Below are 55,368 nucleotides of genomic sequence, written 5' to 3' on the forward strand. Positions count from 1 at the left end.
CCCCCCCCCCCCCCCCCCCCCCCCCCCCCCCCCCCCCCCCCCCCCCCCCCCCCCCCCCCCCCCCCCCCCCCCCCCCCCCCCCCCCCCCCCCCCCCCCCCCCCCCCCCCCCCCCCCCCCCCCCCCCGGACGGGCTAGGCGAGGTCGAGGTCGGCGAGGGTGAAGGCGGCCCGGTATTCGAAACCGGCCTCCTCCACCGCCGCGCGCCCACCGCGGTCGACGATCACCGCGATCGCGACCACCTCCGCGCCGGCCTCCTGCAACGCCTGCGCCGCGGTCAGCGGGCTGCCGCCGGTGGTGGAGACGTCCTCGACGACCAGGACGGCGCGGCCGGCGACGTCCGGCCCCTCGATCCGGCGCTGCAGGCCGTGGGCCTTGCCCGCCTTGCGGACGACGCAGGCGTCGAGGAAGCCCTCGCCCGCCGCGGCGGCGTGCAGCATCGCCGTGGCGACCGGGTCGGCGCCGAGGGTGAGCCCGCCGACGACGTCGTAGCGCAGGTCGCCGGTGAGCTGCCGCATCACGCGCCCGACCAGCGGCGCGCCCTCGTGGTGCAGCGTGAGCCGGCGCATGTCGATGTACCAGTCGGCCTCCTGCCCGGAGGAGAGCGTGACCTTCCCGTGCACCACGGCGAGGTCGAGGATCAGCTGCAGCAGCCGGTCGCGGTCGGGCAGCGAGGCCTCGCTCCAGGGGCCCGCGCCGAGGGACGAGGTGTGGGGGGGAACGAGGTCCTTCTCCATGGCACGGACCCTACTGAGCGCCTCGCCCGGCGGAGTCCGGGCGACGCACCGGCCCTCACAGGCCGGCGGGCTGGAGCACCTGGTCGATGATGTAGACGGTCGCGTTCGCCGTCTGCACGTTGCCGCACACCACCGTCGCCTCCTCGCCGACGATGGTCGCCTCGGCGCCGATGGTGAAGTTCTCGCCGGAGCGCTCGATGGTCACCTCGTCGTTGCTCAGCGTGGCGTGCGTGCCGGCCAGCTCGTCCGGGGCCAGGCGGCCCGGGATGAGGTGGTGGGTGAGCACCGCGGTCAACGCCGGGGTGTCGGCGAGCAGCCCGTTCAGCGCGTCCGGGGGGAGGGCTTCGAACGCCGGGTTCGACGGTGCCAGGACGGTGATGTCCTCCGTGGTGTTCAGGGTCTCGACCAGGTTCGCGGCCTGCACGGCCTGCACGAGGGTCGACAGCGCCGGGGTGTTGCCGGCCGCGGTGGCCACCGGATCGGCGCTCATGCCCTCGAAGCTGCCCGGGCCCTCGGCGGGCACCGCTGCGCAGCCCTCGCCGAACGGCCCGTCGAAGGCCGGCGCCGCCGCACTCGTCTCCGGCGCGGAGCTGGTGGTGGCGGGGGTGGTGCCGGCGGTGCTGCCGGCAGGGTCGTCGGAGCCGCAGGCGCTCAGCGTGATCGCCAGGCTGGAGACGGCGATGAGCAGAACGCCGCGGGTCGGGGTGCGCGTCATGGTGGTGATCCTGTCTGTTCCCGTGCGACGGCGGGGTCACGATCGCTCGTGCGCCGGCCGCGGGCGCGGTGCTGCGGCCCGGCCGTCTGCCAGGCTGGACGCGTGCCGCGCGAACCCCGCCCCCGCCCGCCGACGGAGACCCGACCCGGCAGGCACCGCCGTCGGCGAGGGTCGCCATCGCCCTGCTGGCGACCCTCGCCGCCCTGCTCGTGCTCTACGTGACGATCACCTGGCTCGGGCGTGAGGGCGTCGTCGAGGTGCTGACCGAGGGCGGGCTCACCCGGGACGAGGCGCAGCAGTTCCTGCTGGTCAACACCACCGTCCCGCTCGTCCTCGGGGTCGGCTACGGCGTCTCGGCCTGGGCGCTGGCGGGCCGCCACCGGTGGGGCCGGTGGACCGGGCTGGTCGCGACGATCGTGCTGGCGGTGGTGCTGCTGTCCACGATGTTCACCGCGGGTGGCACCACCGTCGTCGCGCTCCTCCTGCTGGTGCTGTCGGTCGCGGCGGCGACCAGCCTGGCGGCGCGCACGACGCGGGACTGGGTGAACGCCGGTCCCGGCTGAGGGCCGCCCCGGCTCAGCCCTGCCCGGTGGCGCGCTGCCACTTGCGGAAGCGGTACCAGTCGTTGGACGGCTTCGCCGCCAGCAGCACGACCCCGGCGGCGGTGAGGGCGAGCTGGAACCACGTGAGCGTGTTGACGAACGGCAGCGGCCCGCTGGCAACGGCGTTGAACGGGCCGGTGAGCAGCGTGAGGCCACCGAGGACCCACAGCACGATCCGCGCCCAGTTGCGGCCCTGCCAGGCGAACCACAGGAACAGCAACTGCAGCGCGAGCATCAGGACCGTGATGCCGATCGTGATCTGGCCGATGATCTCGGCGAACGCCTCGGGGTCGAGGCCCTCGAACTCGGGCCCTTCCAGGTCGGTGCCCGACTCGTCCAGCGTCCAGGCCACGAACTCGTCCCAGTTGAGCAGCGTGGCGACGGCGGCGACGGCGCTGAGCACCAGTGCGGCGAGGAAGGCGCCGATCCCGGCGCGCACCGTGACCGGGCGGTCCAGGGGTGCCGGCGTGCCGGGCCCTCCGCCCGTGGGGGCCGAGGGCGCGGGGGCGTAGCCGTACGGGTTCTGGCCGTACGGGTTCTGGCCGTACGGGTTCTGCGGTCCCTGGCCGTAGGGCGGCTGCCCTCCGTACGGCGGCTGACCTCCGTACGGGGGCTGACCTCCGTACGGGGGCTGACCCCCGTACGGGGGCTGACCCCCGTAGGGCGGCTGGCCGTGGGGCGGCTGGCCGTGGGGCGGCTGGCCCGAGGGCTGACCCCACCCCGGCTGCGGCCGGTCGCCCTGCCCCTCGGGCTGCCCCTGCTGCTGGCCGTGCTGGTCGTCCTGCCCCGCCGTCATCGTGCCTCCGCCTCCCCGGTCCCCGTCGTCGCCGCGATCATCGACGACGACGCGGGCGGGGACCAGCAGGGCACGCGGTCCCACCCGATCGGACGGCGCGCCCGCCGGACCGCAGGGGGCCCGGCGGGCGCGGCGACGGGGGCCAGGCCCGCCCGCGGGCGGTTACGCGCCGCGGGTGACGCGCAGCCCCTCGACGTCACCACCCGGCCAGTCGACGACGACCTCGTCGCCGTCCCGGATCTCCCCGGCCAGCAGCGCCTTGGCCAGCTGGTCGCCGATCGCCGACTGCACCAGCCGGCGCAGCGGCCGGGCCCCGTAGACCGGGTCGAAGCCGTTGAGCGCCAGCCAGTCGCGCGCGGCATCGGTGACCGTCAGGGTCAGCCGGCGGGCGGCCAGCCGGCGGGCCAGGACGCCGACCTGGATGTCGACGATCCCGGTCAGCTCCTCGCTGCCCAGCGCCCGGAACACCACGACGTCGTCGAGGCGGTTGAGGAACTCCGGCTTGAAGTGCGACCGCACGACGCCCAGCACGGCGTCGCGGCGCCGCTCCTCGGGCACCGACTGGTCGGCGATGATCTGCGATCCGAGGTTCGACGTCAGGATCAGGATCGTGTTGCGGAAGTCCACGGTCCGGCCCTGGCCGTCGGTCAGCCGCCCGTCGTCGAGCACCTGCAGCAGGACGTCGAAGACGTCGGGGTGCGCCTTCTCCACCTCGTCGAGCAGGACGACGGTGTACGGACGGCGGCGCACCGCCTCGGTGAGCTGACCGCCGGCCTCGTAGCCGACGTAGCCGGGAGGGGCCCCCACGAGCCGGGCCACCGAGTGCTTCTCGGAGTACTCGCTCATGTCGACGCGGACCATGGCCCGCTCGTCGTCGAACAGGAAGCCCGCCAGCGCCTTCGCCAGCTCGGTCTTGCCGACGCCGGTGGGGCCGAGGAACAGGAACGAGCCGGTCGGCCGGTCGGGGTCTGCGACGCCGGAGCGCGCCCGCCGGACGGCGTCGGAGACCGCCCGCACCGCATCCGGCTGCCCGACGACCCGCCCACCGAGCTCCTCCTCCATGCGCAGCAGCTTCTGGGTCTCGCCCTCCAGCAGCCGGCCGGCGGGGATGCCGGTCCAGGCCTGGACGACCTCGGCGATGTCGTCGGGGCCGACCTCCTCCTTCAGCATGGAGGCCTGCTCCTCGACCGACGCCTCGGCCTCGGTCAGCGCCTTCTCCAGCTGCGGCAGGCGCCCGTAGCGCAGCTCGGCGACCCGGGCGAGCTCACCCTCGCGCTCCGCGCGCTCGGCCTCCAGCCGCAGCCGCTCCAGCTCCTCCTTGATCTGCTGGATGCGGGTGATGGCGCTCTTGTCCTGCTGCCAGCGCGCGGTCAGCTCGGCCAGCTCCTCGCGCTTGTCGGCGAGGTCCTCGCGCAGCGCGGCCAGCCGCTCGAGGGACGACGGGTCGTCCTCCTTGGCCAGCGCCATCTCCTCGATCTCCAGCCGCCGGACGGCGCGCTCGACCTCGTCGACCTCCACCGGCCGGCTGTCGATCTCCATGCGCAGCCGGCTGGCGGCCTCGTCCACCAGGTCGATCGCCTTGTCGGGCAGGAACCGGGACGTGACGTACCGGTCCGACAGCGTGGCGGCGGCGACGATCGCGCCGTCGGTGATGCGCACGCCGTGGTGCACCTCGTAGCGCTCCTTGAGGCCGCGCAGGATGCCGATGGTGTCCTCGACGCTGGGCTCGCCGACGAAGACCTGCTGGAAGCGCCGCTCCAGCGCCGGATCCTTCTCGATGTGCTCGCGGTACTCGTCGAGCGTGGTGGCGCCGACCATGCGGAGCTCGCCGCGGGCGAGCATCGGCTTGATCATGTTGCCGGCGTCCATGGCGCCGTCGCCGGTCGCGCCGGCACCGACGATGGTGTGCAGCTCGTCGATGAAGGTGATGATCTCGCCCTCGGCCTCGGTGATCTCCTGCAGGACGGCCTTCAGCCGCTCCTCGAACTCACCGCGGTACTTCGCGCCGGCGACCATGGACGCCAGGTCCAGCGCCATGAGCCGCTTGCCCTTGAGGCTCTCCGGGACGTCACCGGCGACGATCCGCTGGGCCAGGCCCTCGACGATGGCCGTCTTGCCGACACCCGGCTCGCCGATGAGGACGGGGTTGTTCTTGGTCCGGCGGGAGAGCACCTGCACCACGCGGCGGATCTCGGTGTCGCGGCCGATGACCGGGTCGATCTTGCCGTCACGGGCGCGCTCGGTGAGGTCGACGGCGAACTTCTCGAGCGCCTGGTAGGTGGCCTCGGGGTCGGCGCTGGTCACCTTGCGGTTGCCGCGCACAGTGCGGAAGGCCGCCAGCAGCGCGTCACGGGTGGCACCGGCGCTGGTGAGCACGGCCCCGGCCTCGCCCTCCGAGCCGGCCAGCCCGACCAGCAGGTGCTCCGTGGAGACGTACTCGTCGCCGAGGGCCCCGGCCTGCTCCGACGCGGCGTTGATCACCCGGAGGAACTCGCGCGAGGGTGCGGGCGCGGAGACCGTCGCGCCGCTGACGCTCGGCATGCGGCGCAGCGCGGCGTCGGCCTTGCTGCGCACGTCGGCCGGGTCGGCACCGACCGCGGTCAGCAGTGGACCGGCGATGCCGTCGGCCTGCTCCAGCAGGGCGACCAACAGGTGCAGCGGCTCCAGGGCCGCCTGACCCCGGCCGACGGCGAGACGCTGAGCGCCGGCGACGGCCTCCTGCGAGCGGGTCGTGAGCTTGCTCTCCATGCTCGGACGCACGTCCTTTCGGGTGGCTGGGGGACGCCGTCCGTCCGTGGGCGGCGCCATCGACTCCTGCAACGAACCATGGGTTGAGTCTGTTCCGCTCAACTCTGCCCGTTCGACCGTCCCCGCGGGTCCCCACCGGCCGTTAGGTCGCCCATCCGGGGAGGCGCAAGGGCGGAAGGTCCCGAGTCCGCTGACGCCAGCCCCTAGACTGGCGACATGACCGCCCTGCCAGCCCCGAGCGTCGCACTCGACGATCAGCTGTGCTTCGCGCTGTACGCCGCGTCCCGGGCGGTGACCGCGCGGTACCGCCCCATGCTCGACGCGATCGGTCTGACCTACCCCCAGTACCTGGTGATGCTGCTCCTCTGGGAGTCCGACAACCAGACGGTCGGCCAGCTCGGCTCCCGCCTGGCCCTGGACAGCGGCACGCTGTCGCCGCTGCTCAAGCGCCTGACGGCCGCGGGGCTGGTCACCCGCCACCGGCGGGTCGAGGACGAGCGGTCGGTCTCGATCGCGCTCACCGACGCGGGCCGGGCGCTGCAGGACAAGGCCATGGCCATCTCCGAGGAGATGATCGGCGCGATCGGGTTCGACGCCAGCGAGTTCGACGACCTGAAGGCCCGGCTCCGGTTGCTCACCGACCGGGTCAACGGCGCGGCCGCGGAGCAGGCCGAGTCCGGACGGTAGGGCTCCGCCCGAGCGGGTAGGAGGGCGGCCACGGTGCCGCCCGAGCCAGGGGCGGCCACGGCCCGAAGGGACGACATGCCCACTCGTACCGCCCGCACCGCCTGGAACGGGACCCTCCAGGAGGGCTCGGGACAGGTGGAGCTCTCCAGCTCCAAGATCGGCACCTACGAGGTGTCGTTCCCCAAGCGCACCGCCGACGAGGCAGCCGGTGCCACCAGCCCCGAGGAGCTGATCGCGGCGGCGCACTCCGCCTGCTTCGCCATGGCGCTCTCCAGTGAGATCGGCAAGGCCGGCGGCACCCCGCAGTCGCTCGAGGTCTCGGCCGACGTCACGCTCGGCCAGCAGGACGGAGCCCCGGCGATCACCGGGGTCAAGCTCACCGTGCGCGGCGAGGTCGACGGCCTGGACGCCGCCGGCTTCGACAAGGCCGCGCAGGCGGCCAAGGCCGGCTGCCCGGTGAGCAAGGCGCTGGCCGGTACCGAGATCACGCTGGACGCCTCGCTGGAGGGGTGACCTCCGGCTGAACGGCGACGGCCCGCCTCCCCGAGGGAGACGGGCCGTCGGACGGTCAGGTCAGCGGGTGGCGGCCCCGGATCCGGCGTGCGCCACCTCGTCGGTGCGCTCGCCCCCGGCGTCCCGGCCCTCGATGGCGTCGGTGTCGATGCGCACGGCGTCGGAACGCTCGGCCGCCTGGCGCTCGTCACCGGTCTCGGTGCGCAGCGCCACCTCGCGGATGAACAGCACCGCGAGGACGGCGACGACCGCCACGACGGCGGAGATCAGGAAGACCCGGCCGGTCGCGTCGCCGTAGGAGATGCGGATGAGCTCCTGGATCGGCGCCGGCGCATCCGCGAGATCGGCCAGGCCGATGTCCCCGCCACCTGCCGCGGCGGCCTCGGCCGCACCGGGGATGTCGGCCAGGCCGCCCCGGATCAGGTTCCCGACGTGGTTGCTCAGCACCGCACCGAGCACCGAGACGCCGATCGTGCCGCCGAGGCTGCGGAAGAAGGCGACCGCGGAGCTCGCCGCCCCCAGATCGGTCGCCGCCACGGTGTTCTGCACGGCGAGGACGAGGTTCTGCATGCTCATCCCGATCCCGACGCCGAGCACGAACAGGAAGAAGCTCAGCAGGACCATGTCGGTCTCGTGATCGATCGTCGCGAGCAGCGCGAAGCCGGCGACGACCAGGACCGAACCGGCCGTCAGGTAGGACTTCCACCGGCCGAACCGGGTGATGAGCAGACCGGAGACCGTGGAGGAGATCAGCAGGCCGCCGACCATCGGGATGGTGAGCAGCCCGGCCTCGGTGGGCGAGTACCCGCGGGAGATCTGCAGGTACTGGCCCAGGAACACCGTGGAGCCGAACATCGCCATGCCGACGGCGACGCTGGCGATGATGGCGACCGTGGTGGTGCGGTCCCGGAACAGCCGCAGCGGCACGATCGGCTCCGCGGCCCGCAGCTCGGTCACGAGGAACGCCACCACTGCCAGCGCCGCCCCGCCGAGGAACAGCGCCGTCTCGACCGAGGCCCACGCGAAGCTGCTGCCGGCCAGGGTGACCCAGATGAGCAGGGCCGAGACCGCAGCGGCGAGGAGGGCGGCACCGAGGTAGTCGATCGTCACGGCTCGCTTCGTCACCGGCAGGTGCAGGGTGCGCTGCAGCAGCACCAGCGCGACGGCGGCGAACGGGACGCCGACGTAGAAGCACCAGCGCCAGCCGAGCCAGCTGGTGTCGACCAGCAGGCCGCCCAGCAGCGGACCGCCGACCGTGGCGACCGCCATGACGGCACCCAGCAGCCCGGAGTAGCGACCGCGCTCGCGCGGGCTGATCATCGCGGCCATCGCGATCTGCACCAGCGCCTGCAGGCCGCCGAGGCCCAGGCCCTGCAGGACGCGCCACGCGATGAGCGTGTCCACCGACTGCGCGAGGCCGGCCAGCATCGAGCCGACGATGAAGATGACGATCGACAGCTGGATCAGCAGCTTCTTGCTGAACAGGTCGGCGAGCTTGCCCCAGATCGGCGTGGACGCCGTCGAGGCCAGCAGGGTCGCCGTGATCACCCAGGTGTACTGGTTCTGCGTGCCCCGCAGCTCGGTGATGATCGTCGGCAGCGCGTTGGAGACGACGGTCGAGGACAGGAACGCCACGAACATCGCCAGCAACATGCCGGAGAGGGCCTCCAGCACCTGACGGTGCGTCATCCTCCCCTGCTGCTCGACGGGCGCCTCGGGCGCGGAGGTCTGGACGGTGCTCACGGGACTCCTGGACGGAACTGGCGCAGAACGGGGCGGGAGCGAGGGCCGGGCGGTCATCGGGCCGCCGCCACGGGATCGGTGCGCGGCTGCCCGCCGACGACGTCGATGTCGGCCACCAGCCGATCGAGCAGATCGGCGAGCCGCCGGGCGTCCGCCTCGTCCCAGCCGGCCAGGGCGGTCAGCGCCCACTCCGCACGCAGCGCCCGCGAGGTGGCGAGCGCCCGGGCTCCCTGGTCGGTGAGCCGGAAGAGCGCGGCCCGGCCGTCGCGGGGATCGGGGCGGCGGTGGACGTAGCCTGCCCGCTCCAGGGCGGCCAGCTGCCGGCTGGCGACGGAGCCGTCGACCCCGGCGAGGGCGGCGAGCGCGCTGCAGCGGAGGTCGTCCTGCCGCTCGAGCGGGGCGAGCAGGGGCCAGCCGAACGACGGCAGGTCGCCGTGCAGTTGCACGGCCGCGCGGGAGCTCAGGTGCCGTCCGGCGCGGATCAGTTGGGCGACGCCGGCGGTGAGGCGGTCACGTGTGTCGGGGTGCATGGGCATGGGACGTCCTCAGGACGGAAAACGCTTGTAGACCGCAACCATACGATCATATGGTTGCGGTCTGCAACGAAGCTTCCTGTGTCGTCGGCCACGCCCGGCCCGGGCGGGTCAGCGCTCCGTGGACTCTGCCTCTCGCGCCTCGCCGATCCGGTTCAGTCGCTCGAGGAGGACGGCGAGCGTCGCGACGTCCTCGGCCGGCCAGTCGGCGAGGTCGCTCTCCCAGCGGGCCCGGCGGGCCGTCCGGATGCCGGCCAGCCGCGCGGCCCCCTCGGCGGACGGCCTCAGCACCTGCGCCCGGCCGTCGTCGGGGTCCGCCGCCCGGTCGACCAGTCCCAGCTCCACGAGGCTGGACAACTGGCGGCTGACGGTGCTCTTGTCCAGCCCCAGCCGCGCGACCAGGTCACTGGCCCGCAGCGGCCCGGCGTCCTGCAACAGCGCCAGCAGCCCGTACGCGGCGCCGTCCAGATCGGGGTGCAGCTCGCGCGCCAGCCGGGTCGAGATGGCCCGGGACCGCCGGAGCAGCAGACCGATCTCCCGCTCCAGCGACACGAAGGCCTCGTGGGCGTCGGCGTCCGGCCCGCTCACCGGGCACCTCCCGGGCGCCAGACGACGAGGGCCGAGCTCTGCCGCCGGTGCGGCACCAGATCGGCCCGGTAGGCCGCCGGGATCGCCGCCTCCGCGGCCATCCGCCGGTTCTCGGAGTGCTGCAGCTCCTCGAGCAGCTCGTGCACCCGGGCCTGCAGCGCCTCGACCTGGGACTCCAGCTCGATGATCCGCTTGATGCCGGCCAGGTTGACCCCGTCCTCCTGCGACAGCCGCTGCACCTCGCGCAGCAGTGCGACGTCGCGGGGGCTGTACCGCCGCCCTCCGCCGGAGGTCCGGCCGGGGCTGACCAGCCCCAGCCGGTCGTACTGCCGCAGCGTCTGCGCGTGCATCCCGGCCAGCTGGGCCGCCACGGAGATCACGAACACCGGGGCGTCGTCGGCGACGGCCGGGCCCGCCTCACCGAGCGGGCCACCCGACGGCCTGGTCATCCCTCACCTCCACGCCGCACCGCGGCGGTGATCTGCGGGCGCGGGTCCTCGTCCATCTCCTCGGCCAGGGCCTCGACCGCCTTGCGCTGCGCCGGGGTCAGCCGCGCGGGGACGGCGATCTCGACGGTCACGAGCAGGTCGCCGGTGCGGCCCTTGGTGGGCACCCCCCGTCCGCGGACCCGCAGCGTGCGGCCGCTCGCGGTGCCGGCGGGGACCTTGAGGGACACGGTGCCGTCCAGGGTCGGCACCGTCAGCGTGGTGCCCAGCGCCGCCTCGGCGAAGGTGATCGGCACGGTCAGGGTGAGGTCCTCGCCCTTGCGCCCGAACAGCTGGTGCTCCGCGACGTGGACGACGACGAACAGGTCGCCGGCCGGGCCACCGCGCCGCCCGGGTGCTCCCTTGCCGGGCAGCCGGATCCGCTGACCGTCCTTGACCCCCGCCGGGATCCGCACGGTGATGGTGCGGGTCTGGCTGGTGACCCCGCTCCCGGCGCAGGTGGGGCACGGGTCCTCGACGACCTGGCCGCTGCCGCGGCAGTTGCGGCACGGCTCGGAGAAGGCGAAGGCGCCCTGGCTCCGACTGGTCACACCAGCGCCCTGGCACACCGGGCAGGTGTGCGGGGAGGTGCCGGGGCGGGCGCCGCTGCCGGCGCAGGTCGGGCAGCTGCCCGGGCTCTGCATCCGCAGCGGCACGGTGACGCCGAGCACGGCCTCCTCGAAGGAGAGCGTCGCCTCGGTCTCGACGTCCTGACCCCGCGCGGGCCCGGACGCGGCCTGGCTGCGCGCACGCGCGCCACCGGCCCCACCGAACAGCCCGCCCAGGATGTCGCCCAGGCCACCGGCCCCCCGGGCGCCCGCCCCGGCGCCGGCTGCGCCGAACAGGTCGCCGAGGTCGAAGGGCTGCCCGCCGGGCCCGGCGCCCGGGAAGCCGCCGGGGAACCCGGCACGGGCACCGGCTCCCCCGGCGCCGAACAGGCGTCGCGCGTCGTCGTACTCACCGCGCCGCTTGGGATCGGAGAGCACGTCGTAGGCCTCGGAGACCTCCTTGAACCGCGCCTCGGCCTCGGTGTTGCCCGGGTTCTTGTCCGGGTGCAGCTCCGTGGCCAGCTTGCGGTAGGCCTTCTTGATCGCGGCCGCGTCGGCGTCCTGGGGAACGCCGAGCGCGCCGTAGTAGTCCTTCTCGATGAAGTCACGGGTGCTCATCGGACGCCCCCTCTCGCGCTCGGTCGGACGCCGCTCAGCCGGCGGCCTGGTCGGTGGGCTCGGCGGCCTCCCCGGACTCGGCGGACGCCGCGGACTCGGCGGACGCCGCGGACTCGGCGCGCGCAGGCGCCTCCGGCTCGGTGACGGCGACCATGGCGGTCCGCAGCACCCGCTCGCCCCGGCGGAAGCCCTGCCGCAGCACGGTGGTGGCCGTCGGGACGCTCACCTCGGCGGAGGTCTCGTGCATGACGGCCTCGTGCAGCGACGGGTCGAACTCGTCGCCGGCCTTGCCGAACGCCTCGACCCCGAGGCCGTCGAGCAACCCGAGGATGCGGTCGGCGACCAGCTTGAAGGCGCCGGTGAGGTCGCCGTGGTCACGGGCCCGCTCGATGTCGTCGACGATCGGGAACAGCTGGGTCGCGAACCGCTCCGCGGCCTGGTCGACGACGAGCGACCGGTCACGGTCCACCCGCCGCCGGTAGTTGGCGTACTCGGCGGTGACCCGCTGCAGGTCCTCGGTGCGCTCGGTCAGCTGCTGCGCCAGGTCGCCGTCCGCCGCCGACTGCGGCGCGGCACCCCCCTGCGGCTCGGTCCCCTGCTGCGCCGCCGGGTCCTGCTGCGGCCCCGTGCCCTGCTGCGCGCCCGCGGCCTCATCGGCGGCCGGCATGTCGTGCTCGCTCATCTGCTCCCCTGGGAGGTCGGTACCGGGCCGGACGCCGGCCGGCTGCTCGCCGGCCGGCGTCCGCACTGCGCCAGTGATGGGGTCGATGCGCCGCCTGTCGCGGATCACGACCCGCGGCTGCTCTTCCCTGTCCGTCATCGGCGGTCGGTGTCCTCGTCGACGATCTCGGCGTCGACGACGTCGTCGTCACCCGTGGCCTGGCCACCCGCCGCACCGGCACCCGCCTCGGCACCGGCCTCGGCGCCGGGCGCTCCGCCGGCCGCCTCGGCCTGCTGGGCGTAGAGCGCCCCGCCGACCTCCTGGGACACCCGGGCCACCTTCTCCTGGGCGGACTTGATGGCGTCGATGTCCGAGCCGCCGAGGGCCGAGCGCAGCTCGGTGAGCGCCTCGCCGAGCTCGTCCTTCTTCTCGGCCGGGATCTTGTCGCCGTTCTCGGCCAGGAACTTCTCGGTCTGGTACTGCAGCGACTCGGCGAGGTTGCGGGTCTCGGCCTCCTCGCGGCGGCGCTTGTCCTCCTCGGCGTGCGCCTCGGCGTCCTTCATCATCCGCTCGATGTCCTCCTTGGGGAGGGCCGAGCCGCCGGTGATGGTCATCGACTGCTCCTTGCCGGTGCCCAGGTCCTTGGCGTGGACGTGGACGATGCCGTTGGCGTCGATGTCGAAGGCGACCTCGATCTGCGGGACGCCGCGCGGCGCCGGGGGCAGCCCGGTCAGCTCGAACATGCCGAGCTTCTTGTTGTACATCGCCATCTCGCGCTCGCCCTGGAACACCTGGATCTGCACGGACGGCTGGTTGTCGTCGGCCGTCGTGAAGATCTCCGAGCGCTTGGTCGGGATCGTGGTGTTGCGCTCGATGAGCTTGGTCATGATCCCGCCCTTGGTCTCGATGCCCAGGGACAGCGGGGTGACGTCGAGCAGCAGGACGTCCTTGACCTCGCCGCGGAGGACACCGGCCTGCAGCGCGGCGCCGATGGCCACGACCTCGTCGGGGTTGACGCCCTTGTTGGGCTCCTTGCCGCCGGTCAGCTCGCGCACCAGCTCGGTGACGGCCGGCATGCGGGTCGAGCCACCCACCAGGACCACGTGGTCGATGTCGCCGACGGAGATGCCGGCGTCGCGGATCGCCTGGTTGAACGGCGCCCGGGTGCGGTCGAGCAGGTCCTGGGTCAGCCGCTGGAACTCGGCGCGGGTCATCGTGACGTCCAGGTGCAGCGGGCCCTCGGCGCCGGCGGTGATGTAGGGCAGGTTGACGTTCGTCGACTGCGCGCCCGACAGCTCGATCTTGGCCTTCTCGGCCGCCTCGCGCAGCCGCTGCATGGCCAGCTTGTCCTTGGACAGGTCGATGCCGTTGGAGGCGTTGAACGTCTGCACCAGGTGCTTGACCACGCGCTCGTCCCAGTCGTCACCACCGAGGTGGTTGTCACCGGCGGTGGCCTTCACCTCGATGACGCCGTCGCCGATCTCGAGCAGCGAGACGTCGAAGGTGCCGCCACCGAGGTCGAACACGAGGATCGTCTGCTCGGTCTCGCCCTTGTCCAGGCCGTAGGCCAGCGCGGCCGCGGTCGGCTCGTTGACGATGCGCAGGACGTTGAGCCCGGCGATCTCACCGGCCTCCTTCGTGGCCTGGCGCTGGGCGTCCTCGAAGTAGGCGGGGACGGTGATGACCGCGTCGGTGACCGGCTCGCCCAGGTAGGTCTCGGCGTCGCGCTTGAGCTTCTGCAGGATGCGCGCGGAGATCTCCTGCGGCGTGTACTTCTTGCCGTCGATCTCGTCGGTCTTCCAGTCGGTACCCATGTGGCGCTTGACCGACCGGATGGTGCGGTCGACGTTGGTGACCGCCTGGTTCTTCGCCGACTGCCCGACGAGGACCTCGCCGTTCTTGGCGAAGGCCACGACCGAGGGGGTGGTGCGCGAACCCTCGGAGTTGGCGATGACCGTCGGCTCACCGCCCTCGAGGACGGTGACGACGGAGTTGGTGGTGCCGAGGTCGATACCGACCGCTCGAGCCATGGGAGATGGCCTCTCTTCCGTGTGCTGGGGGTGGTACTGGTCCGTACGAGGAGCCGAGCGCGACCGCATTGCGCGTGGTGCGCTCAACTTTCCTGTCCACCGTAACGGCAAGCTGCGCGGCGGTGTTCCCGGGCCCCGCGTCACACGTTCCCTCGCCGCGTCACCCCGGCCTCGTGGCCGCGCCCTCAGCGGCACGACGCTGGGGTGGCACCCACAAGCCCGTGGCGGTCCGCGCAGTGATCCACAGATCCGCCGCCCACCCACCGCGACCGCCGCGCACGCTCGACACTGCACCGGTGCACCCGCTCCTCCGCGCCGCCGCCGAGCGCCAGCTGGGCCTGTTCACCGCGCGGGACGCCCGCCGCGCCGGCTACGACCACCCCGAGATCCGCCGCCTCCTCTCGTCGGGCACCTGGGTCCGCCTCCGTCGCGGCGTCCACGCCACGGCCGAAGCCGTCCGCTCGGCGACGACAGACGGCACCCGCCACCGGCTGGAGTGCCTCGCCGTCCTGCTGGAGCTCGACCGCCCGACCGTGGCGCTGAGCCACGAGACGGCCGCACACCTCTGGGAGCTGCCGGTCCCGAGGCGCTCCACCGCGGGTCCGATCCGCCTGACCGACCCCGGGCTGTCCCGGCAGGGACGGGTCTACCGCATCACCCAGGCGCCGCTCGGGCCGGACGACGTCACCTCCGAGGGGCCGCTCCGCGTGACCACCACCGCTCGCACCCTGCTCGACGTGGTGCGCCGGTGGCCGCTCGACGATGCGGTGGTCGCACTGGACGCCGCACTGCTCCGGAAACGCATCACTGTGCAGCAGCTCACCCAGGGAGCGGCGGCGCTCCAGGGGTGGCCGGGCGCCCGCCGCGCCGCCCGCGCGGTGGCCCTCGCCGACGGGCGCGCCGAATCGCCGTTGGAGACGCGGGGCCGCCTGCGCGCATCCTCGGGGCGGCATTCCCGGCGCCGGAGCTCCAGGTGGAGATCCGGACGGAGGGGCGCCTCGTCGGCGTGGTCGACGCCTGGTTCGGAGCGGCCGCCGTCGCGGTCGAGTTCGACGGGAAGGTGAAGTACACGGACCCGTGGCGCGGTCGGACACCGGCGCAGGTGCTCTGGGAGGAGAAGCGGCGGGAGGACGAACTCCGGGCGCTGGGCGTCCGCGTGATCCGGGTGGCCGACGAGGACGTCGACCGCGACTGGCCCCGCGTCGAAGCACGGCTGCGCGAACTCCTGGCAGCACCGGCGCCCACGGGACGCCGCTTCACCGCCACCCCCCGTGCGCGAGGTCGGGTGCGCGCGGGCTGAGCAGCCCAAGCCCGTAGCCGCGAGCCCAGGCGTACAACGCTCAGGCGGCGGGCGCGGGCCGGAGGTGGCGACACCCACCCCCGCGGCACGGGCCTGAGCTGACAGCCGCGGGCCCGGGTCGGCGAACCCAGGTGGCGGGGAGGGACGCTGCAGTCACGTCGCACATCGGTGGACGACGACGGGACGTGTCACGGGTCACCCCTGGGCGGAGCGCCTCGGCCGGGCTCGCCGATCCGCGGCGCCGCGCCCAGGGTTACCGGCGAGTAGCCTCTGAGCGCGCCCGCTATCGTGCCCTGGAGTGCGGGCTGCGCCTGCCCGCATGCGTTCCGGGCGCCGGCCCACCGGCCGGTGCACCGGGGCGCGCACCACACACAGCCCCGTCGCCCGCGTGGCCGGCGGGAGACGACCGACGCCGCCAGGCGTACGGGAGGGGAAAACATGACGGGCCCGCTGCAGATCGTCCTGGGGACTATCAGCGTCCTGTTCCTGATCGTGGCGTCCGTGATGGCCTACCGGGCCGTCCGGGCGATGGTGCGGATCATCCGCACCGGCCAGCCCGACGGCACCCGCTTCGGCCCGGTCAAGAGCCGGCTGAAGACGCTGGTGGTCGAGTCGATCGGCCACACCCGGATGCTGAAGTGGTCGACCATCGGCGTTGCCCACTGGTTCGTCTTCGTCGGCTTCTACGGCCTGTTCCTGACGCTGGTCGAGGCGTTCGGCGAGGTGTGGAACCCGGCCTTCCACCTGCCGCTCATCGGCGAGTGGGCGATCTGGAGCCTCTTCGTCGACCTGATCGGCGCCGGCACGATCCTCGGGATCATCTACCTGATCGTCCGGCGCCAGCTCGACCACCCGCGCCGGCAGGGCCGCAGGAGCCGCTTCGCCGGGTCCAACGAGGGCCGGGGCTACTTCGTCGAGGCCGTCGTCCTGATCGTCGGCATCAGCATCCTCAGCATCCGCGCGGCCAAGGTCGCCTCCGGCCTGGACGACGCCCCGACCTGGTCGCACCCGTTCGCGAGCCTGGCGTCGAACCTCTTCCCGGACAACCCCGACGTCGTCTCGATCGTCGCCTTCATCAAGATCGTGGTGTCGCTGACCTGGCTGGTGGTCATCAGCCGCATCCTCAACATGGGTGTCGCCTGGCACCGGTTCAGCGCCTTCTTCAACATCTACTTCAAGCGCGAGGCCGACGGCGCCCCGGCGCTCGGCCCGCTGCCCGCCATGACCTCCGGCGGCAAGCCGATCGACTTCGAGGACCCGGGCGAGGACGACGTCTTCGGCCGCGGCAAGATCGAGGACTTCACCTGGAAGGGGATGCTGGACTTCACCACCTGCACCGAGTGCGGGCGGTGCCAGAGCCAGTGCCCGGCCTGGAACACCGGCAAGCCCCTGTCGCCGAAGATGGTGATCATGGACCTGCGGGACCACCTGTACGCCAAGGCCCCGTACCTGCTCGGTGAGAAGACGGCGTCGGAGTCCGCGCCCGACTACGACCTCCTCAAGCCCAGCGACGAGCAGGTCTGGGCGTCGGGCTACGCCCGGATCGAGGGCACCAACGACGCCCAGGCGCACCGCCCGCTGGTCGGCACCCTCGAGGAGGGCGGGGTCATCGACCCCGACGTCCTGTGGAGCTGCACCAACTGCGGCGCCTGCGTCGAGCAGTGCCCGGTGGACATCGAGCACGTCGACCACATCCAGGACATGCGCCGCTACCAGGTGCTGATCGAGTCCAACTTCCCGTCCGAGGCCGGGGTCATGATGACCAACCTCGAGAAGCGCGGGAACCCGTGGGGCATGGGCGGCAACGTCCGCGAGGACTGGATCAAGGAGATGGACTTCGAGGTTCGCGTCGCCGACGGCCCGCTCCCCCACGAGGTCGAGTACCTGTTCTGGGTCGGCTGCGCCGGCGCCGTCGACGACCGCGCCAAGAAGGTCACCAAGGCGGTCGCCGAGCTGCTGCACACCGCGGGCGTCGAGTTCGCCGTGCTCGGCAACGGCGAGACCTGCTCGGGCGACCCGGCCCGCCGCATGGGCAACGAGTTCCTCTTCCAGCAGCTGGCCATGGAGAACGTCGAGACCCTCAACGGCGTCTTCGAGGGCCGGGTGCCGGGCACCCGCAAGATCGTCGCCACCTGCCCGCACTGCTTCAACTCGCTGGGGCGGGAGTACCCGCAGGTCGGCGGCGAGTACGAGGTCGTGCACCACACCCAGCTGCTCGGCAAGCTGGTGGAGGAGGGCCGGCTGACCCCGGTCACCCCGGTCGACCGCAAGGTCACCTACCACGACCCGTGCTTCCTGGGCCGGCACAACAAGGTCTACACGCCCCCGCGGGAGATCCTCGACTCCGTCCAGGGCCTGTCCACGCAGGAGATGCACCGCTGCAAGGACCGCGGCTTCTGCTGCGGTGCCGGCGGTGCCCGCATGTGGATGGAGGAGAAGATCGGCAAGCGGATCAACATGGAGCGCACCGAGGAGGCCCTCGAGCTCGATCCCGACGTCATCTCCACCGCGTGCCCGTTCTGCATCACGATGCTCAGCGACGCGCTGACCAGCAAGAAGCAGAACGGCGAGGCCGGCGAGCACGTCGAGGTGCTCGACGTCAGCCAGATCCTGCTGCGCTCGATGCAGCCGGTCGCCGTCGGCGCGCAGGGTGCCGAGCAGGGCGCCGACGTCGGCACGAAGGACGACGACGTCGTGGGCCTCGACTCCGCCGCGACGGATCACGACCCGAAGTAGAAGAAGGACCCCGTCCTCCTCACCCCTCGCACGCTCGGGGCGAGCCTCCGGACGGGGCCGTGCGACGGCGCGCATCCCGCGGGGTGCGCGCCGTCGCCGTTCCGGAGCCGTGCACCCCGCGGTGGTTGCGCCGCGCACCCACCCGGGGGCGGTGTGCACCCGGTCACGGAGGACGCTTTCCGGGTGACCCGCACCGCCCCCGCACGCAACACCGCCGGCACCGACCGTCGTCGCGGTCTCGGGCTGATGGCCGTTGCCATCGTGCTCACGGCGCTCAACCTGCGCACGGCGGTCACCAGCGTCGGCCCGGTGCTGGAAGAGCTCGAGCGGGGCCTGGACATCTCCAGCGGCCTGGCCGGGGTCATCACCACGATGCCGGTGCTCTGCTTCGCGCTCATCGGGTTCACCGGCCCCGCACTGTCGGCGCGCTACCGCGACGCGCACGTCCTCGCCGGCGCCCTGGTGGCGATGACCGTCGGGCTGGGGCTGCGCAGCCTGGCCGAGGCGTTCCCGGTCTTCCTCGCCGGCACGGCGCTGGCCATGGCCGGCGGGGCGCTGGGCAACGTCATGCTCCCGGGGCTCGTCAAGCGCCACTTCCCGGGGCGGACGGGCCCGCTGATCGGCGCCTACAGCACCGCGATGGGGCTGGGCGCGACCCTCGCGGCGGTGACCTCGCAGCCGATCGCCGACGTCGCCGAGGGGGAGGGCTGGCGCTGGGCACTCGTCGTCTGGGCGCTGCCGGCGCTCGTCGCGGCGGGGGTGTGGCTGGCTCTGCCGGCCGCGCCCGACGTGTCGCGCGAGGGCCACACCGCCGTCCGGATGCGGGCCCTCGTGCACAGCCCTACGGCGATGGCGATCACCGCCTTCTTCGGCGTGCAGGCGCTCCAGGCCTACGTCGTCATCGGCTGGTCGGCGCAGTACCTGCGTGATTCGGGGCTGAGCGCGGCGACCGCCGGTCTCCTCCTGGGCCTGAACTCCGTCGTCGGGCTGCCGCTGAGCGCCGTCATCCCGTCGCTGACCGTCCGGCCGCGTCTGCAGCGCCCGCTGCTGCTGCTCTTCATCGCCTGCTACGTGACCGGCTGGGTGGGCCTCTGGACGGCGCCGACCGTCGCCCCGTGGCTGTGGATGGTCCTCATCGCCGTCGGCATGGGCACCTTCTCGATGGTGCTCACCCTCATCGGCCTGCGCGCGCGCACGCCCGAGACCGTCTCCGCGCTCTCCACCGTCAGCCAGAGCATCGGCTACGTGATCGCCGGGGCCGGCCCGCTGCTCGTGGGCGTGCTCCGCGGGGTGACCGGCAGCTACGACGGCATGTTCGTCATCGCCCTCACCGGCGTCGCCGTGCTCGCCGTCGCCGGGTGGATCGCCACGCGGCAGGTGTTCGTCGACGACGAGGTGGAGCGCACCGTCCCCGGCTGGTCACCCGCGGGCCGCTCCACCGAGGTGCTGGAGAGCGCCGGCGTCGAGGTCCCGGCAGCGGCCGACGTCGACGACGCCCCGCCCGCCGAGGCTAGGGACGCCGGGTCTCCGCGCGGGTGAAGTTGCGGAACGAGCGCGACGGCGTGGGCCCCCGCTGGTCCTGGTACCGGGAGCCGTAGACCGCCGAGCCGTAGGGGTGCTCGGCCGCGCTGGTCAGCCGGAACAGGCACAGCTGGCCGATCTTCATGCCCGGCCACAGCGTGATCGGCAGGTTCGCGACGTTCGACAGCTCCAGGGTGATGTGCCCGGAGAACCCCGGGTCGACGAAGCCCGCCGTCGAGTGGGTGAGCAGGCCCAGCCGGCCCAGCGAGGACTTGCCCTCCAGCCGGGCGGCGAGGTCGTCGGGGATGCGGACGACCTCCAGCGTGGAGCCCAGCACGAACTCACCCGGGTGGAGCACGAACGGCTCGTCGCCCTCGGGCTCCACCAGCGACGTGAGGTCGTCCTGCTGCTCCGCCGGGTCGATGTGGGTGTAGCGGGCGTTGTTGAACACCCGGAAGTACCGGTCCAGCCGGACGTCGATGCTGGACGGCTGCACCAGCCCCGGGTCGTAGGGCTCGATGCCGAGGCGTCCCCCGGCGATCGCGGCCGTGATGTCGCGGTCGCTCAGCAGCATGGCGCGGAGTCTAGGGAACCGCGTCCGCGCGCCGTGCGGGCGAACGGCGCCGGCTGCCCGCGGCGCGCTGTCGCCTCCCCACGTCCCGTTGGACCTCCCGACTGCCGATGAACGGGACGCAATCGAACGAAACCGAGGGGAACCTGCGTGCTCGACACCCGGCCGGCCACCGCCGCGCCTCGCGGCGCCCGTGACGCCGTGCGCCCCACCGGCCGCGAGCGGAGCTTCTCCGCCGACGAGCTGATCGTCTCCAAGACCGACCTGCGCGGCGTGATCACGTACGCCAACGACGTCTTCCTGCGGGTGAGCGGCTACGACCGCGACGACGTGATCGGCCAGCCGCACAACCTGATCCGCCACCCGGAGATGCCGCGGGCGGTGTTCAAGCTGCTGTGGGACACCCTGGGCGCCGGCCAGGAGGTGTTCGCCTACATCAACAACCTCGCCACCGACGGGGGCCACTACTGGGTGCTGGCGCACGTGACGCCCTCCAAGGACGCGCACTGCAGGGTCGTCGGCTACCACTCCAACCGCCGGCGGCCCTCCCGGGGCGCCGTCCGGCGGGTGCTGCCCCTCTACCAGCGGCTGCTGGCCGAGGAGCGCCGGCACCCGAACGCGCGCAGCGCGGTCGCGGCCTCCTCCAGGCTGCTCGACGAGGTGCTCGCCGAGCAGGGGCAGAGCTACGAGGAGTTCGTCTGGTCGATCATCAACCGCGAGGAGAGCTGACATGGGCGTGCGCACCACGCGCGGCGAGCACGGCCGGCGGTCGGACGCCGCGGAGCTGGCGCTCTACCGCGGCTTCGTCCGGCAGCTGACGGCGGCGTGCGAGGCGGCCTCGCGCGGTGACCTCGAGGCCCGCAGCCGCATCGACGCCGACACCGAGCAGGTGCCCGAACTGGTCTCCCTCCACCACGCGCTCAACCGGGTGCTCGACGTCTCCGACGCGTTCGTCCGCGAGTCGTCGGCCGCGCTGAGCTCCGCAGCCGAGGGCCGGTTCCACCGCCGCCTGCTCACCACCGGCCTGCTCGGCTCCTTCCGCCGCACCGCCAGCGACATCAACGACGCCCGCACCGCGATGCAGGCGACCGCCGGGCGCGTCACCGACGCGCAGACCAGCCGGCTGCGGCTGGCCGACGACTTCGAGTCGGTGGTGCTCTCGATGTCCGAGCAGGTGGCGACGGCCGCCACCGAGCTCAGCGCATCGGCGTCCGGGCTCACCGCCGCCGCGACCGCGGCGAGCGCCGAGGTGGGCACCGCGCAGGACACGATCAGCTCGCTCACCCGCTCGTCGGCCGAGATCAAGGAGATCATCGCGCTGATCGACTCGGTGGCCGCCCAGACCCGCCTCCTCGCGCTCAACGCCACGATCGAGGCCGCCCGCGCGGGCGAGGCCGGCAAGGGGTTCGCCGTCGTCGCCTCCGAGGTCAAGGACCTCGCCGACCAGACCGGCCGCGCGACCGAGCGGGTCACCGCCCAGGTGGAGCAGATCCGCCAGGCGTCGGAGGGTGTCGCCGCCGGCATGAGCAGCGTCAGCTCCACCGTCGACGAGATGAACGGCCTGGTCGGCGGCATCGCCGCCGCGGTGGACGGCTCGGCGTCGCTGAACACCGGCCACGAGGACGTCACCGGGCTGTCGCAGATGGCGGAGAAGCTGCGGTCGGAGGCGACCGGCTTCCTCGCGGAGATGCGCCGCTGACCGGAGGTGGCTGTCGCGGCGGGGAGGCGACCAGGTAGGCTCGTCGCTGTTCGCGGGTGTAGTTCAATGGTAGAACATCAGCTTCCCAAGCTGACAGTGCGAGTTCGATTCTCGTCACCCGCTCCACGAGCTCCCGAGGCCCCGGTCGCATCGACCGGGGCCTCGGCGCGTTCCGGCGCAGGCCGGGGAACACGGAACGGGACCGGGCCTTTCGTCCCTGGGGCGGGACGCGACCGTGCCCCACGATGGGCCAAGCGCTTCCCCTGCCCCCGTCGGCGCTCCTACGGTCAGGCCGTGCCCCCGCCCGACCACCGGTGCGCTCGATGAGCGACGACGCCGCGGCCCTCACCGCCGCGGTGCTGGCGGCGGCCTCGGGTGGCCGGCTCGAGGCGACCCTGCACGAGATCGTCGCGGTCGCGGCCCGGCACGTCGACGCCCGCTACGGCGCGCTGGGCGTGCTCACGCCCGACGGGCGCGGGCTGGACCGGTTCGTCACGGTCGGCCTGGATCCCGGGGCCCAGGAGCGGATCGGCCGCACGCCCGAGGGCGCCGGCATCCTCGGCCTGCTCCTGGAGGACCCGACCCCGCTGCGGCTGGCCGACCTGCGCACCCACCCCGCCTCGGTCGGCGTCCCCCCGGGGCACCCCGCGATGCGGTCGTTCCTGGGCCTCCCGGTCCGCGCCCGCGACTCCGTCTTCGGGCACCTGTACCTCACCGAGAAGCGCGGCGGGGGCGCGTTCACCCCGGCCGACCTGGAGCTCTCCGAGGGCATGGCGGCGGTGGCGGGCCTGGCCATCGAGAACGCCCGGCTGCTGGAGCAGGCCGAGCAGCGCCGGGCCTGGTCGCAGGCCGGCACCGACATCGCGACGGCGCTGCTGTCGGGGCGCCCCGCCGACGAGGTCCTCCGCACCGCGGCCGCCCGCATCGCCGAGCTCTCCGGCGCCGACACCGTCGGCATCCTGGCGCCGGTGCCCGGTGACGAGGGCACCCTGGTCGTGACCGCCGCCGTGGGCCCCGAGGCCACCCGGACCGAGGGCGCGCGCATCCCCCTCGCCGGCACCCGGCTGGGCGACGCCCACCGCTCGGGCACGCCGCTGCTGGTGGACGACGTCGCCACGCCGGTGCCGGGCACGACCCGCGCCCCACTGGTCGGTGAGCTCGCCGGCCGGTACGGACCGGCGCTCCACCTCCCGCTGGGTGGACCGTCTCCGCCGACCACCCTGGTCGCCATGCGGCTGCGGGAGCGGCCACCGTTCGACCCCGCGGTGCTCGAGCCGGCGTCGGCGTTCGTCACCCAGGCGGCGGTGGCGATGCGGCTGGTCCGCAGCCAGCAGCGCGAGCAGCGGCTGCAGGTGCAGGCCGACCGGGACCGGATCGCCCGGGACCTGCACGACCACGTGGTGCAGCGGATCTTCGCGACCGCCCTGGCGCTGGACCGGCTCGGCCGCTCGCTGGAGGGCTCCGCGCCGCTGGTCGCCAGCCGGATCGCGCGGCACGTGGACGAGCTCGACGGCACCATCGCCCGGATCCGGGAGGCGATCTTCGAGCTGCACGGGGCCGAGGACTCCTCGTCCGCGGCCGTGCGGCGACGGCTCGCCGACGTGGTGCGGTCGGTGACCGACGGGCACGGGGTGCGCCCGGACCTGCGGGTGCGCAGCGAGATCGAGGACCTGCCTCCCGGCCTGGCCGGCGACGTGGTCGCCGTCGTCCGCGAGCTGGTCACCAACGTGGTCCGCCACGCCCGCGCCACCCGCGTGACGGTGACCGTGGCCCTGGCCGACGAGGTGCGCGTCGTGGTCACCGACGACGGGCACGGGCTGCCGGCGGTCACCGTGCGCAGCGGGCTGGCCAACCTGGCCGACCGCGCGGAACGCCGGGGTGGCCGGCTGGCGACCGCCACCGGGGCCTCGGGGACGGAGATCCGCTGGGTCGTGCCACTCCCCGGCTGACCCGCACCGGCGCAGGCTCAGCTCCGGCGGTCGCGCAGCTCGGTGGCCAGGATGGCGGCCTGGGTCCGGCGCTCGAGGCCCAGCTTGGCCAGCACGTGACTGGTGTAGTTCTTGACCGTCTTCTCGGCCAGCCCCATGCGCTCGCCGATCTGGCGGTTGGTGAGCCCCTCACCGATCAGCCCCAGGACGGCGCGCTCCTGGTCGGTCAGCGTCGCGAGCCGATCACCGCCGGACCGCGCCGGTGGCGGCGGTCCGGGTTCGGTCAGGTCGCCGCCCGCCGCCACTGTGCGCACCGCCGACACCAGCGCCGAGCCGCGCACCTGCTTGAGCAGGAACCCGGCCGCGCCGGCGCGCACCGCCTCGTCGCGCGCCGCCCGGTCCGCGTAGCTGGTGAGCACCAGGCAGCGAAGGCCGGGCAGCCTCGCGCGCAGCTCCCGGCAGAGGGTGGCGCCGTCCCCGTCGGGCAACCGCATGTCGAGGACGGCGACGTCGGGACGGACGGCGGGAGCCCGGGCCAGCGCCTCGGCGCGCGAGCCGGCCTCCCCCACGACGGTGATGGCGGGGTCGTCCTCGAGGACCTCGGCCACGCCGCGGCGGACCACCTCGTGGTCGTCGACGAGGAACACCCGCACGCCCGGCGGCGACGCGCCCACGGCCGCCTCCCTCCCACGGTTCCGGGGAGGGCAGCGTAGGACCGCCGCCGCTCCGCGACCAGGGGTCACGCGGGCAGCAACAGCACCGCGTAGAGGGTCAGGCCCGGCCCGAACGCCATGGCCACGACCGGCCCGTCGACGTCGGCCAGCTCCTGCAGCACCAGCAGGACGGTGGCCGAGGAGCAGTTGCCGTGCTCGGCCAGCACCCGGCGCGAGGCCGCGACCTGCTCCTCGCGCAGGCCCAGCTCGTCGCGGACGACGTCGATGATGCGGGGTCCCCCGGGATGCACGGCCCAGCCCGCGACGTCCTCGGGGCGCAGACCCGCTCCGGCGAGCAGCTCGTCGACGACGTTCCCCACGTGCCGCGCCAGCACGTCGGGCACCCGCGGGGAGAGCCCCATGCGGAACCCGAGGTCGGTGACGTCCCACGTCATGTGGTCGGCGGTCGAGGCGTCGGTGCGCGCGACGACCCCGGCGATCCGGCGCCCGCGCCCGGCGCCGGGTTCGACGACCACGGCCGCCGCGGCATCGGAGAACAGCGCGTGCGCGACGACCTGCTCGAGATCGGCCTGGGCCGGCTGCACGTGCAGGCTGGTCAGCTCGCAGCACAGCAGCACCGCCGGCCGGGACCGCGCGGTGACGAAGTCGCCGACGGCCGCGAGGCCCGGGATCGCCGCGTAGCAGCCCATGTGGCCGACCAGCAGCCGCTGCAGCCCGGCCGGCATGCCGAGGTCGCTGGCCAGGCGGATGTCCAGCCCCGGCGTCGCGTAGCCGGTGCAGGTGGCGACGGCGAACAGCCCCACGTCCCCGGGCGCCAGCCCGGCGGAGTCCAGCGCCCCGGCGACGGCCTGCTTGCCCAGCGGGAGGGCCTCCTGGACGTACCGCGCCATCCGCGCCCCGGTGCTCCAGCCGCTGAGGTCCTCGTCCACGGGGTTGGCCACCGCGTGCCGGCGGCGCACGCCGGCCCCGAGGAAGATCCGGCGGGCGGCGCGCACCCCCTCGTAGTGGGTGCCGAAGAACCCGTCCCAGGCGGCCTCCTGGTCCAGGGTGGTGGGCAGCGCGCTGCCCGCCCCGGTGAGGACGGCGGCGGTCACGATCGCGGCCCCACGGCTGACCTGCTCGGGATCATGGTTTCGACGGTACGTGCGCCGCCGTCGCGTCGCCCGCTCACCGCTTCCGGCCGTACCCGGCGAAGACGACGGCCGTGGAACGGATCGGTTTCATGCGCACCGAGCCCCGGCGCCCCAGCCGCCAGGCGATCGCGTCGCGCAGCGACGGCCGCAGGCCGACCAGGCGCAGCTCGAGACCCAGCCGGTCGGCCGCGGCGAGCAGCCGCGCGCGATCGACGAAGAGCGCCGGGTCGTGGATGCCGGGCGGCGGGCCACCGGGGAGCCGCTCGGCCACCGTCACCATGAGGAAGCGGCCGATCCGCGTGGCGGCCAGCGCGTCGACGACCAGGACGCCCCCGGGCCGCAGCAGGCGGGCGCACTCGGCCAGCACCGCGACGTCGTCCTCCACGTGCTCGAGGATCTCGCCGGCGACGACGACGTCCGCGCAGCCGTCGGCCAGGGGGACGGCGAGCACCGAGCCGCGCACCGGCAGCACCCCGTGCGCCCGCGCGGTCCGCAGCCCCTCCAGCCCGAGGTCCACCCCCACGTGCCGGTACCCGAGCCGGGCGGCGTGCGGGGCCATCAGCCCCCCACCGCAGGCGAGGTCGACCAGCAGCGCCCCCGGGCCGCTCGCCGGTGGGATGTGCTCGGCCCGGGAGGCAGCGAGCCAGTGCAGGGCGGCGAAGCCTCCGGAGGGCTGCCACCACTGGTCGGCGAGCTCGTCGTACTGGGCGGGGTCGTTGCGGGTCAGCGGGGTGGATCGCACGGAGGGCTAGCCCTTCTTGAGCGGGTCGTGGCCCCAGTTCATCAGCGAGTACCGCCACTTCGACGTCTCGACGTCCTCCTTCGTCGGCTCCTGGGCCAGGTGCCGCTGCACGTAGCCGTGGACCTTCCGCATGTGGGCGAGGTCGTCGTCGGTCAGGTCGTCCTTCTTCGTGCGCAGCAGGTCCACGATGCGCCGGCCCGAGGCGTGGCCGGTGGACTCGCCGTCGCCGTCCTTCTGCCCCACGGCCTGCGACTCCTCGCTCGCCAGCCACCGCTCCAGCTCGGCCGCGGTCATGTTCACCGCCTCGCCGAACTCCCGTCGGATCGTGTCGGGGTCGTCGCTCGCCATGGTTCCTCCGCTCGTCGTCCTCCCGGTACCGTCGCGCCGGCCGCGGGAAACGGCCGTCCGGTACCCCTCGCCCAGCCCTCCGGAGGTCCTGCGTGTCCGTCACCGTCGTCGGCAGCCTGAACGAGGACGTGCTGGTCTCCGTCGACCGGCTGCCGCGCCGCGGCGAGACGGTCGTCGCCCGGGCCGCCGCGCTCGCCCCGGGCGGGAAGGGCGCCAACCAGGCCGCGGCGGCGGGGATCCTCGGCGGCGGCGTGCACATGGTGGGCCGGGTGGGCGACGACCCGGCCGGCGACCGGCAGCTGGCCGCGCTCGCCTCCTCCCGGGTCAACGTGAGCCGGGTGCTGCGCACGATCGGCACGCCCACCGGCACCGCGACCATCCCGGTGGAGCAGGGCAGCGGAGAGAACCTGATCGTGGTCGTGCCCGGGGCCAACGCCGAGCTGAGCCCCGCCGACGTCGACGTGCCGTCGGTGCGGTCGGCCCGCGTGGTGCTCCTGCAGCTGGAGGTGCCGCTGCCGGCGGTCGAGGCGGCGGCCCGGACGGCGACCGGCACCGTCGTGCTGACCCCGGCTCCCCCGGTGCCGCTGCCGGCCGCCCTGCTGGAGCGGGTCGACGTGCTCGTCCCGAACGAGCACGAGCTGGTGCAGCTGGCCGGTGCCGAACCCGGTGAGCGCTCGCCCGCCGAGCTCGCGGGGCTGGCCCGCCGGGTGACGGCAGGCGCCGTCGTGGTCACCCTCGGCGCGCGTGGCGCCCTGGTCGTGCCCGCGGAGGGGCCGGCGCTGCTGCAGGCGCCGCCCCCGGTGACACCGGTCGACACGACCGGTGCCGGTGACTGCTTCTGCGGCGCCCTCGGGCAGGCGCTGGCCGACGGCGCCGGCCTCCCCGACGCCGTCCGGCACGCCGTCGCGGCGGCCGCGTCCTCCACCACCGGTCCCGGCGCGCGCGGCGCCCTCCCCGACCACGACGCCGTGCGCGAGCTGCTGCTCCGCGTGCCCCCGGCCACCCCGGTCGGCGGGCCCGCGGTTTCCCCGCCGGCGGACCGGGCACACCGCTCCCCGACCCGATCCGAGGAGGACCCGCGATGAGCGAATCCCAGCGCACGCCGCACAGCGCCGAGCGCGCCGAGGGCGACCCGGCCGGCGAGCAGGCGGGCAGCGGCCGGACGCCGCACCCCGAGGAGCCGGCCGAGGGCCGCAGCGACGCCGCGAGCGGGGGCGCCGACACCCCCGACACCTGACCGGCGCTCTGACCGGTCCACGGGGTGAGCGACGTCTCACCCCGGTGGGCCGCGTGCCGGTTTCCCGCAACGAGGGCACGGGCACGCAACGGCGCATGGAGGACAACGTGCTGCACACCCGGACCACCGACGAGTCGGCCGACCGATCGCGGACCGACTCTGCCGAGTCCTCGGCGCGGGCCGTCGCCCGGCTGCTGGCCAACCCGCGTCGCACCCGCCGGAACTGAGCCGCCGCGCTCACGCTCGGTGACGCTACTGCGTCACACCGGCACCACCGCTCCCCGGTGCCACGGGAAACCCGGGCGCCCCTCGTCACCCAGAGCGATCAGGGTCGGCGTGCCGCGAACTGCTCCGTCACGTCCTGGGGCACCATCGCAGACGTGACCGCCGCCCTGCCCCTCACCGCCGCCGACGACGCCTCGGCACCGGTTCGCCGCAGCCGCGCCGAGCGGCAGGCGATCGTGCTGGACACCGCCGAGCGCCTCTTCGCCGGCCGCAGCTCCCGCAGCGTGGGCATGGACGAGCTGGTCCGCGAGACGGGCCTGGGCAAGATGACGGTCTACCGGCTCTTCAAGAGCAAGGACGACCTCGTCGGGGCCTACCTCAGCCGCAAGGCAGCCACCGTGCTGGCCTTCATCGACGCCGAGCTGGACCGGCTGGAGGGCGATCCCCGCGCGGCGCTGCTCTCGGTCGTCGACGCCGTCGAGCGCGACGTCACCCGCACCGGGTTCCGCGGCTGCCCGTTCACCAACGTCAGCAGCGAGTACGACGACCCGCAGCACCCCGCCCGCAGCGCGGCGGCCGACTACAAGTTCGAGCTGCACGCCCGCCTGGAGCGGCTGGCCGACGAGATCGTGCCGGGCGACGGGGAGGACCTCGCCGCGCAGATCCACCTGATCATCGACGGCATGTACCTCTCCGGCGGTCTCCTGGGGCCCGACGGCCCCGCCGCCCACGGCCGGCAGCTGGCCGAGCGGCTGATCGAGATCGCGGTCGCCCGCGCCTGACCGCAGGATGGGCGGGTGAGCACCGACCGCACCCGGCCCGACCTCGACGACACGACGGTGGAGGCGCTCGGCAAGCTGTCCGAGGCCCTGGAGACCGTCGACCAGGCACGCGGCTTCCTGTACGCGTTCCACCAGCTGACCGGCAAGGCCGACCGGCTGCTGCAGGAGTCCGTCGAGCTGTTCGGCAGGGCCGGCGCGACCCGCCTCGCCGAGGACCTCGACCGCGACCTCGTCGGCCGCAACGTCATCGCCGACCGGTGGACCTTCCAGATCGTCGAGGACTTCGACGAGAACTACTGGGGCGCCTTCCGCGCGTTCGACGCTCGCGCCCGGGAGGAGCTCGCCGGAGGTGACCGGCACGTGTTCGAGGCCCGGATGAAGCAGCGCGAGCGCACCGCCGGCCACCCCGCCCACGAGGCGGGTCCCGCGCTGGCGGACTGAACGGGCACCCGTGCCGCGCACGCGCGGGCGGGGCAGTGGCGAGTGGTTTCCACCCGCCCACTCAGGGGCAGAACCGGCCCATGACCATGCCGGATGCGAACAACGCGGGTGCCGACCGCGAGGCCGAGCCGCTCGGCGCGGAGAAGGCGCCCGGCGAGGACCGCGATTCCCTGGGCGCCACCGAAGGGCCGGCGGACGGCATCGCCGGACCGGCCTACCCGCCCGCCGACACCGAACCGGACGCCCGGTGACCGGCCCCGGGCGGGAGCCGGCCGACGCGCGAGACCCGCTCAGCGTCGGCCTGGGCTCCCCCGCCGCCGGCGACCGCGCGGCCGGACCCGCAGAGCCCGCCGGCCGGGCCGAACCGACGCCGACGCCGACGCGGGAGCGGCACACCGGGCGCACCATCGGGCGGGGGTTGGCGCTCGCGCTGCTGATCTTCGTCACCGTGGTGCTGGTGCTGTTCGTCATCTTCAACGGCCAGTCGGTGCAGATCAGCCTCGTCTTCACCGACGTCGAGGGCCCCCTGGTGGTGGCCCTGCTCGTCGCGGCGGCGCTGGGCGGCCTGCTGGTGTGGCTGGCCGGCGCGGTGCTCCGCGCCCGGCGCCGCAAGCGCTGACCCTTCCGGGTCAGACGCGGTGCCCGGAACGTGTCCGGGCACCTGGTGCTTGCCGTTGCTACTCGCGAGTAATAGCGTTTGTTACTCGTGAGTAGCACGACGCCGTACGCCGGCCGGAGCACGGGAGCCTGAGCGCCATGACGCACTACACCGCCAACCTGCGGGACCTCGAGTTCAACCTGTTCGAGTTCCTGGACACCAAGGACCGCTTCGGCACCGGCCCGTTCGAGCAGATGGACGCCGACACCGCCCGCGGGATCCTCGGCGAGGTGCGCCGGCTGGCGGAGGGACCCGTGGCGGCCTCCTTCGTCGACGCCGACCGCAACCCGCCGGTGTTCGACCCCGCCACGAACTCGGTGGCGCTGCCCGAGTCGTTCAAGAAGTCGGTCCAGGCCGTCGAGGACGGCGAGTGGTACCGCCTCGACCTGCCCGAGCACCTCGGCGGATTCGGCGCTCCGCACGTCCTCACCTGGGCCGCCTTCGAGATGATCCTCGGCGCCAACCCGGCGGTCTTCATGTACGGCTCGGGCGCCGCGTTCGCCGCGATCCTCGACGAGCTGGGCACGCCGGACCAGAAGCGCCTGGCCGAGCTCATGCTCGAGCACAAGTGGGGCGCCACCATGGTGCTCACCGAGCCCGACGCGGGCTCCGACGTCGGCGCCGGCACGACGAAGGCCGTGCAGCAGCCCGACGGCTCGTGGCACATCCACGGCGTGAAGCGGTTCATCACGTCGGCCGAGCACGACCTGTCCGACAACATCATCCACCTGGTCCTGGCTCGCCCCGAGGGCGCGAGGGCCGGCACCAAGGGGCTGTCGCTGTTCGTCGTCCCCAAGTTCCACGTCGATCTCGAGACCGGGGCGCTCGGCGAGCGCAACGGCGCCTACGTCACCAACGTCGAGAAGAAGATGGGGCTCAAGGTCTCCACCACCTGCGAGCTCACCTTCGGCGACGGACCGGTCCCGGCGCAGGGCTGGCTGGTCGGCGAGGTGCACGACGGCATCGCGCAGATGTTCAAGGTCATCGAGCACGCCCGCATGTTCGTGGGCGCCAAGGCCATCGCCACCCTCTCGGCCGGCTACCAGGTGGCGCTGGACTACGCGAAGACCCGGGTACAGGGCGCGGACCTCACCGCCACGTCCAAGGACGCCCCGCGGGTCACGATCACCCACCACCCGGACGTGCGCCGCTCCCTGATGCTGCAGAAGTCCTACGCCGAGGGCATGCGGGCCCTGTACCTGTACGCGGCGAGCTTCCGCGACCAGGTCACCGAGGCCGCGGCGGCGGGCGAGGCCGACAGCGAGCAGGCGAAGCTGGCGGAGCGGGTCAACGACCTGCTGCTGCCGATCGTGAAGGGCTTCGGCTCCGAGCGCGCCACCCAGCTGCTGACCCAGGAGTCGCTGCAGACCCTCGGCGGCTCCGGCTACCTGCAGGACTACCCGATCGAGCAGTACATCCGCGACTCCAAGATCGACACCCTCTACGAGGGCACCACGGCGATCCAGGGCCAGGACTTCTTCTTCCGCAAGATCGTCAAGGACGGCGGGGTCGCGCTGACCTGGCTCGCCGGGCAGATCCAGGCGACGGTGGACGGCGAGGTCGGCAACGGCCGGCTCAAGGAGGAGCGGGCGCTGCTGGGCACCGCGCTCTCCGACGTCCAGGGCATGCTCACCGCGATGTTCGGCCACCTGACCGCCGCGCAGGAGGACATGGCCTCCCTGTACAAGGTCGCGCAGAACACCTCCCGGCTGCTGCTGGCCACGGGCGACCTGGTCACCGCGTGGCTGCTGATCCGCCAGTCCGAGGTGGCGCTCGCCGCCCTGGCCGGCGAGGTCAGCGAGAAGGACCGCCACTTCTACGAGGGCAAGCTGGCCGCCACCCGGTTCTTCGCCGGCCAGGTGCTGCCGAAGCTGACCGCCGAGCGGGCCATCGTCGAGAACACCGACAACGCCCTCATGGAGGTCGACGAGAACTGCTTCTGAGCACTCTGCCGTCCTCCGGACGGCACCGCGGCCAGGAGCCGTCCCGTCTACGTGGAGCCGTTGCCCATGTCCCGGTCGGGGACCCTCTGGGCCCACGACCGGTCCACACCGGCTCCGCACCGCAGCCGAGGCCGCCTCCCCCACCGGGAGGCGGCCTCGGCCGTTTCGCGGGGGCGATGCCGGGCATGGGCGGGAGGACAGCCGATGGACAGGAGGCCGGCATGACCGATCCCCAGGGCAGCGACCGCATCCAGCAGGACGTACCGACCGCGTCGGGCACCGGCGCCAACAGCGACCTGACGTCCTCGGTCGACGACGTCCCCCTCACGCGCGAGCAGGCCCTGGAGCGGGACGCCGCCCAGGGTGACGACCTGCCGGCCCGCGCGGACGGCGACGTCGCCCGCGCCACCCGGGCCGGCGCCTCCGGCGAGGTCACCGGCCCCACCGAACGATCAGGAGACGACGGCCGATGAGCGAATCCCAGCCGACCGGGTACCGGGAGTCCCCCGACACCGCCGACGACGCCTCCACGCCCGCCCGGCAGGACGACGACGTGCAGCTGACCACGGACGAGGACGCGCAGCGCGACGACTCGGTCGCCCGCCCGGGCAACGAGTCGGACTGAGGAAGTCTCCAGCCGGGTCGCGAACCCTGCCGCGAGTGTGCCCTCGCACCACCAGGTGGGCGCCTGCTGTGTGCGCCACAACCGTGGGGCATGTCGCACCGTGGGCCTAGCGTTCCCACCATGGCGGTCAACGGTCCCCTGGTCGGGCGGCGGGCACTCATCACCGGCGGCGCATCGGGGATCGGCCGGGCCTGCGCCGTCCGGCTGGCCGCCGACGGCGCCGACGTCGTGGTCGTCGACCGCGACGCCGAGGGCGCCCGGGCCGTGGCCGGAGACGTGGGCGGCACGGCGGTCACGGCCGACCTGTCCGACCTCGCTGCCGTGGACCGCCTCGACCTGGCCGTGGACATCCTGGTCAACAACGCCGGTCTGCAGCACGTCGCACCGGTCCACGAGTTCCCGGTCGACCGGTTCTCCCACATCCTGCGGCTCATGCTGGAGGCGCCCTTCCGGCTCGTCCGCGGTGCCCTCCCGCACATGTACGACCGCGGCTGGGGCCGCGTCGTCAACATCAGCTCGGTCCACGGGTTGCGCGCCTCCCCCTACAAGGCCGCCTACGTGACGGCGAAGCACGGCCTCGAGGGGCTGTCCAAGGTCATCGCGCTGGAGGGCGCCGCCCGGGGCATCACGTCGAACTGCGTGAACCCCGCCTACGTGCGGACCCCGCTGGTGGAGGGGCAGATCGCCGCGCAGGCGCAGGCGCACGGCCTGTCCGAGGACCAGGTCGTGGAGCAGGTGATGCTGGCACCGGCCGCGGTGAAGCGGCTCATCGAGCCCGCGGAAGTGGCCGACGCGGTCGCCTGGCTGTGCTCGCCCGCCGCGGCCTCGGTCACCGGCACCTCCCTCGTGATGGACGGCGGGTGGAGCGCGCGGTGAGCGCCCGACCGGCCAGAATGCCGGTCGTGTCCCAGCCTGCGGCCCCGCCTCCCACCGGTGGCGCCCCGCGTCCGGCCGCGGGGTGGGCCGCCGAGTACTTCGAGCTGCTGCTCGGCGATGCCGCGGCGATCGAGTACGAACGCCCCCTGGTCCGGGCACGGGCGGCTGGGGCGGACGCCGACGAGCTGGCCGGGCTGGAGCGGCTCAAGCTGCTGGCGCTCGAGGTGCGCGAGGCCTTCGCCGCCCGGCGCCGCCGGGAGTCCGAACTCACCGCCCTCTTCGACACCGCGAACGACCTCGCGGCGCTGCGCGGCGTCGACTCCGTGCTGACCGCCATCGTCCGGCGCGCCCGGCAGCTGCTGGGCAGCGACGTCTCCTACCTGACCCTGAACGACCCCCTGCGTGGGGACACCTACATGCGGGTCACCGACGGCTCGGTCTCGGCCCGGTTCCAGGGCCTGCGGTTGCCCATGGGGGTCGGGCTGGGTGGGCTCGTCGCCCAGACCGCCGCGCCGTACGCGACGTCGAGCTACTTCACCGACCCGCGGTTCCGGCACACCACCGAGATCAACGACGGCGTCCACGACGAGGGGCTCGTCGCGATCCTCGGGGTGCCCCTCGTCCGCGGCGCCCAGGTCGTCGGCGTCCTGTTCGCCGCCGACCGCGCCGAGCGCACCTTCGACCGGTCGCAGGTGTCCCTCCTGGGGTCGCTGGCCGCCCACGCCGCGATCGCCCTGGACAACGCCCGGCTCCTCGAGGAGACCAGGGCGGCGCTGGACGAGCTGTCCGCGGCCACCCGGCGGCTGCGCGCCCACACAGCGTCGGTGGAGCGGGCGGCCGGCGCCCACGACCGCTTCATCGACGTGGTCCTGCGCGGCGGCGGGGTGGAGGACGTCGCCGCGGCGGTGACGGAGGCCCTCGGGGGCAGCATCACCGTGCTCGACGAGGAAGGCCGGGCCGCCTCGCCCGGTGCCGATTCGGCGACCGCGCTGCCGCCCGATCCCGCCGGAGCGCTCACCCTGGCCCGCGCCACCGGACGGACGGTGCAGGACGGCACCTGGTGGACCGCAGCCGTGACGGTGGACAGCGAGCTGCTGGGCGGGCTGGTGCTGCACCGCGAGGAGGAGCTGGCCGACTCCGACCAGCGCATCCTGGAGCGCGCCGCGCTCGTGACCGCCCTGCTGCTGCTCATCCGCCGGACGGCGGGCGAGGCGGAGAACCGGGTGCGCGGGGAGCTGCTCGAGGAGCTCCTGAACCCCGGTCTCCGTGATCCCGACGGGCTGCGGGAGCGCGCCCGCAGGCTGGGTGCGGATCTGGACCGCGCGCACGCCGTCGTCGTCGCCCGGGTCGAGGCGCGGTGCCGGCCGCGGGCCCTGGCCACCGCGGCCCACCTGGCGGCGACCCGGGGCGGGCTCGCCGGCCTGCACGGTGGCTGCGTCGTCCTCTGCCTGCCCGGCCAGGATCCCGGCCCCGCGGCCGCCGTCGTCCATCGGGAGCTCGGGGCCGCCGGTGCCGGCGCGGTCACCGTCGGCGCCGCCGGACCGGCCGTCGGCCCTGGTGCCGTGGCCGCGGCGCACGCGGAGGCGGCGCGCTGCGCGGCGACCCTGGTGGCGCTCGGCCGCGCGGGGGGCTCCGCGAGCGCGGACGAGCTGGGCTTCTTCGGCCTGCTGGTCGGTGAGGGGCGCGACGTGCCCGCCTTCGTGCGGGCGACGCTGGCCCCCGTGCTCGAGTACGACGCGAAGCGCGGCACGGACCTGGAAGGAACCCTGGAGGCGTTCTTCGCGGCGGGCGGCTCACCAGCACGGGCGGCGGAGAGCCTGCAGGTGCACGTCAACACCGTCACCCAGCGCCTGGACCGGATCGGCCGGCTGCTCGGTCGCGAGTGGTCCTCCCCGGCCCGCGCTCTGGAGGTCCAGCTGGCCCTCCGCCTGCACCGGCTGACCCACGTCGGCCCCGGCTGACCGAGCCCTACCCTGGGCAGGTGCAGCCGACCCTCGCCCAGCTGCCGGTCCTGCCGGTCGAGGAGTGGCAGGCGCGGGCCGCTTCGCACGAGGAACGCGTGGACCGGTGGGCTGTCCCCCACCGCGACCGCCGCCTCCGGGGCGAGACCCACCCCGTGCTGGACTTCCTGTTCACCTACTACTCCGAGACGCCCGGCCGGCTCCGCCGCTGGCACCCCGGCCCGGACGTCGCGCTCGCCGCCCCCGCGCCGCACGGGGGTCGGCGCTGGTACGTGACCGACGGCGCGACCGTGCGGCTCGATGTCGCTGCTTTCCTGGCCGACCGCGGCGACACCGTGCGCTTCGTCCGGCGGCTGCTCGTGGCGACCGCCGCCCGCCCGGCGTTCACCGGGTGCTTCGGCCTGCACGAGTGGGCGATGGTCTACCGGGACAGCGGGACCCGGCACCCGATCCCCCTCCGCCTCGGCCAGGAGGGCACCGACGCCGTCGTCGAGGCGCACCCGGTGCGGTGCAGCCACTACGACGCCTTCCGGTTCTTCACCCCACCGGCCGTGCCGCGCAACCGGCTGCAGCCCACCCGCGAGAACCAGCCGCAGCTCGAGCAACCGGGCTGCCTGCACGCCGGCATGGATCTCTACAAGTGGGCCTACAAGCTCAGCCCCGCCACCCCGGGCGAGCTGGTCGTCGACTGCTTCGAGCTGGCCGTTGCGATCCGGGAGCTGGACATGCGGGCCTCGCCGTACGACCTGCGCGACCACGGCTATCCGCCCGTCCCGATCGAGACGCCGGAGGGGAAGGCCGAGTACGTGGCCGGGCAGCGCGGGTTCGCCGCCCGGGGAGCCGTCCTGCGGCAGCGGCTGATCGACGTCTGCGACCGGTTGCTGGCGTAGCGGAGCACCCGCCCGTCGGGCAGGGGGTTCCTGGTCCGAGGCGTCGGGAGAGTCGGTCCTCAGTCAGACCCCGTCGTGGGGTCGGCTCCCGCCGACCCCGGCACCGATCTCGTCCCGCAGCCGCTCCACCGCCCGGCCGGGCGGCGGGTCCTCGGCCTCGCGGCGGCGGCCGCGGCGTCGCGCGCCCAGCCGGTCCACCAGCCCGGCGATGCCGCCGGGCACGAAGAGGACGACGAGGACGAAGAGGGTCCCGAGGATGAACAGGGGTTCGGACAACGGCACCCGCAGCCAGGCGGGGAGGTCCTGGACCGCCGGGGAGGCGGCCAGGGCAGTCAGCCGGCTGTCCAAGTAGGTGTAGAGCACGCCGCCGAGCACCGCGCCCCACCGGCTGCCGGCGCCGCCGAGCACCACCATGACCAGCAGACCGATGGTGAAGTCGGCGGTGGTCACCCGGGGCGTGGAACCGCCCAGCAGCAGCAGGTGCACGATGCCGCCGAGAGTGGCCAGCAGCCCGGCCAGCACGAACACCAGCAGCTTGAAGCGGTACGGCCGCAGGCCCAGCACCTCCACTCGGCGCTCGTTCTCCCTGATCGCCTGCCAGACCCGCCCGGCCCGGGATCGGGTCACCCAGGTGACCACCGCGTACACCAGCACCAGGTAGGCCAGCGCCAGCCAGTACTTGTTCACGGTGTTGAAGACGCCGACGAACGCGTCGGGGATCGGGGTGCGGTCGACCGCCAGCCCCTCCTCGCCGCCGGTGAGCCCACCCGGGTCCTGCAGCACGATGATCGACCCGACCTGGGCGGTCGCCAGGGTGACCATGGAGAAGGCGATGCCGGAGACCCGCAGCGCCACGCTGCCGATCACCAGCGGGAGCACGATGCCGAGCACGGTCGTCGCCGCGACCGCCGCACCCAGCCCCCAGCCGAGCTCGGTCAGCAGCAGGTTGGCCCCGTACGTGCCGGCCGCGAAGTAGAGGGCGTGCCCGAACGAGAGCAGCCCGGTGAAGCCGAAGAGCAGGTCGAACGAGAGCGCGACCCCGCCGAACACCAGGCACAGCGCCAGCAGCTGCAGCGTGCCGGGGCTGTTGAGGACCCCGTCGAAGATCCCCGGCAGGTCCAGGGTCGAGTAGGGCAGCAGCGCCAGGACTACCAGCACCACCAGCGGCGCGAGCCGCCGCGCGTTCTTCCGGTTCACGGCCCCGTCCTTCACGCCAACCTCGCCGTCAGGCCGCTGGGACGGGCCAGGAGGACCACCGCCAGCAGCAGCACCACCGACAGGTCACCCACCCCGCTCGCGGCGTAGTAGTTCGCGAACTGCTGCACCAGGCCGACCAGCACCGCGGCGGCGGCCGTGCCGGTGATCGAGCTCATGCCGCCGATGACCACCACGATGAAGGCGAAGATCAGCAGGGAGGTGCCCTGCCCGGGGGAGATGGACCCCAGGTAGATGCCGCCGAGCGCCCCGGCGAGGGCCGCGAAGGCCCCTCCGATCGCGAAGACGAGGGTGAACGCCTTGCGGACGTCGATGCCCAGCGCCGTCACCATGGTCCGGTTCTCCACCCCGGCCCGGATGATCAGACCGACGCGGGTGAAGCGGAGGAACGCGAGCACGGACACCAGGACCACCACCGCGCTGGCGATGAGCAGGAACCGGTCGTTGGGCACGTTGGCGCCCAGGACCGATGTGGTGCCCTGCGCCCACTCCGGGCGCGGGAACGGCCGGGGGTCGGAGCCCCAGACCGCCCGCACGAGGGCCACCAGCGCGAGGCTGAGACCCACGGTGACGAGGACCTGCTCGATGTGGCGCTGGTACAGCGGCCGGATGAGCAGCAGCTCGATCAGGGCCGCGACCAGGGTGCCGACCCCGACCCCGAAGACCACGGCGAGGACGAAACCCCAGCCCGTGGAGCCGGCACCGGGCAGGTTGCCGGCCGCCCACCACGTCCCGTAGGCGCCGATCGTGAGGAACGCGCCGTGGGCGAAGTTCAGCACGTCCATGAGGCCGAAGATCAGCGAGAGCCCGGAGGCGACCAGGAAGTAGAGCGCTGCCAGGCCCAGCCCCGTGATGGCCAGCAGGACGAAGGTGGTCACCGGTGCCCTCCCCCGCTGGCGGCCACGCCGAGCAGCTCGCGGGTCCGGTCGGCATCGCCCAGCAGGTCGGCGGCCGGCCCCGACCAGGCCACTCGCCCCTGGTCGACGACGACGGCGTCGCGCGCCATCCGCTGGACGACGGTCAGGTTCTGCTCGACGAGCAGGATCGTCACCTCCTCGGCCGCGCGGGCCAGCACGTCGGCGACCTCGGCCACCAGCAACGGCGCCAGTCCCTTGGTCGGCTCGTCGATGAGCAGCAGCTGGTTGTCGTTGAGCAGCAGACGCGCGATGGCGACCATCTGCTGCTGACCGCCGGAGAGCGTCCCGGCGAGCTGCCGGCTGCGCTTCCGGAGCTCGGGGAAGAGCTCGTAGACCCGGTCGTGGTGGTGGTCGGAGTCGCGTCGCTCGGCCAGCGTCAGGTTCTCCGCCACCGTCAGGCCGGCGAAGACCTCCCGGTCCTCGGGGGCGTAACCGATCCCGCGGCGGACGATCTCGTGCGTCCGTCGCCCGTCGATCCGCTCGGTCCGGCCGTTCCCGCCGGTGAACTCGATGGTCCCCGAGGACGGGACCAGCCCGAGCACCGCTTTCACCGTCGTTGTCTTGCCCGCACCGTTGCGCCCGAGCAGGGCCGTCACCCCGCCGCGGCGGACGGTGAGGTCCACACCCTGCAGGATGTGGCTGCCCGACAGCCGGACGTGGACGCCGGACATACGGAGCAGCGGCGGCGCCTGCCCGCTCACAGCGACTCGCCCAGGTAGGCCTGCTGCACGGCCGGGTCGCTGGTCACGCGCTCCGGGGTGTCCAGCGCCAGGAGCTTGCCGTGGTGCATGACCGCGACCCTGTCGGCCAGGCCCAGCAGCACGTCCATGTGGTGCTCGACCATCAGCACCGTCTTGCCCTCCTCCCGGTGCACCGAGGCGATCACCTCGGTCAGCCCGGCGACGTCCTCGATGCTCACCCCGGCCATCGGCTCGTCGAGCAGGACGACAGCGGGGTCGGTGGCCAGCAGGATGGCCAGCTCGAGCTTGCGCTTGTCCCCGTGGGAGAGGGCTCCGGCGAGGTCCTCGCCGCGGCCGCCCAGCCCGACCCGCGCCAGCGAGCGCGTGGCGATCTCCTGCGCCGCATCGCCCGGCCGCACCAGCTGCCAGGGGCGCATGCTCCCGCCCAACCGGGCCTGCGCGGCCAGCCGGACGTTCTCGCGCACGCTCAGCCCGGCGAAGACCGATGACGCCTGGAACGTCCGCCCCAGACCCCGCCGGGCCCGGGCCGAGGGCGAGGCGCCGGTGATGTCCGCCCCCGAGAGGGTCACGGTGCCGCCGGTCACGGGGAGCAGCCCGGAGAGCAAGTTGAAGAGCGACGTCTTGCCCGCGCCGTTCGGGCCGATGACGGCGACGAACTCACCGGGGGCGACGTCGAAGGTGACGTCGTCGACGATCACCGCCCCGCCGATGGCGCAGCTGAGCCCGCGCACCTGCAGCACCGGCGCGCCCCCGGCGGGGTGGGCGGCCGGTGCCGCCGTGGCACTGGTGGACACCGGGTCCCCTCGCCGCGTCAGGAGGTGGCGACCGGAGGAGCGGTGTCCTCCGGAGCCAGCGTGTCGACCAGCACCGGGACGAACTCGCCGCCCTGCTGCTCGAGACGGGCCTGGAACATCGGCTGCAGGAGGGCGTGGTCCTCCGCGCGGATGGTCGTCTCACCCTTGACCCCGTCGAAGCTCCAGCCCTCGAGGGCGGAGATCATCCCGGCGACGTCGTCGGGGCTCTCCTCCACCGCGCGCACGATCATCTGGGCGGCGTTGCAGCCGTCGGGGGTGAAGATGTCCACTTCCCCACCGGCCGCCTCGACGCGCTCGGCCACGGCCTGGCTCATCTCGTTGTCGACCGCCTCGGCGAAGAAGTGCGACAGGAAGTTGAGGTCCGCGGCCTGCTCGCCGTAGGTGGGGTAGGAGGCGCGCAGGTCCAAGCCGGTGACGACGTTCGTCGCGTCGAACACGCCCTGCTGGCCCATGGCCTGCCACATCGCGGGCGCGGATTCCCCGGCCCAGGCGACGAAGGTCAGGTCGGCGCCGGCATCCCGGGCCTGCGCGGCGAAGGGGGTGAGGTCGGTCGCGCTGGCCGGGACGAGCAGCGGCGTCACGGTGGCGCCGGCCTCGTCGCCCAGGACGGCGGTCACCGCGGCGACGTTCGCCTGGCCGAAGGCGCTGTCCTGGGCGAAGACGAGCACCTCCTTGCCGGCCGCCTCGCCGATGAAGGACTGCGCCGTGCGCACGTCCTGGTAGGTCTGCCGGCCGGACCGGAAGGTGTTGTCGTTGACCCCGGTCACGGCGTCGGTCGCCGCCGGGCCGGAGATGAACAGGACGTCGTTCTGCTCCGCCAGCGGCGCGACCTGGACCGCGACGCCGGAGGACGCCGAGCCGGCCAGGATCTGCACCCCCTGGCCGATCAGGTCGGTGGCCTCGGCGACGGCCTTGGCCGGGTCTCCGGCATCGTCGCGCTGGATCACCTCCACCGGCCGGCCGCCCACCTCACCGGTGCCGTCGGTCAGGTGGTCCAGGCACGCCTCGAAGCCCTGGAGGTACTGCGCGCCGTACGAGGCGAGCGGCCCGGACGTCGACGTGATCACGCCCACCTGGACCGGGGCCCCGTCCTCGCCGGCGCCGCCTCCGCTGCCCGCCCCGCCACCAGGGGCACCGGGGCTGCCGCACGCGGCCGTGAGCGCGAGGACACCTGCGGCCGCCGCGGTGCAAGCGGTCCGGGAACGGGTGCGGGACATGGCGATCTCCTCGGTGTGCGGGTGCACGAGTGGTCTGCACCACACCGTAGGGACGAGCTGATCACGTGCCCATGTGGACCGGACCCATACCGCCGGGTTGCATTGTGGGGCAGCGCACCACCCTTGCGGGGTCCGGTGCCCAGAGGCCACCGGCCGGGCTCAGGCCGTACCGTCCCAGGAGTGACCTCTCCGCACACCGGCCGCTGGATCCGGCTCGACGGCACCACCAACATGCGGGACCTCGGGGGCCTGCCCACCGCCGACGGCGGGCGGACGGCGGCCGGGCGGATCCTGCGCAGCGACAACCTGCAGACCCTCAGCGACGCCGACGTCCGGCGGTTGGTGCACGAGATCGGCCTGCGCCAGGTGATCGACCTGCGGACCACCGCGGAGATCGTGCTCGAGGGGCGCGGCCCGCTGCGCGGCGTCCCCGAGGTCACCCACCGGCACTTCACCCTGCTGCCGGAGCGCGGGCACTACACCGACGTCTTCGCGGTGGAGGAGGAGGAGCCGCAGCTGGAGCTCGGGGCCGGGTGGGCCGAGTCGCTGCTGCCCCGGCAGGTCGCGGCCCACGACGAGGTGGAGCCGCCGGCGGTGCGGTCCTACCTGGGCTACCTCGGCCAGCGGTCGGAGAACGTCGTCGGGGCGCTGCGCGCGCTCACCTCCGCCCCGGACGGCGCGTCGGTGGTGCACTGCGCAGCCGGCAAGGACCGCACCGGCGTGGTCTGCGCCCTCGCGCTGGCGGTCGCCGGGGTGCCGCACGAGGAGATCGTGGCCGACTACGCGCTGACCGCGGAGGTCATCGACGCGCTGGTGGCGAAGCTGGCCACCTCGCCCACGTACGCCGAGGACATGGTCACGCGCGACGTGGCCAGCCACACGCCGCGGGCCGAGACGATGGACCGGCTGCTGACCCTGCTCGACGAACGGTTCGACGGTCCGGCGGGATGGCTGGACGCCCACGGGTTCGGTGCCGACGAGCAGGCGGCGCTGCGCGCCCGGCTGCGCGACTGACGGTCAGCGGACGGCGCGGGCCGACCGGCTCCGCCGCTCCTTCTCCCGGTACATCGCCGCGTCCGCCTCGCGGAGCAGGGCGTCGGCGGTGCGCGCCCGCTCCGCGCCGAGCACGGCGACCCCGACGCTGGTCCCCACCCGCACCGGGGTGCCGTCGAGGCGGAACGGTTCCTCGAAGCAGGCCGTGATGCGGTCGGCGAGGGTCCGCGCCTGGTCGGCGTCAGCCAGGGCCGGCAGCACGATGGCGAACTCGTCGCCGCTGAGCCGACCCACCGTGTCGCCGGGCCGGACGGCGGCGCGCAGCCGTGCCGACACCTGCCGCAAGAGCTCGTCCCCGGCCGCGTGACCGAGCGAGTCGTTGACGTCCTTGAACCGGTCGAGGTCGCAGAAGAGCACCCCGAGCTGGCCGTCGGGGCCCGTCCCGGCGAGCGTCGCCTCCAGCCGCTCCAGGAAGAGCACGCGGTTGGGCAGCCCGGTCAGCGCGTCGTGCGTGGCCTGGTGGCGCACGGTCTCCAGCAGCCGGGCCTTCTGCAGCGCGGTGGCCGCCTGGTCACCGACACCCCGCAGCCGGGCGAGCACGTCGCCACCGAGCTCCTCGGGCGCCGTCCCGGACTCCCAGCTCGCCGTCGCGACGCCGAGGAAGGTGGCGCCGGCCAGGAGCGGCACCGCGACGACGTCGGAGACGCCGATGTCGGTCATGAACCGGCGCAGCACCGGGCTGCTGGTGGCGAGGCTGAGGATCCGGGGTTCGCGGTCGGTGAGCATGCCGACCAGCTCCGGGGTGTCCTCCGGCCGCAGCGGCGTCCTCAGGAAGTGCTCCCGCCGGAGCGGCTGGCTCCGGGCGGAGCTGCGGCCCTGCAGCTGCCCCGTCGCCGGGTCCCAGAGCATCACCGAGGCACTGCTGCAGCCGATGACGCGCGGCAGGGCCTCCGCGACGACCTGGCTGACCGCCGTCGCGTCGCCGGCGCCGGCCAGCTCGTGGGCCAGCGCCAGCAGGGCGCCCGCCCGGTCGGCCTCCCGGCGCGCGTCCTCCAGGGCGATGAGCAGGTCCAGCGCCGCCGCCGCGTGCCCGGCGTAGGCGGCGAGCATCGCGTGCTCGTCGGCCATCTCGCCGTCACCGGAGGGGTAGATCGCGGCGAGCCGGCCGTGCCGGCGGCGGGCGGAGGCGACGTCGACGACCACGGCGGTGCGGCCCAGGTCGTCCCCGGACAGGATCCGCGCGGCCAGCTCCGGCAACTGGTCGTCGGGGATGCCGGCGCCGTGGACCAGGGGCGGACCGCCGTCCGGGTTGCCGACGACCAGCAGGTGCGCCGGGGCCAGCACGGCCTCACCGGCCCGCGCCACGATGCGGTGGAGGACGGTGTCGAGGTCGTCGCTGGCGACGAGGTCACCGGCCGCGGACTGCAGCGTGCGCAACTGCCCCCGCAGCGCCGTCAGCTCGGGGTCGGCCGCGGCCCCGTCGGGCCGCCGGCGGCGGAATCGCGACCGCCGCTCCCAGGTGAGGCGGTAGACGCAGGTGCCGGTGCCGTCGACGCAGCACTCGGTGTGCGTGAGGACGCCGGGAGGCAGACCGAAGATGGCCGGGATCATCACCGCCAGCCCGCGGGCGTACGCGCAGTCCAGCGCCGAGTGGGTGTAGCCGTCGGCCAGGTGCAGGGCGACCGTCGCCGACGTCGCGGTGGCCTCGCGGACCTCCATGCGGGAGACGGTGGTGAACTTGGCCGCCGCCCGCGGCAGCTGGCGGAACACCTGGCGGGGCGTGCCCAGGGCGCGCAGGACCAGGAGCAGGGAGTGTCCCAGGCCGCTGCGCATCGCGGCCGTGCCCACGTGGAACATCGTGTCGGGGTCGCCCAGCACATCCGTCGCCGCGGCGAACAGCCGGATCCGGGTGGCGTAGCTCCACCAGCGGGCCTGGTCGGCGACCTGGTCGGCGACCTCGCCGAGCCCGGCCCGGTCGAGCACCGCGGCGACGGCGTCGTCCCCACCCGCGCGGCGGACGTAGGCGAGCACCCCGGCCATCGTGATGCCCGGGGTCTCCCGCGCCTCGGCCGGCGGCACGGCGGTCGCGCCGCCGCTGCCAGGTGATCCTGTGCCCACGGTCCGGTGATCGGCGCGCCACCACCCCCGCTTGAGCGGAACCGACCGGATCGGGTGAGGAACCCGCAGGTCGGACCGCGCCCTGCGGGACGAGCCCCCGGACGCACGCGACCCCGGTCTCGAGGGAGACCGGGGTCGGGGTGTTCCGGGGCCGCGCGCGGCGCGCGGCCAGGGCTCAGCGGCCGAGGAAGTGGCTGCCGTTCGCCATCGTCAGGAGCTCGTCGCGCATCGCCGGGCTGCTGCTGCGGGCCAGCGCCTTGTTCAGCGCCCGCCGGGTACGCGCCACCTGCCGACGCTGCCGCCAGCTGGTCGTCACGCTGCTCATCGTTACTTCCTCTTTCGTCGGAGTGATCTACCTGCAGCCGTAGTAACGCAGGCGTGCACTACTTTAATCCGACGAAACGTCGGCGAACGTGAGACATGGCCGAAGGTTCCTCATCCTTTCGGGTGAGTCGCGCCACGTCGGAGCCCGAACGCACGACGGCGCCCACCCCGAGTGGGGTGGGCGCCGTCGTCGTAGCGGGGCGGGGGCTCAGCTCGGGCGCTGCACGTCACCCCGCCAGGCACCGGTCTCGGTGCCGCGGCTCTCGATGAACTCCTTGAACTTCTTCGCGTCGGCCTTGATCTGCCGGTCGTCGAAGCCGAGGACGGCACCGGCCTTCTCGACCAGCCCCTCGGGCTCCCAGTCGATCTGGATCATCACCCGGGTCTTGGCGTCGTCCAACCGGTGGAAGGTCACCACACCGGCGTGCTTGGCCTCACCGCTGGTGCTGGTCCAGGCCACGCGCTCCTCGGGGTGCTGCTCGGTGATCTCCGCGTCGAACTCGCGCTTCACGCCGTCGATGTTGGTGACCCAGTGGGTGTGGGTGTCGTCGATCTGCGTGATCTTCTCGACGCCGCCCATGAACTGCGGAAACGTCTCGAACTGCGTCCACTGGTCGTAGGCGATGCGGATCGGGACGTCGACGTCGACGGACTCCTGCACGCTGGCCACGTTCTCAGCTCCTCGTGTCGCTTGTTCGGTCGTGCGCCACCTACCCCGGGGGCGCCGGACCGACACGTGGAAGGAGCAGGTCAGCGCAGCGCGGCCGCGATGCTGCCGCGCACCGGCCGGTCCGTCACCAGCAGCATCTGCGCCAGGTGGTAGGCGTCGGGCTGCCCGGCCCAGGTGCCCTCGGCGACCTCCCCCGACGGCGTGAGCTCGTGGTGCCAGCTGCCGGTGGTGGGGTCGGCGAACCGCTCCTCACCGTGCGCACGCCAGCGGTTGGCCAGCGCCCGGTAGGCCGGCTCCCCGGTCACGCGGGCGAGCACCGCCGCCGCCGCCACCGCCTCGCACAGCACCCAGTGCATACGCGCAGCGACCACGGGCCGGTCGTCCCAGTCGAGGGTGTACGGGAAGCCGTCCGCGCCGTCGGCCGCCCACCCGCGGGTCGCCGCGGCGTCGAACAGCGCGACGGCGTCGTCGAGCAGCCAGCGCGGCGGGTCGGGGAGGGCGGCGCGCAGGTGCACCGCGAGCCGCGCCCACTCGAACTGGTGCCCGATCGTGACCCCGTAGGGGCGGAACGGGTCGGCCGGGTGCGCCGCGTTGTGCTCGGGCAGCGGCTCCCAGTGGGACGTGAAGTGCTCGGGCAGCCGCCAGCCGCGCTCGCGGGCGAAACCGTGCACCACGCGCTCGACACTGCGCAGCGCCTGCCCGCGCAGCCGGGCGGCCAGGGCCGCGTCGTCGACCGCGTCGGCGGCGGCGAGCACCGCCTCGACGCCGTGCATGTTGGCGTTGGCACCGCGGTAGTCGTCCAGCCGCGACCAGGTGCGGTCCCACTCCTCCACCGCCAGGCCCGCGTCCTCGTCCCAGAACCGGTCCTGCCACACGTCGAGGGCGTCGTCGAGCAGCGCGCGCCCGCCCTCGATCCCGGCCGCGGTCGCCGTGGCACCGGCCAGGAGGACGAAGGCGTGCACGTAGGCGGCCTTCGTGCCGTCGGCGGCCGTCGCGCACCAGCCCCCGTGCACCCGGTCGTGGAGGGGCCCGCTGCGCAGCGCCTCGACGCCGTGCCCGGCCAGCTCGCCCGCCCCTGGCCGTCCCAGCAGGGCGGCCAGCCCGAAGACGTGGGTCATCCGCGCGACGATCCAGCCCTCCTGCGGCCGGTCCGCGAGCAGGTCACCGTCCGGGCCCAGGTACCCGAAGCCGTCCGGCAGCCGGGATCGGGCGGCGAAGTCCAGCAGCCGGTCGAGATCGATCACCCGGTCACGCTAGTGTGCGGCCCGCCGGTCGCCCACCACGGCGACGGCCAACCGGGCCGTCGCCACCCCGAGGACCGCGAGGCAGAGCACCCGGACGAACCCCGCGCCGATGTTCGCCCCGGCGTCACCCGTGGTCATCGCGTCGACGAGCACCATGACCACCGTCGCGGCGAGCACGACGAACCCGAGCCGCCAGCCGGCCGGGACTCCGGCCGCCAGGAGGACCCCGCCGGCGATCGCGCACACGTACCCGAGCACCTGGAGCAGCCACGGGGCCGTGCCCTGGTCCAGGTGCGGCCGCGAGCCGCCGATCCCGATCGAGACGCCGGTGAGCGCGACGAACAGCAGCAGGGCGACCAGCGCCTGGGCACGGCGGTCCACGACGGGCTCCCTCTCGAGCGACGAACCGGGCGGCTCGCCGTCAGTAGGCCAGCGCGCTCCCCGGATCATGCAGCAACGCGCCGACGTCGGCCAAGAACCGTGACCCGAGTTCGCCGTCGATGATCCGGTGGTCGAAGGAGAGCGCCAGCTGGGTGACCAGGCGGGGCTTCACCTTCCCCTTGTGCACCCACGGCATCTCCCGGACGGCGCCGAAGGCCAGGATCGCCGACTCCCCCGGGTTGAGGATCGGGGTACCGGTGTCCACGCCGAACACGCCGACGTTGGTGATCGTCATCGTCCCGCCGGTCATGTCCGCCGGTGCCGTGCGCCCGGCCCGGGCGGTCTCGGTGAGCTCGCCGAGGGCCGCGGCCAGCGCGGGCAGGGACAGCCGCCCGGCGTCCTTGATGTTGGGCACGATCAGCCCGCGCGGGGTCGCCGCGGCGATGCCGAGGTTCACCTGCCCGTGGACGACGATCTCCTGCGCCGCCTCGTCCCACGAGCTGTTGACCATCGGGTGCCGCCGGGCCGCGAGCAGCAGCGCCTTGGCCACGAACAGCAGCGGGCTCACCTTGACCTCGGCGAACTCCGGCCGTGCGGCCAGCCTGCTGCGCAGCTTCATCATCCGGGTGACGTCGACGGTGAGGAACTCGGTGACGTGCGGCGCGGTGAAGGCGCTGGCCACCATCGCGGCCGCGGTGGCCTTGCGGACCCCCTTGACCGGGATGCGCTGCTCCCCGCCGGTGGTCGCCACGGACGCCGGGGCCCCGGCGCCGTCGGAGCGCGCGGCGACGGCGGCGTCGACGTCGGCCCGGGTGATGCAGCCACCCGCGCCGGAGCCGGAGATGGTCGCCAGGTCCACGCCGAGGTCCTTGGCGTACTTGCGCACCGGCGGCTTGGCCAGCGGGCGGGGCCCCCGCCGGCCGGGCGCGGAGCCCTGGGCCGGGGCGGCGTCCTCGCGTCGCGCCGCGGCCTCGGCCTGCCGGCCGACCTCCAGCCCGCCGTGGCGCACCGGCTTGCTGCGCATGTCGGGGGCGGTGGCCAGCAGCGGCGGGCCGTCGTCGGAGGGCAGCGGGGGACGGTCGGCCCCGCCGGAGCCGTAGTCCGCGCCGGGCAGCCCGGTCGCCCGGGCGGCGGCCGGGGCGCCTGACCGGCGCGGGCGGCGGCGCGCCTCGGTGGTGCGGGGCCCGTAGCCGACCAGGACGGCGGTCCGCCCACCGGGGGCCGCCCCGCCGATCAGCCCGGCGGCCGGCTCCTCGCCGGCCGCCGATCCCTCGTCGGCGGGCGCCGCCGCCGGGGCGCTCCCGGCGGCGTCTCCCCCACCCACCCCGCCGACGTCGATGGTGATGATCGGCGCACCGACGTCGACCATCGTGCCGGCCTCGTGGAGCAGCTCGACGACGGTGCCGGCCCACGGCGAGGGCAGCTCGACGGCGGCCTTCGCCGTCTCCACCTCGCACAACGGCTGGTTGACCGTGATGGTGTCACCGACCTGCACCAGCCACTGCAGGATCTCGCCCTCGGTGAGCCCCTCACCGACGTCGGGGAGCTTGAACTGACGCTGCGCCATCTCAGAACTCCATCGCGCGGTCGACGGCGTCCAGCACCCGGTCGAGGTCGGGGAGGTACTCCTCCTCGAGCTTCGACGGCGGGTAGGGGGTGTCGAAGCCCCCGACCCGCAGCACCGGCGCCTCCAGGGAGTGGAAGCAGGCCTCGGTCACCCGCGCGGCGATCTCCGCGCCGAGACCGAGGGTGACCGGCGCCTCGTGCACGACGACGCAGCGACCGGTCCGCCGCACGCTCTCGAACACCGGCTCCAGGTCCAGCGGCGACACCGTGCGCAGGTCGACGACCTCCAGCGACCGCCCCTCCTCCTCGACGGCCTTCGCCGCCTGCAGCGCCGTCTTCACCATCGGGCCGTAGGCCAGCACGGTGGCGTCGTCGCCGCCACGGACGACGCGGGAGGCGAACAGCGGGTCCGGGGTGGCGTCGGTGTCGACCTCCGCCTTCTCCCAGTACCGCCGCTTGGGCTCGAGGAAGACGATCGGGTCGGGATGGGCGATCGCCTGCTGGATGCCCCAGTAGGCGTCGACCGGGTTGCTGACCGCGACCACCTTGAGCCCCGCGGTGTGCGCGAAGTAGGCCTCGGGGCTCTCGCTGTGGTGCTCGACCGCCCCGATGCCGCCACCGAAGGGGATGCGGATGACGATCGGCATCGGCAGCCGGCCCTTCGAGCGGGCGTGCATCTTGGCGACCTGGGTGACGATCTGGTTGTAGGCGGGGAAGACGAAGCCGTCGAACTGGATCTCGCAGACCGGCCGGTAGCCGCGCATGGCCAGGCCGACCGCGGTGCCGAGGATCCCGGCCTCGGCGAGCGGCGTGTCGACGACGCGGGCCTCGCCGAAGTCCTTCTGCAGGCCGTCGGTGATGCGGAAGACCCCGCCGAGCTTGCCGATGTCCTCGCCCATGAGCACGACCTTGGCGTCGTCCTCCATGGCGCGGCGCAGGCCGAGGTTGAGCGCCTTGCCGATCGTGAGCGTCTCGGTGGCCATCAGTGCTCGCTCCCCTCGAAGCTCGCCTGGTACGCGATGAACTCCTCGCGCTGGGTGGCCAGCCACGGGGTCTGCTCGGCGTAGACGGAGTCGAACATCGCCGTCGGCTCGGGATCGGGCATGTCGACGGTGCCGCTGCGGATCCGCTCGGCCAGCTCGTCGGCCTCGCGCTCGACGGAGTCGAAGAACGCCGCGTCGGCCTTCTCCGAGCGGGACAGGTGCGCCTTCAGCCGCGCGATCGGGTCGCGCAGCTTCCACTCCTCCAGCTCGCTGGCCAGCCGGTAGCGGGTGGGGTCGTCGGAGGTGGTGTGCGCGCCCATGCGGTAGGTGAACGCCTCGATGAAGGTCGGGCCCTGCCCTTCGCGGGCGGCCTGCAGCGCCTGCCGGGTCACGGCCAGGACGGCGAGGACGTCGTTGCCGTCGACCCGGACGCCGGGGAAGCCGAAGCCGGCCGCGCGCTGGTACAGCGGCACCCGCGACTGCCGCTCCAGCGGGACGCTGATGGCGTACTGGTTGTTCTGGCAGAAGAAGACGACGGGGGCGGAGAAACTGGCCGCCCAGATCATCGCCTCGTTGACCTCCCCCTGGCTGGTGGCGCCGTCACCGAGGAAGGCCAGCGCCGCGCTCTCGGCACCGTCGCGCTGCAGGCCCATGGCGTAGCCGGTGGCGTGCAGGGTCTGCGCGCCGATGACCACGGTGTAGAGGTTGAAGCCGGTGGCCACGGGGTCCCAGCCGCCGTTGTCGACGCCCCGGAACAGGCTGATGACGTGCAGCGGGTCGACACCGCGGGTCCAGGCGACGCCGTGCTCGCGGTAGGTCGGGAACGCCATGTCGGTGGCGGCCAGTGCGCGGCCGGCGCCGATCTGCGCGGCCTCCTGACCGAGCAGCGAGGCCCAGATGCCGAGCTCGCCCTGCCGCTGCAGCGCGGTGGCCTCGACGTCCCACCGGCGCACCAGGGCGAGATCGCGGTAGAGGTCCCGCAGCTCCTCGTCGGTGATCTCCAGGGAGTAGCCGGGGTGCTCGACCCGGTCGCCCTCCGGTGTTAGCAGCTGGACCAGCTCGGACCGCTGCGGCAGGTGGGGCGCGGCGGCCCCCGGGACGGGGTCGACCATCTCCGTGGTCTCTGGCAACGCTGTCACCGGTCGCACTCCTCGCCGTCGGCCACCGCCGCCGGGGTCACCGGCGACGCGGTGGTGCTGGACGTTCCGGCCGCCGGATGTGGCGGCCCTCACACATCCTGGCACGACCTGCCCGCCGATGACCAGCCCTGATGCGCATCGATCTGCGCAGGCGCATTGAAGTAGATTGCGCAGAAAGCTCGCCCAGGGTGGCGTCCAGCTGTCAGACTGCGCAGCGTGCCCGAGATCGATGCCACCGATGCTCGGCTGCTGCTCGCGCTGACCGAGGACCCGCGGGCGAGCGTCATGGCGTTGTCGCAACGGCTGGGCCTGGCCCGGAACACGGTGCAGGCCCGGCTGGCCCGGCTGGAGAGCAACGGGGTACTCGGCCCGCTGGACCAGCGGGTCCGCCCGGAGGCGCTGGGCCACCGGCTGGCCGCCTACATGTCGGTGCAGGTGGCGCAGCGCGGGCTGGCCGAGGTCAGCGACGCACTGGCCGCCCTGCCGGAGGTCCTCGAGGTGACCGGCCTGTCGGGCGCCACGGACCTGCTGGTGCACGTGGTGGCGACCGACGCCGACCACTTGTGGCGGATCACCGAGGCGGTCCTGGCCATCCCCGGCGTCCAGCGGGTGGACACCGCGCTCGCCATGCGCCGGTTCCTGGAGCGGCGCGTGGGCCCGCTGCTGCGCCGCGCCGCCGGCCCCCCGCCCGGCTGATCCGCCCGTACCGGCGGCCCGCCGGTGTGCCGCCGGGACGTGCGGGTACCGGGCGGCACATGACGAAGAAGACCCCGTTCGGCGTGGCGGGCAAGGGCAAGCGCGGCATCAGCACGCTGGGCTGGGCGCTGCGGGGAGCGGCCGCCGGCGCGGCGGGCACCACCGCGCTGAACGCCGTCACGTACCTGGACATGGTGGTGCGCGGCCGCGGCAGCAGCTCCACCCCCGAGCAGACCGTCGAGAAGCTCGCGGAGACGGCGCACGTGCCCATCCCTGGCGACGACCAGACCCGGCAGAACCGCCTCCAGGGACTCGGCCCGATGACGGGCATCGTGGCCGGCGTCGGGGTGGGCGTGGTCGGCGGGCTGACCCGGGCGTCGGGCCTGCTGTCGTCGAAGCCGGTCGGCACGCTGCTGACCGGGCTGGGCGCGATGGTCGCGGGGAACGGGCCGATGACGGTGCTCGGCGTCACCGACCCCCGCACGTGGTCGACGACGGACTGGCTCAGCGACCTGGTGCCGCACCTGGCGTACGGCCTCGTCGTCAAGAACACCATCGACGCCTTCGACCGCCCGTGACAGGGTCCGGTCGTGGAGGAGATCACGACCGAGGCAGAGCTGCGCGCCCTCCTCGGGGAGCCGGCCCCCGCCGCCGTGGCCAAGGAACGCACGGCGCTGCACGAGTTCGACCGGCAGTGGCTGGCCGCCTCCCCCTTCTGCCTGGTCGCGACCAGCGCGGCGGACGGCACGTGCGACGTCTCGCCGAAGGGTGACCCGCCCGGCTTCACGCTCGTCCTCGATGACCGGACCATCGCGATCCCCGAGCGGGCCGGCAACCGCCGCGCGGACGGCTTCCGCAACATCCTGGCCAACCCGCACGTCGGCCTGGTCTACCTGCTGCCGGGGCGGGGCGACACCCTCCGGATCAACGGACGGGCCCGCCTCGTCCGCGACGACGTGCTGCTCGGGCGCATGGTGGTGCAGGGGCACCGCCCGGTGCTGGCCATGGTCGTCGAGGTCGAGCAGGTGTTCCACCACTGCGCCAAGGCGTTCCTCCGCTCCGGGCTCTGGGAACCGGACACCTGGGGAGCCCACGACGTGCCGTCCCGGCCCCGGATCGCGCAGGCCCTCGAGCGCCGCGGCGAGCGGCTGGAGGACATCGAGCGCTACTACGGGGAGCAGTACACGGCGGGCCTCTACCCGACCGGCTGATCCCCCCGGGCATAGGAAGCTCTACCTACGAAATCTGGACCAAAACCGGAGGCATGGCTTCCTATGCCCGGTCAGCGCCAGCCGCGCTCGTCGACGCCCCCCGGCACCGGGGCGGCCGGGTCGTAGGGCGTGCGGGTGAAGACGAACGTGTCCAGGTCCAGGTGGTCGGCGGCGATGCGCAGCGTCTCCCCGGCGAAGTAGCCGTCCAGCCCGCGCCAGGTGCCGTCGGCCGCCGGGGCGAACCGGCTCGCCCGGCCGGACCGCCCGGGCAGCGGGCCCAGGTGCAGCAGGCCTCCGGCGACCGACCGGAGGACGTAGGGGGCAGGGCCCCAGAACCAGACGCCGAGGTCCTCCAGCGGCACCGGCGACGGCGCGGGTGCCCACGGCTCGACGATGCGCGGCTCGGCGGCACGCAGGTCGGCCAGGAGCCCGAACACCAGCGGATCGAGGCCGCTGGTGGTGTTGGCCAGCGACACCGCGCCCGCCTGCTCCTCCCGGTCGACGAACACCCCGGCGAGGAAGCCGGGCATCGAGCCGCCGTGCCCGACCAGCGTCCGCCCGTCCACGCGCAGCACCTGCACGCCCAGCCCGTAGGCCGACCAGCCCGGCGCGGAGGAGTCCACGCCGGCGGGCACCGTCATCTCCTCCAGCGTCGCCGGGTCGAGCACGTCGCCGGTGTCGCCGAGCAGGAACGCGGCGAACCGGCCCAGATCGGTCAGCGTCGCCCACAGCTGCCCCGCGGCGGCCATCACGCCGGCGTGGTGCTCGGGCTCGGGCAGCACGACGTCGGCCCACGGATGCACCGCACGGCCCTCGGCGGCCGGCGCGACCGGTCGCGGCGTGGTGCGGGCCATGCCGAGCGGGGCGAGCACCTCGGCGGTGACGGCGTCGTCCCAGCTGCGGCCGCGCAGCCGGGTGACGAGCTCACCGAGCAGGCCGAAACCGAGGTTGGAGTAGTGGAACCGCCGCGCGGCGCCGAGGACGACGTCGGTCTCCGCCAGGCCCAGGTCGTCGAGGGAGCCACCCTGGGTGCGCTCCCACCAGCCGCCGGGGCTCTCGGCCGAGGCGCCGGCGAGGTGGGAGAGCAGCTGGCCGACCGTACGGTCGCCGAGCGGCGTCCCGGGCAGGTGCCGCTCCAGCGGGTCGTCCAGCCCCAGCCGGCCCTCGTCGCGTAGCCGCATGACCACGACCGCCGTTACCGTCTTGCTGATCGACCCGAGCCGGTACTGGACGTCGGTGTGCGGGCCGGGCACCTCGCCGCGACCGGCCGACCAGGCCAGGCCGCCGTCGCGGACGACGCCCGCGACCAGGCCGGGGGCCCGGCCGTCGCGCTGGACCCGGGCGGTGCGGGCGAGCAGGAGTCGGGCGGTGCCGGGGAGGACGGGCTCGGGCATGCCGGCGACCGTAGCGACCGGCACCCGGCGCGGGATCAGGCGGTCAGCGCGTCCCGCGTGGGCAGCGCACCGGAGCGGGTGGCCCACCGCTCGAACCAGACCGTGGCCAGCGGCGGCACCGACGCGGCGAGGGCGAGGACCGTGGTGGGCAGCGACCAGCGCAGCACCCGGGCCGTGACGAGCGCGACGAGGACGTAGACGACGAAGACCCCGCCGTGGATGGGCCCGAACACCTGCACGCCGACCTCGGAGGTCTGCAGCACCCACTTGACGAACATCCCGGCCAGCAGGCCGACCCAGGTGATCGCCTCGGCGATGGCGACGAGGCGGAAGGCGGTGGTGACGGTGCGCGGGTTCAACGGACGTCCTCGGGTCGGCGGGCTCTGCGGTCGTCAACGACCGGGCGGGGCGCGGGGTCCCCGCGCCGGGTGTGACGTACGCGGCACCGGCCGCGGTGGCAGGGTCGGCGTCGTGCGCGGACTGGCCCGGCGGGAGTTCTGCCTGGTGCTGCTGCGCCGGATGGCCGATCTCCGCCCCGATCTCACCGCCGCGGCGCTGCCGCGGCTGGGCGCGACCCGGGCGGAGGCGCACGCGGCGCACACCCGCTGGCAGGCGCTGCAGCACTCGCGCCGGGCACCCCGCGGGCTGGCACTGCGCTCAGCGGTCCTCGGCCCGCCCGAGGAGCTGGAGGACCGCCGCGTCGGCGACCTCGACATCCAGGTGCGGCGCTGGCCGCTGCCGCTGTGGCCGCACCTGTGGTGGGAGGTGGTCAGCGGGCCCGGTGGCGCGGTGCTCCACGAGCAGCTCGCCCGCGCGCCGGGCTCACCGGTGCCGGCGGCCCGCCCGCACCGGCTGCTGGTGTGGGAGCACGTGCTCGACGACGTCGTCGGGCTGCCGGGTGCGCGCGGCCTCGACCCGGGGGTGCCGACCCGCGCGGAGGTGCGCCTCCCCGGCGGGGTGCGCGCGGTCTTCGTGTGGGGCCTGCTGCAGCAGGTCACCCGGCACGATCAGCCGGCGATGCGCCGGGCCCCGCTGTAGCCGCCCATCGAGTCGATGCTCGCCACCTTGACGACGTCGCCCGACGTGGGCGCATGCACCATCTGGCCGTCGCCGATGTAGATGCCCACGTGGCTGACCGGGCTGTAGAAGAACACGAGGTCACCCGGGCGCAGCTGGTCGCGGGAGACCGACTGGCCGGTGGCTGCCTGGTTCCGGCTGGCGCGCGGTAGCGAGATGCCGGCCGCCCGGTAGGCGTAGGAGGTGAGCCCCGAGCAGTCGAAGGCGCTGGGCCCCGTGGCCGCCCACACGTAGGGCTTCCCACGCTGGGCCATGGCGGTGTCCACGGCGATCTGCGCCGCCTCGCTGTCGGCCACCACGGGCGCGGACGGCGCCGGCGCAGTGGGCTCCCGGTCGTCGCGGCTGGCCCGCTGCGACTCGGTGCCGCGCTCCTCGGCGTGGTGGGCCTGGGCCACCGCCTGGCGCTCCTGGGCGC

60 protein-coding genes and 1 tRNA gene (1 of these 61 only partly in view) are annotated in these 55,368 nt (G+C 74.1%); 29 read left to right on the top strand and 32 right to left on the bottom strand.

Features of this window, described 5'->3' with window-relative positions; translation table 11 throughout:
* Window positions 1-132: 132 nt before the first annotated feature.
* Both pyrE and ACI799_RS12615 read right to left on the bottom strand, forming a co-directional pair.
* Window positions 133-735, bottom strand: a complete 603-nt coding sequence (gene pyrE / locus ACI799_RS12610; RefSeq protein ID WP_456590141.1) for an orotate phosphoribosyltransferase — start codon at window positions 733-735, stop codon at window positions 133-135.
* Window positions 736-790: 55 nt separating this feature from the next.
* Complete coding sequence (locus ACI799_RS12615; RefSeq protein WP_456597829.1) at window positions 791-1,450, bottom strand: fasciclin domain-containing protein; 660 nt, start codon at window positions 1,448-1,450, stop codon at window positions 791-793.
* Window positions 1,451-1,659: 209 nt separating this feature from the next.
* Here ACI799_RS12615 and ACI799_RS12620 point away from each other — a divergent pair, with 209 nt between their 5' ends.
* Window positions 1,660-2,013, top strand: a complete 354-nt coding sequence (locus ACI799_RS12620; protein WP_456613217.1) for a hypothetical protein — start codon at window positions 1,660-1,662, stop codon at window positions 2,011-2,013.
* A 13-nt stretch (window positions 2,014-2,026) separates the two neighbouring features.
* Here the strand turns inward: ACI799_RS12620 and ACI799_RS12625 are convergent, their stop codons facing one another.
* Window positions 2,027-2,848 carry a hypothetical protein gene (locus ACI799_RS12625; RefSeq protein ID WP_456613218.1) on the bottom strand — a complete coding sequence of 274 codons (822 nt, stop codon included), beginning with the start codon at window positions 2,846-2,848 and terminating at the stop codon, window positions 2,027-2,029.
* 162 nt (window positions 2,849-3,010) lie between these two features.
* Entirely contained in the window at window positions 3,011-5,596 is a 2,586-nt protein-coding gene (clpB, locus tag ACI799_RS12630) for an ATP-dependent chaperone ClpB (protein ID WP_456590137.1), read from the bottom strand.
* A 216-nt stretch (window positions 5,597-5,812) separates the two neighbouring features.
* On the opposite strand from clpB, the gene ACI799_RS12635 reads away from it, so the two are divergent.
* The gene (locus ACI799_RS12635; RefSeq protein ID WP_456590136.1) at window positions 5,813-6,283 is read left to right on the top strand and encodes a MarR family winged helix-turn-helix transcriptional regulator; all 471 of its coding nucleotides are present in this window, start codon (window positions 5,813-5,815) and stop codon (window positions 6,281-6,283) included.
* A 75-nt stretch (window positions 6,284-6,358) separates the two neighbouring features.
* Window positions 6,359-6,796, top strand: coding sequence for an OsmC family protein (locus ACI799_RS12640; RefSeq protein ID WP_456590135.1), 438 nt, complete (start codon window positions 6,359-6,361; stop codon window positions 6,794-6,796).
* A gap of 60 nt (window positions 6,797-6,856) precedes the next feature.
* On the opposite strand, the gene ACI799_RS12645 is transcribed toward ACI799_RS12640, so the two are convergent.
* The 7 genes from ACI799_RS12645 to dnaK all read right to left on the bottom strand — a co-directional run bounded on the left by ACI799_RS12645 (window position 6,857) and on the right by dnaK (window position 14,002).
* Window positions 6,857-8,539: a DHA2 family efflux MFS transporter permease subunit gene (locus ACI799_RS12645; RefSeq protein WP_456613219.1), complete on the bottom strand. Its 1,683-nt coding sequence runs from the start codon at window positions 8,537-8,539 to the stop codon at window positions 6,857-6,859.
* A 53-nt stretch (window positions 8,540-8,592) separates the two neighbouring features.
* Window positions 8,593-9,075 (bottom strand): MarR family winged helix-turn-helix transcriptional regulator, encoded by a 483-nt coding sequence (locus tag ACI799_RS12650; protein ID WP_456597825.1) that lies wholly within the window; start codon window positions 9,073-9,075, stop codon window positions 8,593-8,595.
* Between the two features lie 108 nt (window positions 9,076-9,183).
* On the bottom strand, window positions 9,184-9,660 hold the full coding sequence (locus tag ACI799_RS12655; RefSeq protein ID WP_456613220.1) for a MarR family winged helix-turn-helix transcriptional regulator: 477 nt from the start codon (window positions 9,658-9,660) through the stop codon (window positions 9,184-9,186).
* Window positions 9,657-10,109: a heat shock protein transcriptional repressor HspR gene (locus ACI799_RS12660; protein ID WP_456590131.1), complete on the bottom strand. Its 453-nt coding sequence runs from the start codon at window positions 10,107-10,109 to the stop codon at window positions 9,657-9,659. The genes ACI799_RS12655 and ACI799_RS12660 overlap by 4 nt, the downstream gene beginning before the upstream one ends.
* Window positions 10,106-11,311 carry a molecular chaperone DnaJ gene (gene dnaJ, locus ACI799_RS12665; protein WP_456590130.1) on the bottom strand — a complete coding sequence of 402 codons (1,206 nt, stop codon included), beginning with the start codon at window positions 11,309-11,311 and terminating at the stop codon, window positions 10,106-10,108. Before dnaJ ends, ACI799_RS12660 begins: the two co-directional genes overlap by 4 nt.
* Before the next feature lie 34 nt (window positions 11,312-11,345).
* Window positions 11,346-12,131: a nucleotide exchange factor GrpE gene (gene grpE, locus ACI799_RS12670; protein WP_456613221.1), complete on the bottom strand. Its 786-nt coding sequence runs from the start codon at window positions 12,129-12,131 to the stop codon at window positions 11,346-11,348.
* On the bottom strand, window positions 12,128-14,002 hold the full coding sequence (dnaK, locus tag ACI799_RS12675; protein ID WP_456590128.1) for a molecular chaperone DnaK: 1,875 nt from the start codon (window positions 14,000-14,002) through the stop codon (window positions 12,128-12,130). Before dnaK ends, grpE begins: the two co-directional genes overlap by 4 nt.
* A 296-nt stretch (window positions 14,003-14,298) precedes the next feature.
* Here dnaK and ACI799_RS12680 point away from each other — a divergent pair, with 296 nt between their 5' ends.
* The 4 genes from ACI799_RS12680 to ACI799_RS12695 all read left to right on the top strand — a co-directional run bounded on the left by ACI799_RS12680 (window position 14,299) and on the right by ACI799_RS12695 (window position 19,577).
* Window positions 14,299-15,066: a type IV toxin-antitoxin system AbiEi family antitoxin domain-containing protein gene (locus tag ACI799_RS12680; protein WP_456613222.1), complete on the top strand. Its 768-nt coding sequence runs from the start codon at window positions 14,299-14,301 to the stop codon at window positions 15,064-15,066.
* A complete protein-coding gene (locus tag ACI799_RS12685; RefSeq protein ID WP_456613223.1) occupies window positions 15,063-15,302 on the top strand; it encodes a hypothetical protein in 240 nt (79 codons plus the stop codon). The genes ACI799_RS12680 and ACI799_RS12685 overlap by 4 nt, the downstream gene beginning before the upstream one ends.
* A 438-nt stretch (window positions 15,303-15,740) precedes the next feature.
* Window positions 15,741-18,038, top strand: coding sequence for a (Fe-S)-binding protein (locus tag ACI799_RS12690; RefSeq protein WP_456590126.1), 2,298 nt, complete (start codon window positions 15,741-15,743; stop codon window positions 18,036-18,038).
* Window positions 18,039-18,221: 183 nt separating this feature from the next.
* Entirely contained in the window at window positions 18,222-19,577 is a 1,356-nt protein-coding gene (locus ACI799_RS12695; RefSeq protein WP_456590125.1) for an MFS transporter, read from the top strand.
* On the opposite strand, the gene dcd is transcribed toward ACI799_RS12695, so the two are convergent.
* A complete protein-coding gene (gene dcd, locus ACI799_RS12700) occupies window positions 19,549-20,133 on the bottom strand; it encodes a dCTP deaminase (RefSeq protein WP_456590124.1) in 585 nt (194 codons plus the stop codon). The two genes, ACI799_RS12695 and dcd, sit on opposite strands and share 29 nt — an antisense overlap.
* Before the next feature lie 147 nt (window positions 20,134-20,280).
* Between dcd and ACI799_RS12705 the strand changes: the two genes are divergently transcribed.
* The 4 genes from ACI799_RS12705 to ACI799_RS12720 all read left to right on the top strand — a co-directional run bounded on the left by ACI799_RS12705 (window position 20,281) and on the right by ACI799_RS12720 (window position 23,778).
* Entirely contained in the window at window positions 20,281-20,859 is a 579-nt protein-coding gene (locus ACI799_RS12705) for a PAS domain-containing protein (protein ID WP_456590123.1), read from the top strand.
* A gap of 1 nt (window position 20,860) precedes the next feature.
* Window positions 20,861-21,829 carry a methyl-accepting chemotaxis protein gene (locus ACI799_RS12710; protein WP_456590122.1) on the top strand — a complete coding sequence of 323 codons (969 nt, stop codon included), beginning with the start codon at window positions 20,861-20,863 and terminating at the stop codon, window positions 21,827-21,829.
* A gap of 52 nt (window positions 21,830-21,881) precedes the next feature.
* Window positions 21,882-21,955: transfer RNA gene (locus ACI799_RS12715), tRNA-Gly, on the top strand.
* Between the two features lie 197 nt (window positions 21,956-22,152).
* Window positions 22,153-23,778 (top strand): GAF domain-containing protein, encoded by a 1,626-nt coding sequence (locus tag ACI799_RS12720; RefSeq protein WP_456613224.1) that lies wholly within the window; start codon window positions 22,153-22,155, stop codon window positions 23,776-23,778.
* A gap of 17 nt (window positions 23,779-23,795) precedes the next feature.
* On the opposite strand, the gene ACI799_RS12725 is transcribed toward ACI799_RS12720, so the two are convergent.
* The 4 genes from ACI799_RS12725 to ACI799_RS12740 form a co-directional block, all read right to left on the bottom strand.
* A complete protein-coding gene (locus tag ACI799_RS12725; RefSeq protein ID WP_456599963.1) occupies window positions 23,796-24,431 on the bottom strand; it encodes a response regulator transcription factor in 636 nt (211 codons plus the stop codon).
* Window positions 24,432-24,496: 65 nt separating this feature from the next.
* Complete coding sequence (locus ACI799_RS12730) at window positions 24,497-25,525, bottom strand: type III polyketide synthase (RefSeq protein WP_456599964.1); 1,029 nt, start codon at window positions 25,523-25,525, stop codon at window positions 24,497-24,499.
* A 73-nt stretch (window positions 25,526-25,598) separates the two neighbouring features.
* Complete coding sequence (locus tag ACI799_RS12735) at window positions 25,599-26,306, bottom strand: methyltransferase domain-containing protein (RefSeq protein ID WP_456590118.1); 708 nt, start codon at window positions 26,304-26,306, stop codon at window positions 25,599-25,601.
* A gap of 6 nt (window positions 26,307-26,312) precedes the next feature.
* Window positions 26,313-26,654 carry a DUF3140 domain-containing protein gene (locus tag ACI799_RS12740; RefSeq protein WP_456613225.1) on the bottom strand — a complete coding sequence of 114 codons (342 nt, stop codon included), beginning with the start codon at window positions 26,652-26,654 and terminating at the stop codon, window positions 26,313-26,315.
* A 92-nt stretch (window positions 26,655-26,746) separates the two neighbouring features.
* On the opposite strand from ACI799_RS12740, the gene ACI799_RS12745 reads away from it, so the two are divergent.
* The 13 genes from ACI799_RS12745 (at window position 26,747) to ACI799_RS12805 (ending at window position 36,292) form a co-directional block, all read left to right on the top strand.
* Entirely contained in the window at window positions 26,747-27,739 is a 993-nt protein-coding gene (locus ACI799_RS12745) for a ribokinase (RefSeq protein ID WP_456590116.1), read from the top strand.
* On the top strand, window positions 27,736-27,891 hold the full coding sequence (locus ACI799_RS12750; RefSeq protein ID WP_456590115.1) for a hypothetical protein: 156 nt from the start codon (window positions 27,736-27,738) through the stop codon (window positions 27,889-27,891). Before ACI799_RS12745 ends, ACI799_RS12750 begins: the two co-directional genes overlap by 4 nt.
* Window positions 27,892-27,944: 53 nt before the next feature.
* Entirely contained in the window at window positions 27,945-28,118 is a 174-nt protein-coding gene (locus ACI799_RS12755; RefSeq protein WP_456590114.1) for a hypothetical protein, read from the top strand.
* A 153-nt stretch (window positions 28,119-28,271) separates the two neighbouring features.
* Complete coding sequence (locus ACI799_RS12760) at window positions 28,272-28,898, top strand: TetR/AcrR family transcriptional regulator (protein WP_456590113.1); 627 nt, start codon at window positions 28,272-28,274, stop codon at window positions 28,896-28,898.
* A gap of 15 nt (window positions 28,899-28,913) precedes the next feature.
* On the top strand, window positions 28,914-29,339 hold the full coding sequence (locus ACI799_RS12765) for a hypothetical protein (RefSeq protein WP_456590112.1): 426 nt from the start codon (window positions 28,914-28,916) through the stop codon (window positions 29,337-29,339).
* A gap of 80 nt (window positions 29,340-29,419) precedes the next feature.
* Window positions 29,420-29,590, top strand: a complete 171-nt coding sequence (locus ACI799_RS12770; protein WP_456590111.1) for a hypothetical protein — start codon at window positions 29,420-29,422, stop codon at window positions 29,588-29,590.
* Window positions 29,587-29,958: a lipopolysaccharide assembly protein LapA domain-containing protein gene (locus ACI799_RS12775; RefSeq protein ID WP_456590110.1), complete on the top strand. Its 372-nt coding sequence runs from the start codon at window positions 29,587-29,589 to the stop codon at window positions 29,956-29,958. Before ACI799_RS12770 ends, ACI799_RS12775 begins: the two co-directional genes overlap by 4 nt.
* Window positions 29,959-30,095: 137 nt before the next feature.
* Window positions 30,096-31,940 (top strand): acyl-CoA dehydrogenase, encoded by a 1,845-nt coding sequence (locus ACI799_RS12780; RefSeq protein WP_456599967.1) that lies wholly within the window; start codon window positions 30,096-30,098, stop codon window positions 31,938-31,940.
* Window positions 31,941-32,161: 221 nt separating this feature from the next.
* Window positions 32,162-32,413 carry a hypothetical protein gene (locus ACI799_RS12785; RefSeq protein WP_456590108.1) on the top strand — a complete coding sequence of 84 codons (252 nt, stop codon included), beginning with the start codon at window positions 32,162-32,164 and terminating at the stop codon, window positions 32,411-32,413.
* Window positions 32,410-32,565, top strand: coding sequence for a hypothetical protein (locus tag ACI799_RS12790; RefSeq protein WP_456590107.1), 156 nt, complete (start codon window positions 32,410-32,412; stop codon window positions 32,563-32,565). Before ACI799_RS12785 ends, ACI799_RS12790 begins: the two co-directional genes overlap by 4 nt.
* A gap of 120 nt (window positions 32,566-32,685) precedes the next feature.
* Entirely contained in the window at window positions 32,686-33,441 is a 756-nt protein-coding gene (locus ACI799_RS12795) for a 3-hydroxybutyrate dehydrogenase (protein WP_456599968.1), read from the top strand.
* A gap of 17 nt (window positions 33,442-33,458) precedes the next feature.
* Entirely contained in the window at window positions 33,459-35,402 is a 1,944-nt protein-coding gene (locus ACI799_RS12800; protein ID WP_456590142.1) for a helix-turn-helix domain-containing protein, read from the top strand.
* Window positions 35,403-35,422: 20 nt separating this feature from the next.
* On the top strand, window positions 35,423-36,292 hold the full coding sequence (locus ACI799_RS12805; protein ID WP_456590105.1) for a 3-methyladenine DNA glycosylase: 870 nt from the start codon (window positions 35,423-35,425) through the stop codon (window positions 36,290-36,292).
* 63 nt (window positions 36,293-36,355) lie between these two features.
* On the opposite strand, the gene ACI799_RS12810 is transcribed toward ACI799_RS12805, so the two are convergent.
* From ACI799_RS12810 to ACI799_RS12830, 5 genes are read right to left on the bottom strand one after another with little or no spacing between them, the layout of a single operon-like run.
* The gene (locus ACI799_RS12810) at window positions 36,356-37,489 is read right to left on the bottom strand and encodes a branched-chain amino acid ABC transporter permease (protein WP_456590104.1); all 1,134 of its coding nucleotides are present in this window, start codon (window positions 37,487-37,489) and stop codon (window positions 36,356-36,358) included.
* A gap of 11 nt (window positions 37,490-37,500) precedes the next feature.
* Complete coding sequence (locus ACI799_RS12815) at window positions 37,501-38,385, bottom strand: branched-chain amino acid ABC transporter permease (protein ID WP_456590103.1); 885 nt, start codon at window positions 38,383-38,385, stop codon at window positions 37,501-37,503.
* Window positions 38,382-39,125 carry an ABC transporter ATP-binding protein gene (locus ACI799_RS12820; RefSeq protein WP_456590102.1) on the bottom strand — a complete coding sequence of 248 codons (744 nt, stop codon included), beginning with the start codon at window positions 39,123-39,125 and terminating at the stop codon, window positions 38,382-38,384. The genes ACI799_RS12815 and ACI799_RS12820 overlap by 4 nt, the downstream gene beginning before the upstream one ends.
* Window positions 39,122-39,919 carry an ABC transporter ATP-binding protein gene (locus ACI799_RS12825; protein ID WP_456590101.1) on the bottom strand — a complete coding sequence of 266 codons (798 nt, stop codon included), beginning with the start codon at window positions 39,917-39,919 and terminating at the stop codon, window positions 39,122-39,124. Before ACI799_RS12825 ends, ACI799_RS12820 begins: the two co-directional genes overlap by 4 nt.
* 17 nt (window positions 39,920-39,936) lie before the next feature.
* Entirely contained in the window at window positions 39,937-41,157 is a 1,221-nt protein-coding gene (locus ACI799_RS12830; RefSeq protein WP_456613226.1) for a substrate-binding domain-containing protein, read from the bottom strand.
* A 180-nt stretch (window positions 41,158-41,337) separates the two neighbouring features.
* Between ACI799_RS12830 and ACI799_RS12835 the strand changes: the two genes are divergently transcribed.
* On the top strand, window positions 41,338-42,171 hold the full coding sequence (locus tag ACI799_RS12835) for a tyrosine-protein phosphatase (RefSeq protein WP_456599972.1): 834 nt from the start codon (window positions 41,338-41,340) through the stop codon (window positions 42,169-42,171).
* A 3-nt stretch (window positions 42,172-42,174) separates the two neighbouring features.
* Here ACI799_RS12835 and ACI799_RS12840 read toward each other — a convergent pair whose 3' ends face one another.
* From ACI799_RS12840 to pdhA, 8 genes are all read right to left on the bottom strand, one after another.
* Complete coding sequence (locus ACI799_RS12840) at window positions 42,175-44,268, bottom strand: diguanylate cyclase domain-containing protein (RefSeq protein WP_456613227.1); 2,094 nt, start codon at window positions 44,266-44,268, stop codon at window positions 42,175-42,177.
* A gap of 175 nt (window positions 44,269-44,443) precedes the next feature.
* Window positions 44,444-44,593, bottom strand: coding sequence for a hypothetical protein (locus ACI799_RS12845; RefSeq protein WP_456590097.1), 150 nt, complete (start codon window positions 44,591-44,593; stop codon window positions 44,444-44,446).
* 207 nt (window positions 44,594-44,800) lie between these two features.
* A complete protein-coding gene (locus tag ACI799_RS12850) occupies window positions 44,801-45,262 on the bottom strand; it encodes an SRPBCC family protein (protein ID WP_456599973.1) in 462 nt (153 codons plus the stop codon).
* An 80-nt stretch (window positions 45,263-45,342) separates the two neighbouring features.
* Window positions 45,343-46,506 carry an AGE family epimerase/isomerase gene (locus tag ACI799_RS12855; RefSeq protein WP_456613228.1) on the bottom strand — a complete coding sequence of 388 codons (1,164 nt, stop codon included), beginning with the start codon at window positions 46,504-46,506 and terminating at the stop codon, window positions 45,343-45,345.
* Between the two features lie 9 nt (window positions 46,507-46,515).
* Window positions 46,516-46,887 carry a hypothetical protein gene (locus ACI799_RS12860; RefSeq protein ID WP_456613229.1) on the bottom strand — a complete coding sequence of 124 codons (372 nt, stop codon included), beginning with the start codon at window positions 46,885-46,887 and terminating at the stop codon, window positions 46,516-46,518.
* A 40-nt stretch (window positions 46,888-46,927) separates the two neighbouring features.
* The gene (locus ACI799_RS12865) at window positions 46,928-48,454 is read right to left on the bottom strand and encodes a dihydrolipoamide acetyltransferase family protein (protein ID WP_456599976.1); all 1,527 of its coding nucleotides are present in this window, start codon (window positions 48,452-48,454) and stop codon (window positions 46,928-46,930) included.
* Window position 48,455: 1 nt separating this feature from the next.
* Window positions 48,456-49,436, bottom strand: coding sequence for an alpha-ketoacid dehydrogenase subunit beta (locus ACI799_RS12870; protein ID WP_456590092.1), 981 nt, complete (start codon window positions 49,434-49,436; stop codon window positions 48,456-48,458).
* On the bottom strand, window positions 49,436-50,575 hold the full coding sequence (pdhA, locus tag ACI799_RS12875) for a pyruvate dehydrogenase (acetyl-transferring) E1 component subunit alpha (RefSeq protein ID WP_456599978.1): 1,140 nt from the start codon (window positions 50,573-50,575) through the stop codon (window positions 49,436-49,438). The genes ACI799_RS12870 and pdhA overlap by 1 nt, the downstream gene beginning before the upstream one ends.
* A 216-nt stretch (window positions 50,576-50,791) precedes the next feature.
* On the opposite strand from pdhA, the gene ACI799_RS12880 reads away from it, so the two are divergent.
* Genes ACI799_RS12880 through ACI799_RS12890 form a run of 3 tightly spaced genes read left to right on the top strand, consistent with a single transcriptional unit; the run spans window position 50,792 to window position 52,482 of the window.
* Window positions 50,792-51,271 (top strand): Lrp/AsnC family transcriptional regulator, encoded by a 480-nt coding sequence (locus tag ACI799_RS12880; protein WP_456590090.1) that lies wholly within the window; start codon window positions 50,792-50,794, stop codon window positions 51,269-51,271.
* A gap of 59 nt (window positions 51,272-51,330) precedes the next feature.
* Window positions 51,331-51,849, top strand: a complete 519-nt coding sequence (locus ACI799_RS12885) for a hypothetical protein (RefSeq protein ID WP_456613230.1) — start codon at window positions 51,331-51,333, stop codon at window positions 51,847-51,849.
* 12 nt (window positions 51,850-51,861) lie between these two features.
* Window positions 51,862-52,482 carry a pyridoxamine 5'-phosphate oxidase family protein gene (locus ACI799_RS12890; protein ID WP_456590088.1) on the top strand — a complete coding sequence of 207 codons (621 nt, stop codon included), beginning with the start codon at window positions 51,862-51,864 and terminating at the stop codon, window positions 52,480-52,482.
* A 71-nt stretch (window positions 52,483-52,553) separates the two neighbouring features.
* Here the strand turns inward: ACI799_RS12890 and ACI799_RS12895 are convergent, their stop codons facing one another.
* Window positions 52,554-53,876: a serine hydrolase domain-containing protein gene (locus tag ACI799_RS12895; protein ID WP_456613231.1), complete on the bottom strand. Its 1,323-nt coding sequence runs from the start codon at window positions 53,874-53,876 to the stop codon at window positions 52,554-52,556.
* Between the two features lie 35 nt (window positions 53,877-53,911).
* Window positions 53,912-54,235 (bottom strand): DUF3817 domain-containing protein, encoded by a 324-nt coding sequence (locus ACI799_RS12900; RefSeq protein ID WP_456613232.1) that lies wholly within the window; start codon window positions 54,233-54,235, stop codon window positions 53,912-53,914.
* A gap of 112 nt (window positions 54,236-54,347) precedes the next feature.
* Here ACI799_RS12900 and ACI799_RS12905 point away from each other — a divergent pair, with 112 nt between their 5' ends.
* Complete coding sequence (locus ACI799_RS12905; protein WP_456590085.1) at window positions 54,348-54,914, top strand: hypothetical protein; 567 nt, start codon at window positions 54,348-54,350, stop codon at window positions 54,912-54,914.
* Here the strand turns inward: ACI799_RS12905 and ACI799_RS12910 are convergent.
* Window positions 54,884-55,368, bottom strand: partial view of a C40 family peptidase gene (locus tag ACI799_RS12910; protein WP_456590084.1) — the 3' end only. The gene runs 595 nt beyond the window's last position; the window shows 485 of its 1,080 coding nt (coding positions 596-1,080); the start codon falls outside the window, past its right edge; the stop codon is at window positions 54,884-54,886. The genes ACI799_RS12905 and ACI799_RS12910 overlap by 31 nt on opposite strands.

Source organism: Blastococcus sp. SYSU DS0753 (assembly GCF_054051175.1).

Coding starts and splice junctions, on each gene's coding strand:
- pyrE (WP_456590141.1), bottom strand. CDS start 735: ATGGAGAAGGACCTCGTTCCCCCCCACACCTCGTCCCTCGGCGCGGGC.
- ACI799_RS12615 (WP_456597829.1), bottom strand. CDS start 1,450: ATGACGCGCACCCCGACCCGCGGCGTTCTGCTCATCGCCGTCTCCAGC.
- ACI799_RS12625 (WP_456613218.1), bottom strand. CDS start 2,848: ATGACGGCGGGGCAGGACGACCAGCACGGCCAGCAGCAGGGGCAGCCC.
- clpB (WP_456590137.1), bottom strand. CDS start 5,596: ATGGAGAGCAAGCTCACGACCCGCTCGCAGGAGGCCGTCGCCGGCGCT.
- ACI799_RS12635 (WP_456590136.1), top strand. CDS start 5,813: ATGACCGCCCTGCCAGCCCCGAGCGTCGCACTCGACGATCAGCTGTGC.
- ACI799_RS12640 (WP_456590135.1), top strand. CDS start 6,359: ATGCCCACTCGTACCGCCCGCACCGCCTGGAACGGGACCCTCCAGGAG.
- ACI799_RS12650 (WP_456597825.1), bottom strand. CDS start 9,075: ATGCCCATGCACCCCGACACACGTGACCGCCTCACCGCCGGCGTCGCC.
- ACI799_RS12660 (WP_456590131.1), bottom strand. CDS start 10,109: ATGACCAGGCCGTCGGGTGGCCCGCTCGGTGAGGCGGGCCCGGCCGTC.
- dnaJ (WP_456590130.1), bottom strand. CDS start 11,311: ATGAGCACCCGTGACTTCATCGAGAAGGACTACTACGGCGCGCTCGGC.
- grpE (WP_456613221.1), bottom strand. CDS start 12,131: ATGACGGACAGGGAAGAGCAGCCGCGGGTCGTGATCCGCGACAGGCGG.
- dnaK (WP_456590128.1), bottom strand. CDS start 14,002: ATGGCTCGAGCGGTCGGTATCGACCTCGGCACCACCAACTCCGTCGTC.
- ACI799_RS12690 (WP_456590126.1), top strand. CDS start 15,741: ATGACGGGCCCGCTGCAGATCGTCCTGGGGACTATCAGCGTCCTGTTC.
- dcd (WP_456590124.1), bottom strand. CDS start 20,133: ATGCTGCTGAGCGACCGCGACATCACGGCCGCGATCGCCGGGGGACGC.
- ACI799_RS12710 (WP_456590122.1), top strand. CDS start 20,861: ATGGGCGTGCGCACCACGCGCGGCGAGCACGGCCGGCGGTCGGACGCC.
- ACI799_RS12720 (WP_456613224.1), top strand. CDS start 22,153: ATGAGCGACGACGCCGCGGCCCTCACCGCCGCGGTGCTGGCGGCGGCC.
- ACI799_RS12740 (WP_456613225.1), bottom strand. CDS start 26,654: ATGGCGAGCGACGACCCCGACACGATCCGACGGGAGTTCGGCGAGGCG.
- ACI799_RS12750 (WP_456590115.1), top strand. CDS start 27,736: ATGAGCGAATCCCAGCGCACGCCGCACAGCGCCGAGCGCGCCGAGGGC.
- ACI799_RS12770 (WP_456590111.1), top strand. CDS start 29,420: ATGACCATGCCGGATGCGAACAACGCGGGTGCCGACCGCGAGGCCGAG.
- ACI799_RS12780 (WP_456599967.1), top strand. CDS start 30,096: ATGACGCACTACACCGCCAACCTGCGGGACCTCGAGTTCAACCTGTTC.
- ACI799_RS12785 (WP_456590108.1), top strand. CDS start 32,162: ATGACCGATCCCCAGGGCAGCGACCGCATCCAGCAGGACGTACCGACC.
- ACI799_RS12790 (WP_456590107.1), top strand. CDS start 32,410: ATGAGCGAATCCCAGCCGACCGGGTACCGGGAGTCCCCCGACACCGCC.
- ACI799_RS12795 (WP_456599968.1), top strand. CDS start 32,686: ATGGCGGTCAACGGTCCCCTGGTCGGGCGGCGGGCACTCATCACCGGC.
- ACI799_RS12800 (WP_456590142.1), top strand. CDS start 33,459: ATGCCGGTCGTGTCCCAGCCTGCGGCCCCGCCTCCCACCGGTGGCGCC.
- ACI799_RS12830 (WP_456613226.1), bottom strand. CDS start 41,157: ATGTCCCGCACCCGTTCCCGGACCGCTTGCACCGCGGCGGCCGCAGGT.
- ACI799_RS12845 (WP_456590097.1), bottom strand. CDS start 44,593: ATGAGCAGCGTGACGACCAGCTGGCGGCAGCGTCGGCAGGTGGCGCGT.
- ACI799_RS12865 (WP_456599976.1), bottom strand. CDS start 48,454: ATGGCGCAGCGTCAGTTCAAGCTCCCCGACGTCGGTGAGGGGCTCACC.
- ACI799_RS12870 (WP_456590092.1), bottom strand. CDS start 49,436: ATGGCCACCGAGACGCTCACGATCGGCAAGGCGCTCAACCTCGGCCTG.
- ACI799_RS12885 (WP_456613230.1), top strand. CDS start 51,331: ATGACGAAGAAGACCCCGTTCGGCGTGGCGGGCAAGGGCAAGCGCGGC.
- ACI799_RS12895 (WP_456613231.1), bottom strand. CDS start 53,876: ATGCCCGAGCCCGTCCTCCCCGGCACCGCCCGACTCCTGCTCGCCCGC.